General features: G+C 44.5%; 66 protein-coding genes and 1 tRNA gene (2 of these 67 cut by a window edge). 38 read left to right on the top strand and 29 right to left on the bottom strand.

What is annotated here, in order from left to right; all coding sequences use genetic code 11:
• Positions 1–75: the end of a class I SAM-dependent methyltransferase gene (locus BN1209_RS08140; protein ID WP_045751728.1), read on the top strand. Its footprint begins 672 nt before the window's first position; only the last 75 of its 747 coding nucleotides appear in the window; the start codon falls outside the window, past its left edge; it ends in the stop codon at positions 73–75.
• 325 nt (positions 76–400) lie between these two features.
• On the opposite strand, the gene BN1209_RS08130 is transcribed toward BN1209_RS08140, so the two are convergent.
• Together BN1209_RS08130 and BN1209_RS08125 are read right to left on the bottom strand one after the other, a co-directional pair.
• Positions 401–1,057, bottom strand: a complete 657-nt coding sequence (locus tag BN1209_RS08130) for a P-loop NTPase fold protein (protein WP_045751726.1) — start codon at positions 1,055–1,057, stop codon at positions 401–403.
• 57 nt (positions 1,058–1,114) lie between these two features.
• The gene (locus BN1209_RS08125; protein ID WP_045751725.1) at positions 1,115–1,921 is read right to left on the bottom strand and encodes a hypothetical protein; all 807 of its coding nucleotides are present in this window, start codon (positions 1,919–1,921) and stop codon (positions 1,115–1,117) included.
• A gap of 145 nt (positions 1,922–2,066) precedes the next feature.
• On the opposite strand from BN1209_RS08125, the gene BN1209_RS08120 reads away from it, so the two are divergent.
• Positions 2,067–3,017 (top strand): hypothetical protein, encoded by a 951-nt coding sequence (locus BN1209_RS08120; protein WP_045751724.1) that lies wholly within the window; start codon positions 2,067–2,069, stop codon positions 3,015–3,017.
• A gap of 24 nt (positions 3,018–3,041) precedes the next feature.
• Here BN1209_RS08120 and BN1209_RS08115 read toward each other — a convergent pair whose 3' ends face one another.
• On the bottom strand, positions 3,042–3,734 hold the full coding sequence (locus BN1209_RS08115; protein WP_197539013.1) for a tyrosine-type recombinase/integrase: 693 nt from the start codon (positions 3,732–3,734) through the stop codon (positions 3,042–3,044).
• An 844-nt stretch (positions 3,735–4,578) separates the two neighbouring features.
• Here BN1209_RS08115 and BN1209_RS09190 point away from each other — a divergent pair.
• The gene (locus BN1209_RS09190) at positions 4,579–4,740 is read left to right on the top strand and encodes a hypothetical protein (protein WP_171816522.1); all 162 of its coding nucleotides are present in this window, start codon (positions 4,579–4,581) and stop codon (positions 4,738–4,740) included.
• A gap of 56 nt (positions 4,741–4,796) precedes the next feature.
• Here BN1209_RS09190 and BN1209_RS08110 read toward each other — a convergent pair whose 3' ends face one another.
• Positions 4,797–5,072 (bottom strand): BrnA antitoxin family protein, encoded by a 276-nt coding sequence (locus tag BN1209_RS08110; RefSeq protein ID WP_144402567.1) that lies wholly within the window; start codon positions 5,070–5,072, stop codon positions 4,797–4,799.
• Entirely contained in the window at positions 5,053–5,325 is a 273-nt protein-coding gene (locus tag BN1209_RS08105) for a BrnT family toxin (protein WP_045751722.1), read from the bottom strand. Before BN1209_RS08105 ends, BN1209_RS08110 begins: the two co-directional genes overlap by 20 nt.
• A 201-nt stretch (positions 5,326–5,526) precedes the next feature.
• Here BN1209_RS08105 and BN1209_RS08100 point away from each other — a divergent pair, with 201 nt between their 5' ends.
• From BN1209_RS08100 to BN1209_RS08090, 3 genes are all read left to right on the top strand, one after another.
• A complete protein-coding gene (locus tag BN1209_RS08100) occupies positions 5,527–6,750 on the top strand; it encodes a tyrosine-type recombinase/integrase (protein ID WP_052661134.1) in 1,224 nt (407 codons plus the stop codon).
• A 42-nt stretch (positions 6,751–6,792) separates the two neighbouring features.
• Complete coding sequence (locus BN1209_RS08095) at positions 6,793–8,034, top strand: porin family protein (protein ID WP_045751721.1); 1,242 nt, start codon at positions 6,793–6,795, stop codon at positions 8,032–8,034.
• A gap of 109 nt (positions 8,035–8,143) precedes the next feature.
• Positions 8,144–8,404: a hypothetical protein gene (locus tag BN1209_RS08090; protein ID WP_045751720.1), complete on the top strand. Its 261-nt coding sequence runs from the start codon at positions 8,144–8,146 to the stop codon at positions 8,402–8,404.
• Between the two features lie 175 nt (positions 8,405–8,579).
• Here BN1209_RS08090 and BN1209_RS08085 read toward each other — a convergent pair whose 3' ends face one another.
• Genes BN1209_RS08085 through BN1209_RS08040 form a run of 10 tightly spaced genes read right to left on the bottom strand, consistent with a single transcriptional unit; the run spans position 8,580 to position 16,817 of the window.
• Entirely contained in the window at positions 8,580–8,861 is a 282-nt protein-coding gene (locus tag BN1209_RS08085) for a type II toxin-antitoxin system YafQ family toxin (RefSeq protein WP_045751719.1), read from the bottom strand.
• A complete protein-coding gene (locus BN1209_RS08080; RefSeq protein WP_045751718.1) occupies positions 8,848–9,111 on the bottom strand; it encodes a type II toxin-antitoxin system RelB/DinJ family antitoxin in 264 nt (87 codons plus the stop codon). The genes BN1209_RS08085 and BN1209_RS08080 overlap by 14 nt, the downstream gene beginning before the upstream one ends.
• 50 nt (positions 9,112–9,161) lie before the next feature.
• On the bottom strand, positions 9,162–10,319 hold the full coding sequence (clsB, locus tag BN1209_RS08075) for a cardiolipin synthase ClsB (RefSeq protein ID WP_045751717.1): 1,158 nt from the start codon (positions 10,317–10,319) through the stop codon (positions 9,162–9,164).
• Between the two features lie 3 nt (positions 10,320–10,322).
• Positions 10,323–11,084 carry an endonuclease/exonuclease/phosphatase family protein gene (locus BN1209_RS08070; RefSeq protein WP_045751716.1) on the bottom strand — a complete coding sequence of 254 codons (762 nt, stop codon included), beginning with the start codon at positions 11,082–11,084 and terminating at the stop codon, positions 10,323–10,325.
• 18 nt (positions 11,085–11,102) lie between these two features.
• On the bottom strand, positions 11,103–12,200 hold the full coding sequence (gene nadA, locus BN1209_RS08065) for a quinolinate synthase NadA (protein ID WP_045752078.1): 1,098 nt from the start codon (positions 12,198–12,200) through the stop codon (positions 11,103–11,105).
• A 10-nt stretch (positions 12,201–12,210) separates the two neighbouring features.
• On the bottom strand, positions 12,211–12,663 hold the full coding sequence (nudB, locus tag BN1209_RS08060) for a dihydroneopterin triphosphate diphosphatase (protein ID WP_045751715.1): 453 nt from the start codon (positions 12,661–12,663) through the stop codon (positions 12,211–12,213).
• Positions 12,664–12,719: 56 nt separating this feature from the next.
• A complete protein-coding gene (gene aspS / locus BN1209_RS08055) occupies positions 12,720–14,507 on the bottom strand; it encodes an aspartate--tRNA ligase (protein WP_045751714.1) in 1,788 nt (595 codons plus the stop codon).
• A gap of 57 nt (positions 14,508–14,564) precedes the next feature.
• Positions 14,565–15,203: a DUF502 domain-containing protein gene (locus BN1209_RS08050; RefSeq protein ID WP_045751713.1), complete on the bottom strand. Its 639-nt coding sequence runs from the start codon at positions 15,201–15,203 to the stop codon at positions 14,565–14,567.
• A gap of 25 nt (positions 15,204–15,228) precedes the next feature.
• Positions 15,229–15,510: an FmdB family zinc ribbon protein gene (locus tag BN1209_RS08045; protein ID WP_045751712.1), complete on the bottom strand. Its 282-nt coding sequence runs from the start codon at positions 15,508–15,510 to the stop codon at positions 15,229–15,231.
• A gap of 47 nt (positions 15,511–15,557) precedes the next feature.
• Positions 15,558–16,817, bottom strand: a complete 1,260-nt coding sequence (locus BN1209_RS08040) for an AmpG family muropeptide MFS transporter (protein ID WP_045751711.1) — start codon at positions 16,815–16,817, stop codon at positions 15,558–15,560.
• Positions 16,818–16,864: 47 nt separating this feature from the next.
• Between BN1209_RS08040 and BN1209_RS08035 the strand changes: the two genes are divergently transcribed.
• Together BN1209_RS08035 and BN1209_RS09320 are read left to right on the top strand one after the other, a co-directional pair.
• Complete coding sequence (locus BN1209_RS08035; RefSeq protein ID WP_045751710.1) at positions 16,865–17,527, top strand: sulfite exporter TauE/SafE family protein; 663 nt, start codon at positions 16,865–16,867, stop codon at positions 17,525–17,527.
• Positions 17,528–17,676: 149 nt separating this feature from the next.
• Positions 17,677–17,817 (top strand): GIY-YIG nuclease family protein, encoded by a 141-nt coding sequence (locus BN1209_RS09320; protein ID WP_320408767.1) that lies wholly within the window; start codon positions 17,677–17,679, stop codon positions 17,815–17,817.
• A 403-nt stretch (positions 17,818–18,220) separates the two neighbouring features.
• Here BN1209_RS09320 and metW read toward each other — a convergent pair whose 3' ends face one another.
• Genes metW through BN1209_RS08010 form a run of 4 tightly spaced genes read right to left on the bottom strand, consistent with a single transcriptional unit; the run spans position 18,221 to position 22,044 of the window.
• A complete protein-coding gene (gene metW / locus BN1209_RS08025; protein ID WP_045751709.1) occupies positions 18,221–18,841 on the bottom strand; it encodes a methionine biosynthesis protein MetW in 621 nt (206 codons plus the stop codon).
• A 1-nt stretch (position 18,842) separates the two neighbouring features.
• A complete protein-coding gene (metX, locus tag BN1209_RS08020) occupies positions 18,843–19,970 on the bottom strand; it encodes a homoserine O-succinyltransferase MetX (RefSeq protein ID WP_045751708.1) in 1,128 nt (375 codons plus the stop codon).
• Positions 19,971–19,993: 23 nt separating this feature from the next.
• A complete protein-coding gene (gene prmC, locus BN1209_RS08015) occupies positions 19,994–20,839 on the bottom strand; it encodes a peptide chain release factor N(5)-glutamine methyltransferase (RefSeq protein WP_045751707.1) in 846 nt (281 codons plus the stop codon).
• A complete protein-coding gene (locus BN1209_RS08010; RefSeq protein WP_082048470.1) occupies positions 20,839–22,044 on the bottom strand; it encodes a class I SAM-dependent methyltransferase in 1,206 nt (401 codons plus the stop codon). The genes prmC and BN1209_RS08010 overlap by 1 nt, the downstream gene beginning before the upstream one ends.
• An 87-nt stretch (positions 22,045–22,131) precedes the next feature.
• Between BN1209_RS08010 and BN1209_RS08005 the strand changes: the two genes are divergently transcribed.
• Positions 22,132–23,505, top strand: a complete 1,374-nt coding sequence (locus tag BN1209_RS08005) for a tetratricopeptide repeat protein (protein WP_052661133.1) — start codon at positions 22,132–22,134, stop codon at positions 23,503–23,505.
• Here BN1209_RS08005 and BN1209_RS08000 read toward each other — a convergent pair.
• The 5 genes from BN1209_RS08000 to BN1209_RS07980 form a co-directional block, all read right to left on the bottom strand.
• Positions 23,491–23,700, bottom strand: coding sequence for a BrnA antitoxin family protein (locus BN1209_RS08000; protein WP_045751706.1), 210 nt, complete (start codon positions 23,698–23,700; stop codon positions 23,491–23,493). The two genes, BN1209_RS08005 and BN1209_RS08000, sit on opposite strands and share 15 nt — an antisense overlap.
• Positions 23,701–23,710: 10 nt before the next feature.
• Positions 23,711–23,992 carry a BrnT family toxin gene (locus BN1209_RS07995; RefSeq protein WP_045751705.1) on the bottom strand — a complete coding sequence of 94 codons (282 nt, stop codon included), beginning with the start codon at positions 23,990–23,992 and terminating at the stop codon, positions 23,711–23,713.
• Positions 23,993–24,029: 37 nt separating this feature from the next.
• Positions 24,030–24,290, bottom strand: coding sequence for a hypothetical protein (locus BN1209_RS07990; protein WP_045751704.1), 261 nt, complete (start codon positions 24,288–24,290; stop codon positions 24,030–24,032).
• 80 nt (positions 24,291–24,370) lie between these two features.
• Positions 24,371–25,324 carry a porin gene (locus tag BN1209_RS07985; protein WP_231855129.1) on the bottom strand — a complete coding sequence of 318 codons (954 nt, stop codon included), beginning with the start codon at positions 25,322–25,324 and terminating at the stop codon, positions 24,371–24,373.
• Between the two features lie 270 nt (positions 25,325–25,594).
• Positions 25,595–26,806 (bottom strand): tyrosine-type recombinase/integrase, encoded by a 1,212-nt coding sequence (locus tag BN1209_RS07980; RefSeq protein ID WP_052661132.1) that lies wholly within the window; start codon positions 26,804–26,806, stop codon positions 25,595–25,597.
• A 253-nt stretch (positions 26,807–27,059) separates the two neighbouring features.
• Between BN1209_RS07980 and BN1209_RS08935 the strand changes: the two genes are divergently transcribed.
• The 22 genes from BN1209_RS08935 to xerD all read left to right on the top strand — a co-directional run bounded on the left by BN1209_RS08935 (position 27,060) and on the right by xerD (position 43,023).
• Positions 27,060–28,145 (top strand): YybH family protein, encoded by a 1,086-nt coding sequence (locus BN1209_RS08935; protein ID WP_052661131.1) that lies wholly within the window; start codon positions 27,060–27,062, stop codon positions 28,143–28,145.
• A gap of 36 nt (positions 28,146–28,181) precedes the next feature.
• Positions 28,182–28,601 carry a secondary thiamine-phosphate synthase enzyme YjbQ gene (locus BN1209_RS07970; RefSeq protein WP_045751702.1) on the top strand — a complete coding sequence of 140 codons (420 nt, stop codon included), beginning with the start codon at positions 28,182–28,184 and terminating at the stop codon, positions 28,599–28,601.
• A gap of 137 nt (positions 28,602–28,738) precedes the next feature.
• Positions 28,739–29,656: a DMT family transporter gene (locus BN1209_RS07965; RefSeq protein WP_045751701.1), complete on the top strand. Its 918-nt coding sequence runs from the start codon at positions 28,739–28,741 to the stop codon at positions 29,654–29,656.
• Between the two features lie 73 nt (positions 29,657–29,729).
• On the top strand, positions 29,730–30,455 hold the full coding sequence (locus tag BN1209_RS07960; protein WP_045751700.1) for a YebC/PmpR family DNA-binding transcriptional regulator: 726 nt from the start codon (positions 29,730–29,732) through the stop codon (positions 30,453–30,455).
• Between the two features lie 20 nt (positions 30,456–30,475).
• Positions 30,476–31,021 carry a crossover junction endodeoxyribonuclease RuvC gene (gene ruvC / locus BN1209_RS07955; protein WP_045752073.1) on the top strand — a complete coding sequence of 182 codons (546 nt, stop codon included), beginning with the start codon at positions 30,476–30,478 and terminating at the stop codon, positions 31,019–31,021.
• Positions 31,018–31,596: a Holliday junction branch migration protein RuvA gene (gene ruvA, locus BN1209_RS07950; protein WP_045751699.1), complete on the top strand. Its 579-nt coding sequence runs from the start codon at positions 31,018–31,020 to the stop codon at positions 31,594–31,596. Before ruvC ends, ruvA begins: the two co-directional genes overlap by 4 nt.
• Complete coding sequence (ruvB, locus tag BN1209_RS07945; protein WP_045751698.1) at positions 31,593–32,639, top strand: Holliday junction branch migration DNA helicase RuvB; 1,047 nt, start codon at positions 31,593–31,595, stop codon at positions 32,637–32,639. Before ruvA ends, ruvB begins: the two co-directional genes overlap by 4 nt.
• A gap of 11 nt (positions 32,640–32,650) precedes the next feature.
• A complete protein-coding gene (gene ybgC / locus BN1209_RS07940) occupies positions 32,651–33,046 on the top strand; it encodes a tol-pal system-associated acyl-CoA thioesterase (RefSeq protein ID WP_045751697.1) in 396 nt (131 codons plus the stop codon).
• Between the two features lie 33 nt (positions 33,047–33,079).
• On the top strand, positions 33,080–33,772 hold the full coding sequence (tolQ, locus tag BN1209_RS07935; RefSeq protein WP_231855128.1) for a protein TolQ: 693 nt from the start codon (positions 33,080–33,082) through the stop codon (positions 33,770–33,772).
• Positions 33,773–33,774: 2 nt separating this feature from the next.
• Entirely contained in the window at positions 33,775–34,170 is a 396-nt protein-coding gene (locus BN1209_RS07930) for a biopolymer transporter ExbD (RefSeq protein ID WP_045751696.1), read from the top strand.
• Positions 34,171–34,176: 6 nt separating this feature from the next.
• Positions 34,177–35,013, top strand: coding sequence for a cell envelope integrity protein TolA (gene tolA, locus BN1209_RS07925; RefSeq protein ID WP_045751695.1), 837 nt, complete (start codon positions 34,177–34,179; stop codon positions 35,011–35,013).
• A gap of 17 nt (positions 35,014–35,030) precedes the next feature.
• Positions 35,031–36,314 carry a Tol-Pal system beta propeller repeat protein TolB gene (gene tolB / locus BN1209_RS07920; RefSeq protein WP_045751694.1) on the top strand — a complete coding sequence of 428 codons (1,284 nt, stop codon included), beginning with the start codon at positions 35,031–35,033 and terminating at the stop codon, positions 36,312–36,314.
• Positions 36,315–36,394: 80 nt separating this feature from the next.
• Complete coding sequence (locus BN1209_RS07915) at positions 36,395–36,928, top strand: OmpA family protein (protein ID WP_420885813.1); 534 nt, start codon at positions 36,395–36,397, stop codon at positions 36,926–36,928.
• Between the two features lie 5 nt (positions 36,929–36,933).
• On the top strand, positions 36,934–37,788 hold the full coding sequence (ybgF, locus tag BN1209_RS07910; RefSeq protein ID WP_045751692.1) for a tol-pal system protein YbgF: 855 nt from the start codon (positions 36,934–36,936) through the stop codon (positions 37,786–37,788).
• A 35-nt stretch (positions 37,789–37,823) separates the two neighbouring features.
• Positions 37,824–38,462 (top strand): 7-carboxy-7-deazaguanine synthase QueE, encoded by a 639-nt coding sequence (gene queE, locus BN1209_RS07905; protein WP_045751691.1) that lies wholly within the window; start codon positions 37,824–37,826, stop codon positions 38,460–38,462.
• Positions 38,463–38,465: 3 nt separating this feature from the next.
• Entirely contained in the window at positions 38,466–39,143 is a 678-nt protein-coding gene (gene queC, locus BN1209_RS07900; protein ID WP_045751690.1) for a 7-cyano-7-deazaguanine synthase QueC, read from the top strand.
• Positions 39,144–39,253: 110 nt separating this feature from the next.
• On the top strand, positions 39,254–39,748 hold the full coding sequence (gene rpsP, locus BN1209_RS07895; RefSeq protein ID WP_045751689.1) for a 30S ribosomal protein S16: 495 nt from the start codon (positions 39,254–39,256) through the stop codon (positions 39,746–39,748).
• 60 nt (positions 39,749–39,808) lie between these two features.
• Positions 39,809–40,342, top strand: coding sequence for a ribosome maturation factor RimM (gene rimM, locus BN1209_RS09140; protein WP_045751688.1), 534 nt, complete (start codon positions 39,809–39,811; stop codon positions 40,340–40,342).
• 36 nt (positions 40,343–40,378) lie between these two features.
• Positions 40,379–41,137: a tRNA (guanosine(37)-N1)-methyltransferase TrmD gene (gene trmD / locus BN1209_RS09135; RefSeq protein ID WP_231855168.1), complete on the top strand. Its 759-nt coding sequence runs from the start codon at positions 40,379–40,381 to the stop codon at positions 41,135–41,137.
• A gap of 13 nt (positions 41,138–41,150) precedes the next feature.
• On the top strand, positions 41,151–41,546 hold the full coding sequence (gene rplS, locus BN1209_RS07880; protein WP_045751686.1) for a 50S ribosomal protein L19: 396 nt from the start codon (positions 41,151–41,153) through the stop codon (positions 41,544–41,546).
• 102 nt (positions 41,547–41,648) lie between these two features.
• On the top strand, positions 41,649–42,125 hold the full coding sequence (locus BN1209_RS07875; protein WP_045751685.1) for a methylated-DNA--[protein]-cysteine S-methyltransferase: 477 nt from the start codon (positions 41,649–41,651) through the stop codon (positions 42,123–42,125).
• Positions 42,112–43,023: a site-specific tyrosine recombinase XerD gene (xerD, locus tag BN1209_RS07870; RefSeq protein WP_045751684.1), complete on the top strand. Its 912-nt coding sequence runs from the start codon at positions 42,112–42,114 to the stop codon at positions 43,021–43,023. Before BN1209_RS07875 ends, xerD begins: the two co-directional genes overlap by 14 nt.
• Here the strand turns inward: xerD and BN1209_RS07865 are convergent.
• Positions 43,020–43,379, bottom strand: coding sequence for a dihydroneopterin aldolase (locus BN1209_RS07865; protein ID WP_045752071.1), 360 nt, complete (start codon positions 43,377–43,379; stop codon positions 43,020–43,022). The two genes, xerD and BN1209_RS07865, sit on opposite strands and share 4 nt — an antisense overlap.
• A gap of 56 nt (positions 43,380–43,435) precedes the next feature.
• Here BN1209_RS07865 and plsY point away from each other — a divergent pair, with 56 nt between their 5' ends.
• Positions 43,436–44,065 (top strand): glycerol-3-phosphate 1-O-acyltransferase PlsY, encoded by a 630-nt coding sequence (gene plsY, locus BN1209_RS07860; RefSeq protein WP_045751683.1) that lies wholly within the window; start codon positions 43,436–43,438, stop codon positions 44,063–44,065.
• Between the two features lie 10 nt (positions 44,066–44,075).
• Here the strand turns inward: plsY and tsaD are convergent, their stop codons facing one another.
• Entirely contained in the window at positions 44,076–45,098 is a 1,023-nt protein-coding gene (gene tsaD, locus BN1209_RS07855) for a tRNA (adenosine(37)-N6)-threonylcarbamoyltransferase complex transferase subunit TsaD (protein ID WP_045751682.1), read from the bottom strand.
• 123 nt (positions 45,099–45,221) lie between these two features.
• On the opposite strand from tsaD, the gene rpsU reads away from it, so the two are divergent.
• The 5 genes from rpsU to BN1209_RS07830 all read left to right on the top strand — a co-directional run bounded on the left by rpsU (position 45,222) and on the right by BN1209_RS07830 (position 49,927).
• Positions 45,222–45,434 (top strand): 30S ribosomal protein S21, encoded by a 213-nt coding sequence (rpsU, locus tag BN1209_RS07850; protein WP_045751681.1) that lies wholly within the window; start codon positions 45,222–45,224, stop codon positions 45,432–45,434.
• Positions 45,435–45,500: 66 nt separating this feature from the next.
• The gene (locus tag BN1209_RS07845; protein ID WP_045752070.1) at positions 45,501–45,947 is read left to right on the top strand and encodes a GatB/YqeY domain-containing protein; all 447 of its coding nucleotides are present in this window, start codon (positions 45,501–45,503) and stop codon (positions 45,945–45,947) included.
• Positions 45,948–46,110: 163 nt separating this feature from the next.
• Positions 46,111–47,850 (top strand): DNA primase, encoded by a 1,740-nt coding sequence (dnaG, locus tag BN1209_RS07840; RefSeq protein ID WP_045751680.1) that lies wholly within the window; start codon positions 46,111–46,113, stop codon positions 47,848–47,850.
• A gap of 74 nt (positions 47,851–47,924) precedes the next feature.
• Positions 47,925–49,835, top strand: coding sequence for an RNA polymerase sigma factor RpoD (rpoD, locus tag BN1209_RS07835; protein WP_045751679.1), 1,911 nt, complete (start codon positions 47,925–47,927; stop codon positions 49,833–49,835).
• 13 nt (positions 49,836–49,848) lie between these two features.
• Positions 49,849–49,927: transfer RNA gene (locus BN1209_RS07830), tRNA-Ile, on the top strand.
• A gap of 171 nt (positions 49,928–50,098) precedes the next feature.
• Here BN1209_RS07830 and BN1209_RS07825 read toward each other — a convergent pair.
• The gene (locus BN1209_RS07825; protein WP_045751678.1) at positions 50,099–51,175 is read right to left on the bottom strand and encodes an AI-2E family transporter; all 1,077 of its coding nucleotides are present in this window, start codon (positions 51,173–51,175) and stop codon (positions 50,099–50,101) included.
• A gap of 165 nt (positions 51,176–51,340) precedes the next feature.
• Here BN1209_RS07825 and BN1209_RS07820 point away from each other — a divergent pair, with 165 nt between their 5' ends.
• Positions 51,341–52,525: a cation diffusion facilitator family transporter gene (locus BN1209_RS07820; RefSeq protein WP_045751677.1), complete on the top strand. Its 1,185-nt coding sequence runs from the start codon at positions 51,341–51,343 to the stop codon at positions 52,523–52,525.
• Here the strand turns inward: BN1209_RS07820 and BN1209_RS07815 are convergent, their stop codons facing one another.
• A complete protein-coding gene (locus BN1209_RS07815; RefSeq protein ID WP_045751676.1) occupies positions 52,526–54,049 on the bottom strand; it encodes a tetratricopeptide repeat protein in 1,524 nt (507 codons plus the stop codon). It lies immediately after the preceding gene.
• Between the two features lie 18 nt (positions 54,050–54,067).
• Positions 54,068–55,323, bottom strand: the 3' portion of a protein-coding gene (locus BN1209_RS07810; protein WP_045751675.1) for a YhjD/YihY/BrkB family envelope integrity protein. 28 nt of this gene lie beyond the right edge of the window; only the last 1,256 of its 1,284 coding nucleotides appear in the window; its start codon lies off the right edge, out of view — the gene reads right to left on this strand; the stop codon is at positions 54,068–54,070.

Below are 55,323 nucleotides of genomic sequence, written 5' to 3'. Positions count from 1 at the left end.
TGGCTTGGAGTTTTTGAAGATGACAATAAATTTTATCTTGATTGGGAGCTGATGTACTTTAAGGGTGTGAAATAAATTGAATCGAAAAGTATTTAGTTCCAAACAGTAGCTCTTGATATCCCGCATAAATACTCAATGCGCATACACGAGATAACAACAATTAAACCTATCAAGACACTAACACCTTCGGCGGCTCGCATTAATGCGTTAAAACAGACTAAAGACAGGGCTGCGGATGCTTTAACTGCTGAACGGACAAGGCAGAAACAGGCTAAGGCAACAGAACGAGTACAGAAAGCACAGCAGGCACTAGCGAAAGCTAGATTAAATTAAATGAATAAAGCTCACATTATGAAGTGGGCTTTATTGTTTACAAGAGTCGTTTTAACACGTCTTTTAATTACGCGGCTTTTTCTAAATCATTAGCCACAATACGCTGCGCTGTATATAAAATTTCTCTAGCATCACCTTTACACAAAGCAATTGCATCAAGTAATTCTTTGTCTGAGCGTGTTACACCATAGTCCGCTAAAATCTGTTTAACTTTGGGCAACCAAGCCTTGTCTGCTGCTGCATTAAAATCCACACGCACACAACGACTAAGCACCCCCTTATCAATTGCTGATAAATTGTTGGTAGTGAGAACAAAAACGCTGTTAGGAAAATTCATTACTTGTTTAAGCGACAACATCACTTCTGGCTTTAATCTGTCCACTTCATCTAATACAAAGTAATGTTGTGATGCGCTGAACGGATATAGGCAAGCCTGCTGTTCAATCTTGTTCATTACCTTTACACCATCATTGCCACTGCCAATTGCGCTGTAGTGATAGTTTGAACTGTTGCCTGTTTTGTTCATTTCAATCGCGTCGGGTATTAGCTTGGCCAATTCACTTTTGCCAGTACCCCAAACCCCGTAAAGCAAGATGCCACATTTAGTTGATGGGAACGGCACTTTGCCATCAACAATATCCATAATTTGTTGCTGTTCGTTTTTGCTCTTAAACACAATGTCGCCAATTGTTTTAGGCGAATACTTCTTTGTAAAGTCTTCCATTATTTTTTCTCCAAAAAAATGGGCAATGCTTTTACACATTGCCGCAAGTGTTAACAATTAAGCGTTGGTGTTATTAACGATGTTGGTTAATTGCGCATCGGCTGTTGTAGTGTTTTGCTGGTCTTGCTGGTTATTAATGCTGGCTTTGTTAGCACTGTAATAGGCTGCCAAAGCTGCATTAACTGCTGTTGCGCTAGTGCTGACAGCATTTACAACAAACTTGCCGTCGGCTTGTTGTGTAGCGACAAACACAATTTGCTCACCAATGTTTGCTGCATCAAGCTGCTTGGCAATGTCCTCGCTTGTAAATTCTGCTAGTGCAGCACTTACTACAGCAGTTTTAGCTGCCTCTGCTTTTTGTTTAGGACTAAGCACATTGCCATTTTTAGCTAGGCGAATTTCTTCAACACCCCCGTTGTTGCGAACAAAGTCAGCAATATCTGCACTTTTGACTTTGTTGAACAAAGCTGTGCGTAGCACGATGCTGTATGCGCTAACACGACGCTTGTTAGTACCAAACACGCACTTAACAATCTTAATAAGTGTGTGAGAGGTTTTGTTTACAGCAATACTGTGTAGCTTGATGTAATCATCAAGCTCACCACGCAGTTTTTTAGCTGTGTGATTGTCAGCGCACATTTCCTCATATTTTGCGTAGCATTTAGCTAGCAAGGCGTAGAGCATGTCATTACTTGTTTTATATGCTGTGTCTGACCAAACCTCTTGCTCAATAATTAACTGCTCGATGAAAGACAAGTTGTTTGCTGAGCCTAGTTGTAAAGAGTCGTGTTGAAACGACTCTTGTGAAGCTGTTGCTAGAGTTGATGAAGTTACTACTGGTGCTGCTAGAGTTGCTGTTGTCATGATTTGTTACCTTTCAAATAGAAATTAAAAAATGCGATATTGCGTTTTGTGTGTGTTCGCTCTATCGACAATTCATATTCTAGGCTATAATCATTTAACACTATTTTAGCGATAATTAACTGATAACACTTTGTGAGATGTTCAAATGAAACAGCCAAGCAGACAACTTAAAAGCTCACCACGCATCACCTATAAAACTGAAGAAAGTGAATTGCGTGGTGCTTTAGAAAGTGTTCAGCGTTGGTGGTGGGAGTATTTGAGGTTAAGCAAAGACTATTGGTGGGTATGTCAGCAGCAGGGCAATACATTAGATGAAGACTTAAAATCGATGTGGCGTGACTTTGGCGATGTTTACACGCACAGCTTTGATTACTGGTGGCGAAATAAGGGCAGAGAAATATTTGTTGAGCAAATAAAACTGCCCCATGTAAAAAGACTTGATGATTACTTTAGTAATGTCAGTCCAACACGAGATAACTATTTGATTGTTGAAATTCCGCTCAACTTAACTGAACGCACAATAGCTAGACAAGTATTGGCTGAGATTAGAAAGCATCCCAATCGAATTGCTGAAACAAAAAACCAGCGGGGGCGAATTAGTAACGCTAAACGTCCATTGGCAAAATTAGTTGGCGTGAGAAAAGACACATTAAAGCGAGCACACGAAATATGGAGTTTGAATCACTTGGTTAAGTTAGCCAAGCAAGATGGCTCATCAATTGGTGCGCCATTTAATAAGATGACAACCCATCAAATGGGTGTTGGCTTTAAGCTAGTTAGAAACTGTATGCCGCGTGTTGGCGAGGGCGTATTAATTGGCAGAAAAAAACGAAATGGCATGAAAGTGGCTGTAAGCCGCATGATTGCACGTGCTGATGCCCTAATTGCCAATGCTGAAATAGGTAAGTTTCCAAGTTTTGAGAAGGTAGCACCGCGTCAGCGTTGGACTGAGGAACAGCAAAAGGAATTAGATGCTGCTGTTGCGAGAGGTGAGTGGCAACCGCCATCAGTGAACGAAGCTAGCTTTATCAGTTTGTTTGAGCGTATGCCAACTTTACCCTCAAACTATAGATTGGATATTGGCATACCTGTGTAGCAAAGTCGTTTTGAAACGACTCTTCTAAATCAACTCCACAGCAGCACGTTTCATGTCTTGAGTGACGTTCACATAGCGCATTGTTGTTTGCGCCTGTCTGTGTCCTGCTAATTCCATTAAGACTTTAAGTGGAACTGACTTGCTGCTTAGCTCAGTTAAAAAACTTCGTCTGCCACTATGACTGCTACAACCTTCAAGTCCTGCCCTCTTGTATAACATATGAAAGTGATAGCAGGCAGTATTGGCGTTAAAGCCTTCGCTCTTTTGTGTTGAGAACAGGGGTTTTTCTTTAGCTGTACTGTATTGAATAGCAATTAAGTCCTGTTTGCTAAATCGTGTCAGTAAATAAGCCAATAGCTCTTTGCGTAGCTTTTCATTTAATACCACTGTGCGTGCGAACTTACCCTTTGTCTGTTCTGCTGTTAAGTTTATTTCTTGTTTGATTGTGCCATCAGCTCCCAATACATCTTTAATCTTTGTAGCAGCCACTTCCCCAATACGCATTCCTGCGAAGTATGTCATCAACAACATACAACGATCGCGTTCTGCGTATTTGCGTGTGTTTACGTAAAGCAGTAATAGATTTAATTCTTTGTCATTAAGTGTACGTGCCTGTTTCATGTAATCCTCTAATAATGTGTTGTTTTCATTATTAGCAGCATATTTTCTTATGTTTTCATTTCCTACCATTTTTTTCCATATGTCCTTTATGTTCATCTTCTATCCATTAATCAATTAGTTAAGTCATCTGCGTGGTTAATAACAAAGGTATTGCTTAGTTCCTTTGTTTCTATATTTATGCGATGAGTTAATGAGCGAACTGATGTTCGCTAGTGTTTTCACAAAAGCATTCGCTTTTGCTCAACACATTTTTTTGTTCTTTTGTTTGATAGTCGTTTTGAAACGACTTTTGATATAGATGAACTTAAATATTGATTTGAAGTTTTTGCTGTTCAACTCTTTTACTAGGAAGAATAAGCCACGCCCTGTTAAAGGGCATGGTCTTGTTTATTCACTTTTACTGAGGTATCCAAACAACTGATATACACACAACTTGAGTTAACAAGTAAGGCAGGTTTTGCTGTCTCCTTTTACGTGCTCGTCTTACGCAACATATCTATCGCCTATATCAGAAGCGGTATTTAGATATGTTTGTGGGTTCAAATGTGGCAGTCCCACTCACTTTCAGCTTATTCATTGGCAATAAGCCTACGTTACCTATTACTGGGTAACTAACCATCTACAACATTACAAACGTTACAGCACAAAGGTGCGTCGTTTTAAGGCATCCATTTAAGGGTAGTGTAATGAGGACGAGTAGTAAGAGACTCACTTTGCTTACCGTCACACGTTTAAGAACGGACTTCGCAGCACTGTTTTAATCGGCGTGCCAACCTTAATCTTACTTGTACATTTATTTATGTCAAACAAAAGGAAACCATAAAAAACCAAGTAATTTTGAATCGTTTTGATTTGGCACTTACTGGGGAAGGCCTGATTTCGGTAGGAAAGAGTATTGAGAGAAATTACAGTAATTGATTTAGCGTGAGAACAAACAGAAATGAATACATATAAGAGCTTGGTGAAATTAGTGGTGACACAGAGAGTCACAACAACGACCAATGTTGTTGTTCAAGCGCAAGACGCTTACAAAGCGAAACTCCAATTAGAAGCAATGTACGGCAAAGGCAATGTAGTGAGTTATCCGCAGTTGGTAAGGTAAAAAGAAAGTCGTGTTGAAACGACTTTCTTAATCTAGAGGCTCAACATTAAAAGTTGCTACTGGTGATGAGCCCATTTGCGTAACACTTCATTAGCGCGGGTTTGCCAGCCTGAGCCTGTCGCTTTGAGTGCTTGAATAACTTCTAAATCTAAGCGTAAGGTCACTTGTGCTTTAGAGCCACTGCCTATTGGTCTGCCTGGGCCGCGCTTAGCGCTTGCCTTCACTGCGTTCCATTCACTATCAGTTAATGGCAAAGCATCAGCATCGCTTAACGCAGCAGCGGTAATTAAGGCATCTTCTTCATCTGTTGGTCTAATCAGTTTCTTGTTCATATCGTTCATACTCTCTATTGTTAGCTTTTCTAAGACTAATAATTCTTCGTTCAGTTTTCTTATCTACAAACACCACAACATATAAGCGTTGATTCATTGGCACTAAACCAACCTGCCTAATTTCACCATAATCATGTCTGTTATCAATCCATATAAGCGCAGCCATCCAATCTAAATTGGCAGCATCAGCAAGTGAGAGCTGATGTTTGGCTAAGTTGATAGCATCTTTGTTTGAATCAAAATTGAACTTCATATGGAATTATTGTAGTTACATTAATTAGAATATACAACATATTTTTGTAGTTACATTAATTAGTTGAGATAACTGATATTTAGATAGTCGTTTCAACACGACTCTTGTTGCGCACTTCTCAATCACAGTCGACCTTTAGTCCATTGGAAGGTCGACTGGTTTTGATTGCCCAAGTTAAAAGTCTGAAAATAAACTAGTGGAATGCTAGAAAAGCCACGCCATATAACAGCCGCAATTATCGGTACAGTTTCAAATGTCCCTAATTACCCCAAAAAACTCAAAATCTATTTGAATAATGCTTCGCCTTATTGGCAAGCGATGTATTGGGATAGAGGCAAGACTTATCGCAGAAGTTTGAAAACAACAGATAAGCGCACCGCCTATGAGCATGCCAAAGCGTTTTATGAGCAAGTGATTGTTGCCAAGTACAGCCATCCAAGTCATTTGGCGCATTACCAAATCAAAACTAAAGAAGAGTTTGTAGCTGGACCAGATTTAAGGTTCAAAAAAATCGCAGCAGAATGGCTTTCTCGTCGAGCTTCAAAGTGGACTGCCAATCACACAAAACAAGTTGAGCTGAGACTGGTAAATAATATCTTCAAGTTTATTGCTGATAAAAATATTCAGCGCATTACACGCAAAGATTTATTGGAGTTACTACAACGAATGGAAGAAAGAGGCGCATATGGTTTAGCACGTCGTGTATTGAATGATTGTAAGCAAATATGGCAATACGCAATGATAATAGAAGTGTGTAAGCAAGACATTACATTGGGACTGAATAAAGCATTACACGCACATACTGTTGTTCACTTCAATGCTGTTACGCCACAAGAGCTACCAGAACTAATGTGTAATATTGCCAAATACAATAAAGCAGACGACTTGATAGTGAAATATGCGCTACAACTTATGGCACTGACCTTTGTGCGTAAGAATGAGCTAATACAAGCAACATGGGATGAGTTTGATTTGGACAACGCTATTTGGAAAATCCCAGCAGCTCGCATGAAAATGCGACTAGACCATGTTGTACCTTTAAGTAAACAAGCGATTGATTTGCTTAATCACATTAAATTAACACATCCAAGTAATCACTTAGTTTTTCATAAAGCAAATAAGCCCCTTGTAGATCACGCAATGATCTATGCGCTTTACTTGATGGGCTATAAACACAGAATGACAGTCCATGGATTTAGAGCAATCGCCAGTACGATACTTAATGAAAACAGTTTTAGAGCTGACGTAATTGAAAGACAACTGGCACATACAGAGGCCAATCAAGTGCGTCGTGCTTACAACAGAGCACAATACATAAAAGAGCGAACGGAGATGATGGCTTGGTGGGGTGACTACTTAGAGAAAATAACCCCATTCATTAGCTATAAGTCGACTACTGTCAATGGATGGGATAAATCTCTATAAAATTCAATAATATAAAACAGGTTTGAAACTGCTGGTGCTGTTATGGCATTCGCATCATCTGCACAAGCTGGTATCACAATCCCAGCTGGTGATTGGACTGTAGATATCGGTGGTAACGTTAATGCTTACTACACAAACAAATCAACTGATGATATCAAGGCTTCAGCTACTTATAATGGCTCTTCACTTGGATCTGCTGATGAAGCTGGTACAGGCTATGATGATCGCAATACAATTGGTACTGGTTTATTGCCAGCAGCTTTTGGTATTGGTGCTAAAACACGTCAAAATGATTTGGATATTGCGTTCCAATTCTCATTCTTCACTGGTACATCTGCTGGCCAATCTACTGGTGCTGCAGCTGGTGGTAACAACACATTAAACATTCGTCAAGCATTCTTGACATTTGGTGATGCTTCATGGGGTACGATCAAAGCTGGTCGTGATCTAGGCATTTTCGGTTCTGACGCTATCTTGTCAGACATGACTTTGTTAGGCGTTGGTGTTAGTGCTGGCGGTGCTTCTGCAGCTGGCGGTTCATCAACACTAGGTCGTATTGGTTCTGGCTACATCTACGCTGACTGGAAAGGTCAAATGTCTTACGTATCACCAAACTGGAATGGTTTCCAAGTTGCTGCTGGCGTAATGGAAGGCTTCAATAACGGCCAACAAGACATGGGTTACGAAGCTAAGGCAACTTATGACTTCGCAGCTAACGATGTAACTGGTCGTGTATGGTTGGGTGGTTTGACACAAAAGACAGAAGGTGCAACAAGCTACACATCTAAAGGCTTTGATATCGGTGGTAAAGTTTCATACCAAGGTTTCGGCCTAGTTGGTTATTACTATGATGGTGAGGGTTTAGATAGCCAAGCTAATCTAAAATCATCTTTAGATATTTCAACGGCTGCTAAAGCAGGTGCTTCATTCACAAGTCTTGTAGGAACAGGCGGCTTATTCAATGGCACTGGTTTCAAAACTGATGACAGCGGTGGTTATGTTCAAGCTACATTCGCTGTTCCTGGCGTAGGTACTAAATTGGGTGTTTCTTATGGACAAAGCAATTCTAAAGGTGGCGTAGGTATCTTTACAGGCGAAGTTCAAAATGAATCATACATCGTTGGTGCGTATCACCCACTTACTAAGAGTTTAAACTTGGTTGCTGAGTATACAAATCAAGAAATTACAGCTAAAGGAACACTTGCTTCAGGTGGCAATAGTTTAACTGGTAAATTAAGCCGTGAAAGTGACACTATTTCTCTTGGTGCTATCTTATTCTTCTAGGATTTAATTCTTAGTCAGACTTAAGTTAAAACGGCATCTTCGGATGCCGTTTTTTTATTGCTTGTTTTAAATGGTGTTTTTTGAAATCGCTGTTTTTTGAAAGTTGAATATGAAATTATTGGCTGTACTGCTCACATTATTATTGTCTGGCTGCTATGCTTTATCAAATCCACAAGGTGCTGCACAATCCGTAAAAATGATAGATCTTAAAACCCAAACCTACAAAGTGACCTGTAATGGCGCAGTAGAAGATTGGCCCAATTGCTATGACCGTGCAAAACAAACCTGCCCAAATGGCTATGCGCTAAAAGAGCGTAATCAAAGCCCAGTAGGTGGTAAACGAGAGTTGGTGTTTCAGTGTAATAAATAATATGAATTTTGGTGATGCACCAGCAACTGCTAAAGCTTAATCAGCCAGCTTAGGGCGTACTCTACTTGGAGTGGCAGTACGCCGTATTTGGCATACTTCACATCGCCGAACCATACGGCTCAATGCAAGCGCTTCACTTTAGCTTTGAGATGCAACTGTCACCCCACTCTTATCGCTATATGCTTAACTCACTATGTGAGCCCAAGCGCACGAGCTGTAATGTTTTGACGTCAGGTAATCGATACATGAGGATTAAATCGGGCTTGATATGACAATTGCGATGGTCATTCCAGTTACCAATCATGGCGTGATCACAATATTTTTCAGGTAAAGCAGCATCACTTAATAGCAATATCAGAACAGCTTTGAAATCCTCAGCCAATGTCTTTTTATGCTTACCTTTAGATTCGCGCTTAAAGTCGCGTTTGAACTGACTGGTTTGTTTAATTGTTCGCATTCAAGTCAGCCATCAAGTCATCAATGGAATTGAAAGATTGAAGTTTTCCAGCTCTTGCTTCTTTCATTGCCTCAATCGTTTCAGCATTAGGGACTAAAGGCTCAAATGGCAAAGCTTTTTCTTTGGCAATGCGTGTAATCATAATTCTGAATGCGTCAGATACAGTCAGTCCCATCGCTTCTAAGACAACAGAAGCTTCGTCTTTGATTTGTTCATTCACTCGAGCTCTCACAACAGCATTGGCAGCCATGATGGTTTCCTTTTTTGATATTGAGCTACATTGTAGCACAAAAAATGAATTTATTGCTCGTTAGAATACCCAATCAGCCCTAAAAACAATCGCAAACATCCATAAGCTAGCCATGAGGCGAAGCGCCCTGCTAAATGGCGATGGCGCCAATCTTCATGGCTGAGTTTGCTGGCACCATCTTGGATAGTATTGAGAATATCTGTGCGGAGTTCGGTGGCAAATGTTTTGTCTGACACCACGACATTGGCCTCGCGCGCCAGCAGCAAGCTAAATGGGTCGATATTGGATGAGCCAACGGTTGCCCACTCACCATCTATCACCGCGACTTTGCTATGCATATAGCTTTTGCGATATTCAAAAATCTCGATGCCATGCTGTAAAAATAAGCGATAAAACGCGTGGGTGGCAAACATGCCAAAATATTCAACGCGGCCTTGCAGGAGCAATTTAACGCTAACGCCTCTGGCTGCGGCATCAATGAGTGCCTTACGAAAACGCATCCCCGGCAAAAAGTAGGCGCTAGCAATGAGGATTTCGTTTGTTGCGGACGCAATCGCTGAGAGGTAAGCCTCCTCGATGTCGCGGCGGTGCATGATGTTGTCACGCAATACCAACGCCGCCTGGATGCCTGCGTGCCCTGTACCGTGTATTGGTGGCGAATAATGAATGGGGCTTTTGAGAGGACGCAATTGCGACCAAGCAATCCGTCGCCAAAGCTTATGCATGGTGGCATAGAGCGAGGGTAACAATGGCCCTGCTAAGCACACGGCATAATCTACTCTGGCAACATCAACAAACGGTGGGTCGAAGTCGTCGAGGATATTAATGCCCCCCAAAAACCCAACAGCTTGATCGATGACGACGAGCTTACGATGCAAACGACGCAGGCGATTTTTTTTGAAGGTCCAAGGTGAAATTTTGGTGCGGTAAAACATCACTTTGACGCCACCGAGCCCTAAGGTTTGAACATAACTCGCGGGCAGATCCTGACTGCCAAAACCATCTAACAATAGGCATACCGAGACGCCGCGCTGAGCCGCTCGCATCAGCGCTTGCCCGATTTTAAGGCCTGTCTGGTCTGCTCGATAAATGTAGGTTTCGAGGTAAATTTCATGTTTGGCGCCATCAATCGCGGCTTCTAGTGCAGGAAAGTATTCCGCCCCATTTCGTAACAGCTGAATTTGATTGCCGTGGATGAAATTGGTCATGATTTATTCAGCGGGGTGTCTAGTTAAGCGAGCACTGAGCACGGCATGGTCGGACATTTTAACCAAGCGTGAACCCGAATGGACTTCGGCATGTTGAATATGAAAGCCGCGTATATAAACACGATCTAGGCTGAGTATGGGCAAGACAGAAGGAAAGCTTCTGGCATGGCGCCCGGTGTGTTGCTTAAAGACTTCATGCAAGCCAAGCTTGCCAGCGAACACGCTACCTGCGCGTGTTGTCCAATCGTTAAAATCACCTGCAATCATCAATGGCGCATCGGCTGGCACATGAGCATCGATATAGTCAGCGACCATTTTTAACTGTGCATGACGCCAGCGCGCAAACAAACCCAGATGCACACAAATAGCATGCAAAGGTTTATCCCACTTAGGGATTTGAATGGTGCAATGCAACATGCCGCGCTCCTCGGTACTGTGCGAGGAAATGTCGGCATTATTTTGAGCGACGATAGGGAATTTAGAAAGAATGGCATTGCCGTGATGGCCTGCTGGGTAAACTGAATTTTTGCCGTAAGCGAAGTGTGGCCAAATTGCATCCGCTAAAAAAGAGGCTTGACCTGCCTCTGGCCAATTACTAAAGCGCTTGCTGTGCGGGGCGTGCTCATCACGCACTTCTTGCAGAAAAACGATATCGGGCTGCAAGGTGCGGAGCAACTCGCGTTGCTCATGCAAAGCAAAACGCGCGTTAAAGTGCGTTAAGCCCTTGTGAATATTAAAAGTGGCGATGTTGAGCGTGTGATGCATGCCTTCGCCTCTGTGACTTTATGAAACCGCCAACATACGGTCTAAGGTCAGCTTGGCGAGAACGGCTTCTTTTGCGGGCACTTTAATTTGATTGACCACATTACCTTCAACTAAATTTTCAAGCGTCCAAGCCAAGTGTTGTGGATCAATACGCGCCATGGTGGAGCATTCACACACCACATGCGACATAAACTGCACGGTTTTACCTTGTGGCTTCATTTGCTCCGCCAAACGATTGACCAAGTTAAGCTCGGTGCCCACTAACCAATGGGTGCCCGCAGGCGCATCAGCAACGGTCTTTAAGATGTATTCAGTTGAGCCCACATAGTCTGAGTTCAAACACACTTCAAAAGGCGACTCAGGGTGCGAAATCACCAAACCTTCAGGATGCTCTGCACGGAATTTAGTGATGTTTTGCTCGCGGAACATTTGATGCACCGCGCAGTGGCCTTTCCATAGCAAAATCTTGGCGTTTTTAATTTGCTCTTCAGTCAAACCGCCCATCGGCTGGTCAGGGTCCCACACTGGCATTTGCTCAAGTGGGATACCCATTTTATATCCACTCCAACGCCCTAAGTTTTGGTCAGGGAAGAACAAGACTTTTTCTTTTTGCTGAAACGCCCATTCTAAAATTTTTGGTGCATTAGTTGAGGTACACACAATGCCGCCATGCTCCCCACAAAAAGCTTTTAAATCGGCTGCGGAATTAATGTAAGTCACTGGCGTTATTTTTTCATCAAAATCCAGCACTTTAGATAACTCACGGCGTGAACGCTCTACTTTAGCCAAGTTCGCCATATCGGCCATCGAACAGCCTGCTGAAAGGTCTGGCAAGATAGAAATTTGTTCGGGACGCGACAAAATATCAGCCACTTCAGCCATAAAATGTACGCCCAAAAAAACGATGTATTCAGCGTCCGTTTCACCAGCAAAACGAGAAAGCTTGAGTGAATCGCCGGTGTAATCGGCATGGCGATATACGCCTTCTTGCTGATAATGATGGCCAAGAATGACTAATTTTTTACCGAGCTTTTGCTTAGCCGCCACAATACGCGCCTGCAAATCTTCCTCATTGCGGGCTTGATAGGGTTCAAATTTAATTTGGGAAACTTGCATAATCATTCCGTTAAAGTGTTAATTGGTGACGCTCACCGAGTAATCGGAGCGCCTCCACATTCGTCCAAGAAAATACACGCTTGGCCGCCTCGCGCCAATCCACCCATTCATAAGCCACATGCTCATTAGGCGCTAATTTTACATCTAGCGTTGAAGGCAATTCCAACCCAAAAATATGCTCGGTATTGTGCGTAACGCCTGGTGCATAGCGATAACGCCAATGCTCATAAATTTCGTAGGTTTGTGAGAAATACCAATCGCTTAAATCAAACTGCGTAGCATCCAAACCTGTTTCTTCCATGACTTCGCGAACAGCCGTGTCGCGAAGCGTTGCATCTTCAACTTCTATACTTCCAGTGACGGATTGCCAAAATCCTGTTTTATCCGCACGCTCGATTAACAAGACCTTTAAATCGGCCGTGTGAATCAAGACTAAAACAGAAATTGGGGTTTTGAAATCCACAGATGCCTCAACTTAAAATTAAAAAAGGCGCTTTGAAAGCGCCTTTTTCTTTCTACTTAAGCGCCTGCCACATTTGGCGTACGCACTCGAATATGCAACTCACGTAGTTGTTTTTCATCTACTTCGTTTGGTGCGTTGGTCATCAAACATTGTGCACGTTGTGTTTTCGGGAACGCAATTACGTCACGAATAGATTCAGCACCTGCCATCAACGTCACTAAACGATCTAGACCAAACGCTAAGCCGCCGTGTGGTGGCGCACCATATTGAAGCGCATCAAGCAAGAAGCCGAATTTCTCTTGAGCTTCTTCTTTGCTAATCTTTAATGCATCAAATACTTTTGATTGCACTTCTTGTTTGTGGATACGCACTGAACCGCCGCCCACTTCCCAGCCGTTAAGCACCATGTCATAGGCTTTAGATAAGCAAGCGCCAGGGTTAGTCGCGAGTAAGTCTTCGTGACCGTCTTTGGGTGCCGTGAACGGATGGTGAAGCGCAACCCAACGATCTGCTTCTTCATCGTGTTCAAACATTGGGAAGTCCACCACCCATAGCGGTGCCCAAGCACGGCCATCCACATGGCCATGTTCGTGCCCCACTTTAAGGCGCAGAGCGCCTAAGGCTTCGTTCACGATCTTAGTTTTATCCGCGCCAAAGAAAATGATATCGCCATTTTCTGCGCCTGTGCGTTCAATAATTGCCTTCAACGCTGTTTGGTGAATGTTCTTAACAATCGGGCTTTGCAGGCCTTCTTCATTCAGTTGGGTAATGTCGTTAATGCGGATGTAGGCCAAACCTTTAGCGCCATAAATCTTCACAAATTCAGTGTATGCGTCAATGCCAGAGCGGGTGATTGCCGCGCCGTTAGGCACACGCAAAGCTGCGACACGGCCATTTTCCATATTGGCAGCGCCTGCAAATACTTTGAAATCCACATCTTTCATTACATCTGAAAGCTCAGTAATTTCAAGCGTAACGCGCATATCAGGCTTATCTGAACCATAACGCGTCATGGCTTCCGAGAATGGCATGCGTGGGAATTGTGCTGGCAAGTCGATATCTTGAACGCCTTTGAACATTTTACGAATCATGTCTTCGACGATGTTCATGATCTCTTCTTCGCCCAAGAATGAAGTTTCAATATCCACTTGGGTAAATTCTGGCTGACGGTCCGCACGTAAATCTTCGTCACGGAAACATTTAGTGATTTGGAAATAACGATCAAAACCTGAAACCATCAAGAGTTGTTTGAACAACTGTGGTGACTGTGGCAAGGCGAAGAACATGCCATGATGTACACGGCTTGGCACCAAGTAATCACGTGCACCTTCTGGGGTGCTGCGGGTCAACATTGGGGTTTCAACTTCAATAAAGCCGTTGCTATCCAAATGATCACGCAAGGTCTTAGCCACACGGTAACGCAACATCATGTTCTTTTGCATCGCTGGACGGCGGAGATCGATATAACGGTGCTCAAGACGCACAGTTTCAGTTAAGTTTTCATCATCCAACATGAATGGTGGGGTAAGCGATGCATTGAGAATTTCAATCTCACTTGCCAACATTTCCACTTCACCGGTCGGGATGTTTTTGTTCACGGTGCCTTCTGGGCGCGGGCGAACTTTACAGGTGACTTTCAACACATATTCACTACGCACTGATTCAGCGATGGCAAATGCTGCTGGCGTGTCTGGGTCGATGACGATTTGCGCCATGCCTTCACGGTCACGCAAGTCGATAAAAATAACGCCACCATGGTCACGGCGACGATGCGCCCAACCACATAAAGTTACTGTTTGGCCAATGAGGTCGCGGTTTACATGTCCGCAATAATGAGTTCGCATAGTGATAATGTTCTTATTAGAAAAATTAAAGTAAAAAGTTAATTAAGCATTTGTAAATTAAGCATCGGATGTTGCATCAACACCGGGGTCATGCTCGAGGGTGTGAGGCACTGCTGGGGCTACAACCCCCATCGAAATAATGTATTTCAAGGCTTCATCCACACTCATGTGCAATTCAATCACATCGGCTTGATGCATCATCAAGAAAAAACCAGAGGTTGGGTTAGGCGTAGTGGGTACATAAACACTGACATAATCGCCTTTCAGATGGTTCGCCACATCACCACCTGGACGGCCTGTTAAAAAGGCAATCGTCCAAGAGCCTTGACGCGGGTATTGCACCAACAAAGCCTTACGGAAAGCATTACCGGAATCTGAAAACAAAGTATCAGACACTTGCTTAACACTCGAATAAATCGACTTAACGACAGGCACGCGCGCAAGCATCGCCTCCCATACAGCAAGCAAACGCTTACCAAAAAAGTTAGTCGCAATCACCCCCGTGAACAAGATAATCAGCAGGGTTAAAATCGCGCCAATACCAGGAACGGTTCGTCCAAGCTGCGCTTCAGGACGCCACTCAACAGGCAGTAGCAATAAGCTTTGATCCATCACACCGATCAAGGTGCTGAGCACCCAAACCGTAATGAACAATGGCACGAGTACTAACAAACCAGTAATAAAGTTTTTTTTCATATGTTCTTAATTAAGTAACGCGTATTTAATGACAGGCACAGCCGGTATTACAAGCGGCAGGTGCGGCTTCCGTTTTTGTTTCAGCAACGCTCGCATCTGGCTTGCTGGTATTGGGTTTAGCGCCACTACCTTTAAAATCTGTCGCGTACCAACCTGTGCCGTTTAATTGAAATGCGGGCGCTGATACTTGCTTCGCAAATGTTTCTTTACTGCATTCTGGGCATACCGTTACGCTGGGCTCGCTCACCTTGCGCATGACCTCTTTTTTGAAGCCGCAACTTGCACATTGATAGTCATAAATAGGCATGTTTAGTTCCTACTCAAAAAAACAGAATTATACCCGAACAGTGCGGCTTAGACATGTCCATTCATCCCAGTGTCAAGTGTGGCTTTCCAAGGCGCGACTTTTAACAAGAGCAACATCCCAGGAATCGCTAATAAAAAACACAGGATAAAAAATTGCGTCCAACCAAAATAGTCAACTAAATAGCCAGTTGCGGCATTGGCAAAAGTACGTGGCACAGCCGCTAGGCTAGTAAATAGGGCGAACTGCGTCGCGGTATAAAGTGGATTGGTCGTATGCGCAATGAAGGCCACAAATGCCGCCGTGCCCAGCCCAACTCCTAAGGCCTCCAGGCCAATGACAAGCGCCAACCAAGGCAGGCTATGGCCAACCGTGGCAAGCCAAGCAAAGCCTAAAATGGCAATCATTTGCACTGCACCAAAAATCCACAATGCGCGATTAATGCCCAAGCGCATCATCCAAACGCCACCTAGCATTCCACCAATCACGCTAGGCCAAAGCCCTGCATTTTTGGCTACTAAACCGATTTCGGTTTTAGTAAATCCCATCTCTAAATAAAATGGCGTAGCAAGCGCGGTCGCCATGCTATCGCCCAATTTATATAGAAAAATAAATAACAAAACCGTCAATGCGCTTTTAATGCCGTTGCGTCTTACGAACTCTTGAAATGGCTCGATTACCGCCGCCCGCAATGTTTTTGGCGCAACATTTTTAAGTGCGGGTTCAGTGATTAATAAAGTCATCACCAAGCCCGGCAACATAAACAAAGCTGTAATCATAAAAACGCTAGACCAGTCCATGTGGTCAGCCAAGATTAAGGACAAAGAGCCTGGCACTAGGCTGGCGATTTTGTAAGCATTGACGTGCACTGCGTTACCGAGGCCAAGCTCAACGTCAGGTAATAATTCTCGGCGATACGCATCGAGCACCACATCTTGGCTGGCACTTAAAAATGCCACCAATACACAGAAAAACGCGATGGTGCGAATATCCAATTGCGGATGGAAAAATCCAAACACGGGCAAGGTAATCAGCAAACCAATTTGTGTAATGAGCAACCATCCTCGGCGGCGACCAAAGGGAAGTGCATATCGGTCAAACAACGGCGCCCAAATAAACTTCCAAGTAAATGGCAAACCAATCAAAGCGAAAAGGCCAATCTCCTTGAGCGAAACGCCTTCGCTTTTTAGCCAAGCGGGCAGCAAACTAATCAGAATGTAAAGCGGCAAACCAGAACTAAAGCCGGTGAAGATACAAATCAACATGCGCTTATTAAGGAGGGCGTGCAAAAAGTGAGGATTATTTTTCATAGGCTCAACATTACCCGAAAAGCACCTTCTCATGCCACAATATCAGCATGATTGAATTAAGTTTAATAAGTGCATTTTTAGTGGGTCTTTTAGGTGGGGGGCATTGTGTTGGCATGTGCGGGGGCATTGTCGGCGCTGTAAGCATGCACTTACCTCAGAGCAAATCTAAAGCACCTTTTTTGTTGGCCTATAACACTGGTCGCATATTAAGCTACACGCTGGCCGGGAGTATTGCTGGCTTAGTGGGCGCTTCTAGTTTTTTCCTTCAAAACGTCCTTCCAATTCAACATGTGTTATACGGCATCAGTAGCTTAATACTCATTGCACTTGGCCTTTATTTAGCAGGTATTTGGCATGGGGTAACCTACTTAGAAGGTGCAGGAAAATTCATTTGGAAAACGCTTCAGCCTTATTCAAAACGCTACATTCCCGTACAAAATATTAAGCAGGCTTTTTTCTTGGGCAGCTTATGGGGTTGGTTACCCTGCGGCTTGGTTTATAGCGTGTTGATTGCGGCGATTGCAACGGGGAGTGCTGTGAGTGGTGGCTTATTAATGTTCGCTTTTGGGCTTGGCACCTTACCCACCTTGCTCACCATGGGCATGGCAGCCGTTAAGCTCAAAGCCTTTTTGCAAAACGTTTGGATACGACGGGTAAGTGGATTGCTGGTGTTAGGTTTTGGTTTGTTAGGGCTCTATAAGCTGCTTTAAAGTCTAAATGGATGCCGGATCTAGTCCGGCATGACAGTGCAGAATATGTAAGCTATCTTTGAGATAGCATCCACTGTTGTCACCCCGGCCTTCGAGCCGGGGTCCATTTTTTAAAATCCATCATTTAAAACCTTTCAAAAGACGATTACATGACCTATTACGTTTACATATTAGCGAACAAGCCTCGTGGAACGCTATATGTTGGCGTCACAAACAACCTTGTCAGAAGAGTGTTTGAGCATAAAAACAAATTAATTGAGGGTTTTACAGAGCGTTATGATGTAAATTAACTGGTTTGGTATGCATCAAGCGAAAGCATTGAGTCAGCAATTGCCCATGAAAAAAGGCTTAAACGTTGGCGACGCGAATGGAAAATTGAAATGATCGAAAAACAGAATGCCGAGTGGATGGATCTTTACAGTCAAATTATTTAATTATTAAAATGGACCCCGCATCAAGTGCGGGGTGACACAGAGAAATTTGGAAGTCATAGAGTAAATGGGTTCTTAAACATTTGTTAAGAGCTACTTCTAAGATGACTCTTAGCCGTCCCAAGTTGTCACCCCCCACTTTGGCGTGTAAATAATCTGTTTTAACAGATATATTCCACGGACAAGACCCTTGCGGTTTGATGCGGGGTCCATTTTGATTTTTTACACTAGCGAACTTTTACACCAGCGAATATGGCAAGGGCTAGCCAGCCCTCAAACGATACATCGCTAATGAACCCATCATGTTCGGCATAAAGTGCACTGCTTCTTTATCGTTAAGCACCAAGCGTTCTTGAATCACAATATCGCTTTTACGACAGAACTCATCAAAATCTTGAATCGTACATAAATGCACATTGGGTGTGTCGTACCACTGATACGGCAAGGTGTCAGAAACCGGCATATGGCCGCCTAGCGCTAATTGAAAACGATAGCGCCAATAGCCAAAATTTGGAAAAGTCACAATCACTTCACGGCCAACGCGCAGCATTTCTTTCACAATCGCTTCTGTGTTGAGCACTGCTTGCAAGGTTTGCGACAAAACCACCACATCAAAAGATTGCGCCTCAAAGCCAGACAAGCCTGACTCCAAGTCCATCTGAATCACATCAATGCCGTTATTCATGGCTTTTAGCCAGTTGGCATCGTCTTTTTCCACGCCATAAGCACGAACATTGTGGGTCTTGCGAAGCTTAGTGAGCAAAGCGCCATCGCCGCAGCCCAAGTCCAGCACCTTGGCATTTGGAGAAATCCATTTAGCTATTAATTCAAAGTCGGCACGGTTTTCAGCGTTGAGCGCGATATTTTTTTCTAGATTACCCATCTCACACCTCAATCTTTGCAAAGTAAGCACGCATGATGTTGTGATAATGCGCATCTGGCATTAAGAACGCATCGTGGCCGTGTGCCGCGGTTACTTCGGCGTAGCTTACTGAAAGCTCGTTATCGAGCAAGGCTTTCACAATTTCACGTGAACGCGCTGGCGAAAAACGCCAATCGCTAGTAAATGAAACTACCAAAAAGTCAGCTGTGACTTTAGCCAAAGCCGCTGATAAATCGCCACCATGTTCAAATGCTGGATCAAAGTAATCCAACGCGCGAGTCATGCGTAAATAGGTATTCGCATCAAACTCGCCCGCAAATTTATCGCCTTGGTAGCGCAAGTAAGATTCCATCTCAAACTCAACATCGAAGCCATATTTAATATTGCCATCGCGCAATTTACGACCAAATTTTGCGCCCATGGCATCATCACTCAAATAAGTAATGTGGCCCAACATACGTGCAATCCGTAAGCCACGACGCGGCACCGCACCATGATTGTAGTAATCGCCTTCGTAAAATTCCGGGTCGGTAATAATCGCTTGGCGCGCCACTTCGTTAAACGCAATGTTTTGTGCAGTTAAATTAGGGGCGGAAGCAATCACCAAAGCGTGGCGCATACGCTCAGGATAGGCAATTGACCATTGCAAAGCCTGCATACCACCCAAGCTGCCACCAAGCACTGCGGCGAGTTGTTTAATGCCAAGAAAATCTGCTAATCGTGCTTGGGAGTTGACCCAATCTTCAACCGTCAAAATAGGGAAGCTTGCGCCCCAGGGTCTATCGGTATCTGGATTGGTGCTTAGCGGACCACTACTGCCATGACAGCCACCAAGATTATTGAGGCCAATCACAAAGAATTTGTTGGTGTCTAGGGGTTTGCCTGGGCCAATGAGGTTATCCCACCAACCAGGATTTTTGTCATCTTCGTGATGCTTGCCAGCCACATGATGATGCCCAGAAAGCGCATGGCAAATCAGCACCGCATTGGATTTATCGGCATTGAGTTCGCCGTAAGTCTCATACATGAGGTTGAACTGAGGCAACACTTGACCGCTTTTTAGCGTCAGTGGCGAATTGAAATGTGCAATTTGTGGGGCAACAATGCCGACGGATGAATTTTCTGACATGCGCTGATTATACTATGGCGGCGCTAAATTGCGCCAAATGTGACGCGCTGCGTGCCCGCGATGTCCCTTGCATGGTCTATTTGGCTAAAACCTCGTGCTTTTAATAATGCTGCAACTGCATCCGCTTGGTCGTAGCCATGCTCCAACATGAGCCAGCCATTTGGATTGAGATATTCAGGCGCGTCTTGAATGATTTTTCGAATGTCGTCTAAACCATCCACGCCAGAAGCCAGCGCCGATAATGGCTCAAAACGTAAATCGCCTAGTTTTAGATGTTCATCATCTTGGGCGATGTAAGGCGGATTGCTCACAATCACATCAAATTTTTCACTTACTAGCGCTGAAAACCAATTGCTCTCAATCAAGTGAACATTGGATAAATTTAAGCTTTGCGCATTTTCAATCGCCACTTTTAGTGCCTCAAGTGAGGCATCAACTGCAATTACTTTTGTTTGCGGAAGCTGGCTGGCAATCGCCAAAGCCACTGCACCTGTCCCAGTGCCTAAATCCAGAATATTAAGGCTGACATTTTGTGGAATTTTTGCTAAAGCTGCTTCCACCAAAGTTTCAGTATCTGGCCTAGGGATAAGCGTTGCGGGGGTGGTTTTAAGTGGCAAACCATAAAACTCGCGTGAGCCTAGGATATAAGCAATCGGCTCACCGTTTAAGCGGCGTTGCACCAATGCTTCAAAACCCGCTTGCTGATTGGCTTCCAGGGCATCGGTTTCGTGGCCAATCAGCCAAGCGCGGTTCACATTCAACACTTGCTGGCAGAGTAAATTTGCCTCAAAGCTGGCTTCTGTTGGTTCCAGCTCAAGCGTGTTTTGGATTGATTGTGCCGCTTGACGCAGGGCATCACCAATTTGCATTAGCAAATTCTCACCACCACTTGTTTGGTAAAGAAGCTAAACGCTAAGTATTCATATTTCCAACCGTAAGTTTTAAGCGCTTCTTGAAAGGCTTTGTATTCATCTTCACGCCAATGTTGATTGCCGATATATTCATCAAAAATAATCACTGTGCCTTTGACGATTCTTGGCGCAAGCAAATCCAAAACCGTTTTGGTTGAGCTATAAATATCGCAATCAATATTAATTAAACGTGCTTGCTCGGTATTGGTTTTTAAGAATTCTGGCAAAGTCGCATCAAACCAACCCGCATGTAAATGAATATTGCTAGGCACTTTTGGGATCACGCCACGGGTGGAATAACTACCTTTCCCTTCGTCGTGCCAATCTTCGGGAATGCCTTCAAAGCTATCAAAACCATGGACATCTTGTTTGGCGAGCGTGGCTAATTGGCGAGTTGAGTTGGCATGACGCACCCCAAATTCCAACACTGCGCCTTTCACTTTGGATGCTTTGGTCGCAAGCTCAAAAGTGGCGTGTATGCTGCCTGTGACAGGTGGCAATTTGTCTTTAATGGCGCCTTTGAAATACTGCCAGGCATCTAATCGAGATTTGATTAAGGCATCACCATGTTGGATTTTTTCAAACTCGGCTTCAGCGGCTTTGGTGTTGCCTTGGTAATCTTGCAACATGCCCAACATAAAAATGGCATCCGCATCTTGTGGATTTAATTGAATCACCGCTTCAAGGCTAGCAATGGATGGCGCTAGATTTTTAGCATCAATTAAAGCGGCATGTAAGTTGTAATGGGCGTCTAAATAACGAGGCTCAAGGGCAATGGCTTTGCGATAAGCGGCAATTGCTAAATCGAGCTTACCTTGCTCATGATAAGCAAAGCCTAAATTAGCAATGTATTGGGGCTTGGTGGCATCGCGTTTCACCACGTTGGATAAATGCGTGACAGCTGCTTCAATATCACCATCTTTCAGCGCAATTAAGCCCAATAAATGCACCGCATCAATTTGTGCCGGCACCGCCTGGATGATTTGCTGACAAATGCTTTTTGCCTGTTCAAAACGTTGTGCTTCAAAGTTTACCCATGCCGTACGCAAGCCTTGCATCAAGGCTTGTGGGCTTACTGTCTGCGCCGGTTTGCTGGCACAACATTGCTTAAATTTTTTGCCACTCCCACAAGCACACGGGTCGTTACGGCCTTGTTTAGTCATTGCTTATTCACGATTACGAAAACATTGCATAGTATAACCGCATGCTAAAATTTAGGATGCTGTAAATAACCGATTGAATTGCAAAAAATGAGCGCAAAAAAACCACCATTTAACCCTGACCAACTCTATCAGCGTGCATTAAGCTTGCACCATGCTGGCAAACTTACTGATGCTGAAGGCTTGTATAAAACCCTGTTAAGTTATTTCCCCAACCAGGTGGAAATATTAACGACTTTAGGCATTGTGCTATTGCAACAAGGCCGCTCTGAAGCTGGTTTTCAGCAGCTGAAAAAATCACTCAGCCTTAATCCCAAGCAGCCTGCCGCGCTTTACAACATGGCCGTGGAATTGCAAAAACTTACACGTTTGGATGAAGCATTGGCTTGCTACAATCAAACACTCAGGCTCAATCCGAATGATATTAATGCGCTGATTAATCGCGGCAATACCCTCAAGGATTTGAAACAATATCAAGAAGCCATCGACAGCTTTGAACGCGCATTAGCGCTTCAGCCGAATATTCCGTCTGCCCATTGGAATAAAGCATTGACTCACATTTTTTTGGGTGAGTATGAAAAAGGCTGGAAAGAGTACGAGTGGGGCTGGCAATGTGGTGAACGTGGCAAGCCAAGACAATATAGCCAACCCACATGGCTAGGTGCAGAGCCTATCGCTGGCAAAACAATCCTTATTCACCCAGAGCAAGGTTTTGGCGATTTAATCCAATTTTGTCGCTATGTGACTATGCTAGAAAAGTTAGGCGCAAAAGTGATGTTGGAAGCGCCAGCTTCACTGGTGGAATTAATGGCAAGTTTGTCGCCAACTGTTAGTGTGATTAAAGAAGGTGACGCATTACCAGCTTTTGATATGGTTTGCCCTGTGATGAGCTTGCCTTTAGCACTCAAAACAAGCCTAGAAACGATCCCAGCAAGCACGCCTTACCTCACTGTGAGCGATGCCAAAAAACAATACTGGCAGGCTAAGTTAGGCCAAAAAACCAAACCACGCATCGGCATTGTGTGGTCAGGCTCGATGACCAATCAAATCGATAACAATCTCTGCGCGAGACGTAACATTCCACTAGCGCAACTCAAGCCCTTATTCGACTTGCCGTTTGAATTTCATGTGTTACAAAAAGACATTCGGCCTGAAGATCAGCCTACATTAGAAAACCTAGCCCAACTTCATTGCCACCAAGAGGAATTAAACGACTTTGCGGATACCGCCGCCATTATTCAAGAAATGGACTTAGTGATTTCGGTATGCACTTCTGTTGCGCATTTGGCTGGCGCTTTAGGCCATCAAACTTGGGTGCTGTTGCCTTACTCAGCGGATTATCGCTGGATGACCAATGAAAACGACAGCCCTTGGTATCCAAGTGTTCAATTAATCCGAAGTGAAAAAATTGGTGACTGGTCAGAGGTTGTTCATCAAGTGAGGATGAAGTTACTTCCAGCTTAAATTGAGTTTCCGATGGGTAGCCGCGCAGTCTCGCAAATACAAATTAATTAAACTTTGGTATGGAATACCCACCTCTTCCGAAACCGCCTTGAAGTAAGACACAGAATCTTCATCCAGGCGGATGGTAATTGGCTTCTTAAGCTTAGCAGCGTATGGGTTCTTTTTTGCTTTTGAAAAGTCGTATTCTTCACGCATGATATTCACCTTAGTCGTATGCTTTTGTTTCGTTAGTGGTTGCTTTACGGGCGGATATTATTCGAATAACATTGCCCTTACTGCGATAGCAATGGCAGACAATCAACACTCGAAGGCCGCTACTAAGACCCAATAAAATTAACCGATCTTCGTTTGCAGAATGGTCAGGATCGCCAATCAATTTTGCATGCTCATCAAAAAAGACTGTGCGAGCTTCCTCAAAAGAGACGCCGTGCTTATTAATATTAGCGGCAGCTTTAAGCGTATCCCATTCAAACTTTATTGAATCCATATGTACATTGTAAGTACGTATTATTTTATTAGCAACACTATTTATTACACTGAAACACTAGCTCGCGTTTACCACCTACAGGGCTTTGGTTGCGTTCTTTTTGCGCATAGCCATTTGGGCAGGTTTGTTTTGCGCGGTCAAAACAATTAGGCCAGTCTTCTACAGCACCATTACACGTGGCTTTGTAAATCTTATTTTTATAGTCTAGGGTTTGCACTGGCTGTGCAGCGCCTTGTGGATTTGAGAGGCTAGAACAAGCAGATAAAGTAAGAGTTAGTAATGCAGCTAATAATTTCATAGTGATACCTTTTGTATTGAGCAATAAAAAACGGCACCCTAAGGTGCCGTTTTAACTTAAGTCTAACTAAGAATTAAATCCTAGAAGAATAAGATAGCACCTAGAGAGATAGTGTCGTTCTCTGTTTTCTTAACAGCTGAGCCAGTTGCAGCGTTGTTCTTGATTTCTTGCTGTGTGTATTCAGCAACCAAGTTCAAGCTCTTTGTCAACGGGTGGTAAGCACCAACGATCCATGATTCATTTTCAATATCGAATGATGTACCGTTAGCTGCTTTTGAGTTAGAAACACCCCATGAAGCACCCAATTTAGTACCGATAGTTGGAACAGCGAATGTTGCTTGAACATAGCCGCCGCTATCTTTAGACTTCTGACCGTTAGCGTTGAATAGACCACCAAGAACAGTTTGACCATCTAAGCCTTCACCATCATAGTAGTAACCAACTACAGAAGCACCAGCGTATGAAGCTTTAGCACCAACGTCGAAACCACGTGATGTATAGTTGTTTGTGCCTTCAGATTTTTGTGTAATACCAGAAACCCAAACACGGCCAGTTACATCATTAGCTGCGAAATCATAAGTTGCCTTAGCTTCATAGCCTAAGTTGTCTTTATTGTATGCAGAACCTGGACGGAAGTTTTCAACTACAGCACCAGTAACTTGGAAACCATTAAAGATAGGTGAAGCATATTGAATTTGACCTTTCCAGTCAGCGTAGATGTAACCAGAACCGATACGGCCTAGTGTAGATGAACCACCTGCTGGGCCACCAACACCAACGCCTAACAATGTCATGTCTGACAAGATCGCATCAGAACCGAACACGCCTAGGTCACGACCAGCTTTGATAGTACCCCATGAAGCATCACCGAATGACAAGAATGCTTGACGAATGTTCAATGTGTTGTTACCAGCTGCGCCGTAACCTGCAACACCGTTTTCACCTGATGATGTACCAGTGAAGAATGAGAATTGGAACGCAATGTCCAAATCATTTTGACGTGTTTTAGCGCCAATACCAAAAGCAGCTGGCAATAGACCAGTACCGATAGTGTTTGCATCAGCTGCATCAGCTGAAACACCAGCTGCTGTAGTTGTTTTTGATTGTACATTTGTGTAGTAAGCGTTAACGTTACCACCGATGTCAACAGTCCAATCACCAGCTGGGATTGTGATACCAGCGTTAGCTGCAGATGAGAATGCTACTAAAGCACCAGCAGCTGTAATGAAGACATCATCTAATTGATTTCTATATGAAATACTAAAAAAATAATAGTAGTCTAGCTACCGCTGTCAAATAAAAAATTATTTCGATATTTGATGTAAATAGTCGCTCCACCACTCCATCATTTCCATACGTTCCTCCATATATTCGGCGCGGTTGTAGGCTCTGCGCACTTGGTTACCATCAATGTGGGCGAGTTGTCTTTCAATCACATCGGCTCTAAATTCTCGTTCATTTAATACCGTGCTGGCGATGGCGCGAAAGCCATGCGCGGTCATTTGGTTTTTGTAGCCCATCCAGTAAAGCGCTTCGATGAGCGCGTTGTCACGGATTGGTTTACTTGGGTCGCCGTTGTGAAATAAATATTCGTCGCTAGGAAATTTTTCTTTTAGTTCGTGTAGCACTGAAAGCGCTTCTTTTGAGAGGGGTACTGTATGTTCAACCCGCATTTTCATTCGCTCTGCGGGTATCTTCCAAAGTTTGGCGTTTAAATCAAACTCAGTCCATTTGGCATATAGCAATTCGCTTTTGCGTACAAAGGTCATGGCCAGTAGCTTTAAGGCTAGGCGCACTTTTTCTTCATTGGGTTTGCTGTATTGTTCAATGTCGCGCATGAGCTTGGGTAGCTTTTCTAGCGATACGGCTTTTTGCGGCGTGACGGAATGCGGGAGTAAAACCACGGTAAGGCCATCGGTAATATTACGCTTGCAAAAGCCCGAGGCCATGGCAAAGCGCCATATTTGGCTGCAATCATTCAGCACTCTTTTGGCTAAATCAAATGCACCGCGTTCTTCCACCTTTTTAATAATCGCGAGCACGTCGGCGGTGGTAATTTTTTGGATATTACGTTTGCCGATGAGCGGAATCACATTGTTTTTTAAGCGCCGCTCTACTTCTATCTTGTGACGAGGCGTCCAAAGCGGGGCCTTGCGTTTCAGCCATTCTTGAATAATTTGTTGCACCTGTAAGTGTTCAGTGAGGTTGTGCGGCTTCTCTAAGGTGACGGCAAACTCGTGGTCTTTCAGGTGATAAGCATGTTGATACTTTTTGAGGATCAACATTTCATAAAACTGAATGGCACGCTTGTAGGCTTCTTTTTTGTCCATCGTTTTACAACTGTGCCGATAGGTGGTGCCTTGGTCGTAATAACTCGCTTGCCAATAAGGTGAGGCGTTGTTGATATAGACTTTTAATTTAGTGGGGTAGCCTGGAACGGAGGTAATGGTTCCAGGAATGGCAGCGGTTTTGTGCCTTGGTTCTTGAGTGACAATATCAATAAATTTATTCAACATTGATGAATAATACACAAGAGTAATATTGGCTAACTATATATTTTATATACCAAAAACGCAATGATTGCCATAGTCTAAACACCGCTCTTCTACTTTTATACTATTTAACAAATTGAATGAGTTCAATTTTATAGATAATTGCAGATGCCCTTAACAGCATAAAAACGCATCATTTAAGTTTTGAGAAGATTGAGTCGCTTTTAGCTATAATCTAATTTTGGTGATAAAAACTCTATAAATGATAAGGCTCGTGATGCAAAAACGATTAATCAATACCGCAAATGCTGGCATGTTAATACTAGGTGGATTACTTGCTGGCTGTAGCACCGTTAAAGATTTAACCAACGTGGATTTGGCCGGCATGAAAGTTTGGCCTTTTGGTAATAATGATGTGCCACGTGTTTATCAGCCAGCGAATTCCGTGCCTTATCTATGTGAGGGCAATAAAAAGTTTTTTGTACGCATGCTAGACAACGGCGCTTCTGCATGGCTGATTTTGCCTGAGCGTGAAGTGTTATTGGCACAGTCTGGCGCAAGCAAAGTCTATACAAATGGCATTAGCAAATTAGATTTGAGCAGCGACGATGTGAGCTTGGTGATCAATGAGACCACAAAGTATGTGGGTTGTAAGGCGAATTCAGCCGCCAAGGTTTCTAAAGTCACGCCAAGTCCTTCAGCGGCGGTCGCTAAAAAAGAAGCGACACCTAAAGCAGAAGCCAAAGAAGCTGCTGAGAAAAGCTGGTTAGGTAAGCTCAAGTTTTGGGAAAGCGATCCGCAACCACAAGCTGCGCCAACCGCACCAGTGGTTAACGTGGTTGAGCCGGTTAAGGTAGCAGAGCCAGCACCCGTGCCGGCTCCGGTTAAAGAAGCCGTGCCTGTGGTCCCCGAAGCCGTTGTCGTTCAGGATGTTGCACCGCCAACCTTGCCGGAAAAAGAATTAGTCGCCAAAGAAGATGTGCAGCAAGAGGTGGCACAAGCGGATACAAAACAGACAGATCAAGCGGCAGTGCTCAGCACCTTGGATGCCTGGGCGAGTGCCTGGCGTAGCAAAAATACCGATGCTTATTTAAGTTTTTACTCAGCAAACTTTAAGCCAGAAGGCATGAGCCAAAAAGCGTGGATCGCGCAACGTAAACAACGTCTTGGATCTAATCCTGCTGAAATTTCCTTGGTGTTAGAGAACGTGAAAGTTGGTGCGGATGCTAATAAGGCTGAGGTGAGCTTTGTGCAGCGTTATACCAGCGGCAAGGTCAGCGATACTGTGGTGAAAGTATTGCGCTTTGAGAATGAAAATGGCCATTGGTTTATTGTGAAAGAGACTTCACAGGCTAAAAAGTAAGCATCAGACGGCAAAGCTATCAATAAGATAAACATCATGAAAAGCTATCGTAAAGAACTTTGGTTTAATCCACCGACTCGTGTGGCCTTGATTAATATCACCCACCAGATTAATGAATGCTTGCGTGAAAGCGGTGTGCGTGAGGGCTTGGTGTTGGTGAATGCCATGCACATTACGGCGAGTGTGTTTATTAACGATGATGAGTCAGGTTTGCATCACGATTATAAAGAATGGCTAGAACGTCTTGCGCCACATGAGCCTATTCGCAATTATCGCCATAACGATACGGGAGAAGATAACGCAGATGCCCACATGAAACGCCAGATTATGGGTCGTGAGGTAGTGGTGGCGATCACCGAGGGTCGCTTAGACTTTGGCCCTTGGGAGCAGATTTTTTATGGTGAATTTGATGGTCGCCGCAAAAAACGCGTGTTGGTTAAGATTATTGGTGAGTAATGTCAGATTCATTCAAAAGGCGCTAATCTCTATCAGGGCTAGCGCCTTTTTTTATTAGATGCAGCGCTAAAACAGCAACAAATTTTGTTAATACAATCGAGTATTTCTTAACGGACGAATCACTAAAGGGTGAGTCAATGAGTGCATCAAAATCAACAACCTTAAAAGCCTTTGGCGCGTTGGTGTTGTTATCACTCTTGTGGGGCTATAACTGGGTGGTGATGAAATACGCGCTGCTTGATGCAGGGCCGTTTCAATTTGGCGCACTTCGTACTTTCTTGGGCGCTTTATGCCTGATGGGTGTTTTGGTCGTATTCAAAAAACCATTGCGCCCAAGAGAGCTACCCACGTTGATTTTACTTGGGATACTCCAAACCTGCGGTTTTACCGGTTTGATTATTTGGGCGCTGGTGCATGGTGGTGCGGGTAAAACGGCAGTGCTGACTTACACCATGCCATTTTGGGTGATGGTGCTTGCTTGGCCTCTGTTGGGTGAAAAAATACGGGGGATGCAGTGGGTGGCGGTTTTTGCTTCGCTGTTAGGTCTCGTGCTTATTTTTGATCCACTACATTTAGGCAGTGATGTGTTCAGTATGTCATTAGCAGTAATGGCCGGGGTATTTTGGGCGCTAGCGGTGATTTTGGCCAAAAAGCTACATCATCGTGTACCAGATTTAGATTTGGTGTCATTGACCGCATGGCAAATGTTGTTCGGCTCGTTGCCTTTAGTGGTGGTGGCATTTTGGGTGGAAGCGCCACCGATTGATTGGTCGCCAAGATTGTTTGCAGCCATCGGATTTAATGCGATTTTATGTAATGCACTGGCTTGGTTGCTTTGGCTTTACGCATTGCAAAGACTTGCTGCTGGCGTTGCAAGCATGACGTCAATGTTAGCCCCACTCATTGGGGTGCTAGCTGCTTGGGTTCAGTTGGGCGAAGAACCATCTATATCAGAGATTTTTGGTATGGGGTTTATCGGGCTCGCGTTGGTGGTAATTTCTGTTCATGCGATGCAAGCGAAAGAAGAAATAGAACCAGCCATGGGTCAGGATTGATGCTTTCAAGATTAAAAAGCCTGAGCGCTTTATGCTAAAATTGCTTTATTTTTCAGCAATTGAGGGTTAGGTCATGGCAGGGCATTCCAAGTGGGCCAATATTCAGCATCGTAAAGGTCGTCAAGATGCTAAGCGTGGCAAAATTTTTACGCGTCTCATTAAAGAAATTACCGTCGCGGCGCGTATGGGTGGCGCTGATGCGAGCACCAATCCCCGTTTACGGATGGCAGTGGAAAAAGCTAAAGGCGAATCCATGCCAAAAGACAATATTGAAAATGCGATTAAGCGCGGTGCCGGCACCCTGGAAGGTGTGAACTACGAAGAAATTCGTTACGAAGGTTATGGCATTAGCGGCGCAGCGGTCATTGTCGATTGCTTAACGGATAATCGAAATCGTGCTGTTGCGGATGTGCGTCATGCTTTTACGAAATTTGGGGGTAATTTAGGCACTGATGGTTCTGTGGCCTTTATGTTTAAGCATTGCGGTAGCTTATTATTTGCACCAGGCACTAATGAAGATAAAGTCATGGAAGTTGCGCTAGAAGCGGGTGCTGAAGACATTATCAATAATGATGATGGCAGTATTGAAGTGATGACCACGCCAGCGGATTTTTCTGTAGTCAAAGAAGCATTGGAAGCGGCGGGTTTAGAGGCAGTGCTTGCTGAAGTCACCATGAAGGCAGATAACGAAACAGTGTTTACTGGCGATGATGCGGTAAAAATGCAGAAGCTACTTGATGCGCTTGATGATTTGGATGATGTGCAAGAGGTTTACACTTCAGCGGTAATCGAAGAGTAGTGAGTTTGCATCACGCCCCAGTGAATGTCGTCAGAATATTGGGCATAGACCCAGGCCTGCGACTCACTGGTTTTGGTGTGATAGAAAAAATAGGCGATAAAATCACCTACATCGCGAGCGGCACCATTAAAACTGCCAGCGCAAAAACAGAAGATAGAGAAGAGTTGCCAGCGAGGTTAAAAATCATTATCGATGGTTTATTTGAGGTGATTGATACTTACAAGCCGAACGAGGTTGCCATCGAAAAAGTGTTTGTGAATGTGAATCCTCAATCAACTTTGCTTTTGGGCCAAGCCCGAGGTGCTGCAATTAGCGCGGCAGTCATAAGAAATTTAAGTGTGGCGGAATATACGGCGCTACAAGTCAAACAAGCGGTGGTCGGTAACGGTCACGCCGCAAAGGAGCAAGTCCAAGAAATGGTCAAACGTCTGCTCACACTTCCTGCAACACCTAAACCCGATTCTGCTGATGCGCTTGCATGCGCGATTGCGCATGCGCATGGCGGTCAGGGTATGGGTAAGCTTGCCACCGCTGGCTACCGTGTAAAAGGAGGTAGGCTCGTATGATTGCTCGCTTAAAAGGGATATTGCTTGAAAAAACGCCGCCGCATGTGGTGATCGATTGCAATGGTGTGGGTTATGAATGTGAAGTGCCAATGAGCACTTTTTATAACTTACCTAATATTGGTGAAACGCTCACCTTGCTGACCCATTTTGTCGTGCGTGAAGATGCGCAGTTATTGTATGGCTTTGGCACGGAGCGTGAGCGAGCAACATTCAGACAATTGCTTAAAGTGAATGGCATTGGTGCAAAATCTGCACTTTCAATCTTAAGTGGTTTGTCCGTTGAGGATTTAATTCAAGCGATTGCTTTGCAAGAAACAGGCTTGCTAACGCGCGTGCCTGGCGTGGGTAAAAAAACAGCAGAGCGTTTGTTGCTCGAGCTTAAAGATAAATTCTCGGTTGAGGGGCTGACTGGCAATGTTAATGCTCCCAAATCAGCTGCTAGCGATGTGCTTAACGCACTCGTTTCTTTGGGCTACAACGAAAAAGAAGCCTTGCTTGCCGTGAAACAATTAGCGCCTGATGTGGGCGTTTCTGAAGGTATCAAACTTGCCCTAAAGGCATTGTCTAAATCATGATTGAAACCGATCGTCTTATTGCCGCTGAGCCCTTAACCCAGCAAGAAGAAACGCTGGAAAGAGCGCTTCGCCCTAAAGCACTCGATGAGTATGTCGGCCAGGAAAAAGCGCGCGGTCAGCTAGAAATCTTTATCAATGCGGCACGTGGCCGCAGTGAGCCTTTGGATCATGTCTTGTTATTTGGCCCGCCAGGTTTAGGTAAAACAACCCTGGCACACATCATCGCAAAAGAGATGGGTGTGAATATGCGCCAAACGTCAGGCCCAGTGCTTGAACGTGCTGGCGACTTAGCGGCACTACTCACAAATCTTGAGCCTAACGATGTTTTATTTATTGATGAAATTCACCGTTTATCGCCAGTTGTTGAAGAGATTTTGTATCCGGCGATGGAAGATTACCGTTTAGATATTATGATTGGTGAAGGGCCTGCTGCCCGCTCAGTGCGTCTGGATTTGCCGCCTTTCACGCTAGTGGGTGCTACCACACGTGCAGGTATGTTGACGAATCCTTTGCGTGATCGTTTCGGCATTGTGTCGCGTTTAGAGTTTTATACTTCAGAAGAATTGGCACGGATTGTTGATCGCTCAGCTGGGCTTTTAGAAGTCGCGATGCAGGGCGATGGCGCGCTTGAAATTGCCAAGCGTTCACGCGGCACACCACGTATCGCCAACCGATTATTGCGCCGCGTGCGTGATTACGCACAAGTAAAATCTGATGGGGTTGTGACCTCAGAGATTGCCGATGCTGCACTCAAGATGTTGGATGTGGACCATCTTGGTTTTGATGTGATGGACAGAAAACTCTTACTTGCTGTGCTCGAAAAATTTGGTGGCGGCCCTGTGGGTTTAGATAACTTGGCGGCGGCCATCGGTGAAGAGCGCGATACGATTGAAGATGTGCTTGAGCCTTATTTGATTCAGCAAGGATATTTGATGCGCACTCCGCGTGGCCGTGTTGCCACCCAACAAGCTTATCAACATTTCGGCCTTCCAATTCCTAAGGCGCTAGCAACGGGTGAGTTGTGGGCGGCGGAAGACGTTTAGAAAAGACGAAGATGAAATTTGATTGGCCTGTACAAGTTTATTGGGAAGATACCGATGCAGGTGGTGTGGTGTATCACAGCCAATATCTTAATTTTATGGAACGTGCGCGTACCGAGTTTTTGCGTAGTCTCGGTTTAATGCAAACAGCGCTTAGGGATGATTTGGGTGTTTTGTTTGTGGTGCGCAATATTCAAATTCGCTTTAAAAAGCCAGCTAATTTTGATGATGCGCTCAATGTAAATACTCAGCTTTTAAAGGTGGGTCGTAGCTTGCTTGAGTTTGAGCAAAACATATATCGCGGCGATGAACATTTAATTGCTGCCAAGGTCGATGTGGTTTGTATCGGCGCCGATAGCTTTAAGCCTGTGAGCATTCCAAGCCAAATGATGTCTTTGTTAACGCTTTAGCATTTAGATTTAATTAATAGAAATAGTGGAGAAATGATGACTGAATTGCCAGTAAACGCAGCCGCAGATATGTCTTTGACGACGCTCATTACGGGCGCTAGTTTGCCAGTACAGATGGTGATGGCAATTTTGCTGATTGTGTCTATCGTTTCATGGTGGTACATCTTTATTAAAGTGATGACCATTGGCCGCGCAGAAAAAGAAGCAGAAAGTTTTGAACATACTTTTTGGACCGGTGGTGACTTGAATAAGCTCTATGATGGCTTGTCTGCAGGCCGCAATAAACCGCATGGGATGTCGAGCATTTTCGAGGCAGGGTTTAAAGAGTTTGTGCGCTTGAAAAAACAGCCGGGCTTGGAAGTGAGTGATTTAATGGAAGGCTCGCGCCGTGCCATGCGCGCTGCTTATAACCGCGAAATGGATGATTTGGATTCTCATCTTCCTTACCTTGCCTCTGTTGGTTCAGTAAGCCCATATATTGGTTTATTTGGCACGGTCTGGGGCATCATGAACGCTTTCCGCGGTTTGGCGAATATGGCGCAAGCCACCTTAGCGCATGTTGCGCCAGGCATCGCAGAAGCGTTAATTGCAACGGCAATTGGCCTATTTGCAGCGATTCCTGCGGTGATTGCTTATAACCGCTTTTCATCTTCTGTCGATCGACTAGCTGTGAGATATGAAAGCTTTATAGAAGAGTTCACTAATATCTTGCAACGTAAGAGTTAAGCATGGCGCGCCTTCGTAAACGCAGAGCAATGAACCAGATTAACGTCGTGCCTTATATCGACGTGACTTTGGTGTTGCTGGTCATTTTTATGGTGACTGCACCGATGACCAATCCGGGTGTGGTTGAGTTACCTAAAGTGGGTGCTGAAGTGCTCAAGCAGCAAACCGCGCCTGTGGTGATTACAGTCATGGCGGATGGCAAAGTGCTATTTCAAGAAAAGAAAATGAGTAATGACCAACTATTATTTGAAATTAAAAACCAAGTAACAAAAGAGCCGGACCGCGCTTTTGTGATTAGTGCGGATAAAAAAGTAGGCTATGAGCAGGTGGTTGAAGTGCTCGCTTTGCTCAAAAAATCGGGCGCGAAAGCTGGCTTATTATTGAATCCAGCGAATTAAAAATACATGTTCCGTCAGCATGAAAAAGAGGTGGTTTGGCAAGCTGGTGCTTTTACAGCGCTGGTGCATGGCCTTCTGTTTGCATTGTTTTTGGTCTCGTTTCAGTGGAAGACGGTTCAGCCCATGAATATTGCTCAGGTTGAACTTTGGGACAGTGTGCCTAGCCCGAAAGCAGAACCAACGCCCGCGCCTCCCGATGATCCAACCCCAACACCTGAACCCCCTAAAGTATTGGAGCCAATCAAGCCTGAGCCCAAAGTTGAGGCTGAAGTAAAAGAAACATCGAAAGCTGAAATTCAAACTAAAAAAACGCCGGTTCTACCACCAAAGATTGAAACACCAAAACCTGAGCTAGTGAAACCTAAAGAATTGCCAAAAGAGCCGATCAAGCCTGAGAAAACAAAGGCGGATGCAGAGGCGCTCAAAAAACTACAGCAATCCTTGTTGGCGGAAGACGCGCAATCTCAAAAGCGTGAGCCAAGCAAACCAGAGGCAAGTCAGTCAGGCTCCAAGACTGCACAAATTGCACAGGCTGGGTCTGCGAACGCAGGCGAAGTCGATAAATATAAGAGCCTCATCAGTAGCAAAATTAAGCAGCATGTCAACAAACAGCTTTGTGGAAATGATAAGGCGATGAAAGTCAGTTTTACGATCGCGCTGATGCCCACGGGTGAAGTGATGGGGAGACCAAAATTGATTAAAGAAAGTGGGATGTCTTCATGCGATGATGCTGTAGAACGTGCGATTTTGGAATCACAGCCATTGCCTGTTCCAAGTTCTGCGGATTTATTCAGCCAGTTTCGTGAGTTAAATTTAGTATTCCGACCTAATGACACCAACTAATTTGGTAGAATCACGCCATGTTTAAAAATAAATTTTATTTGATACTATTTTTACTTTTGCCAATCATCGCGAAGGCGGAGCTGACCGTCGAAGTTGTGGGCGGAGCTGCCCAGCAAATTCCAATTGCGATTGTGCCTTTTTCTGCTCAAGCTGCGCCGACGCAAGTCGCTCAGGATAATATCAGCCCGGTGATTGGCGCAGACCTTCGCTTAAGCGGCTTGTTTCGCGTGCTTGAAACGCGCGGTGTTGCTAGTCAACCGCATACCTTATCGGAAGTAAAATACAGTGACTGGACCAGTATTCAAGCCCAAGCGTTAACGATTGGCACGGTGGAAAGCTTGCCCGGCAATCGTTTAAAAGTGTCGTTCCGGCTGCTTGATGTACTCAAACAAAATCAATTGTTAGCGATGGAATTTAATATTACGCCTGCCCAGCAACGTGCAACAGCGCACAGAATCGCCGACATGATTTATGAGAAGCTGACGGGTGAGAAAGGGGTGTTTGCAACCCGTATTACCTATGTGAATAAAGAAAATGGCCGTTACTCATTGCAGGTGGCGGATGCTGACGGTTTTAATCCACAAACGGTTGTTTCTTCCAAAGAGCCCCTTATTTCCCCATCATGGTCGCCAGACGGCACGAAGTTGGCTTACGTATCATTTGAAAAGAAAAAGCCTGTGATTTTTGTGCAGTCGCTCATCTCTGGACAACGAATTGTCCTGGCTAATTTTAAAGGCAACAATAGCGCACCATCATGGTCACCCGACGGAACAAAGCTAGCAATCGTGCTGACTTACAGTGCTAACTCACAAATTTATGTGATCAATGCAGATGGCACTGGATTGCAACAAGTTTCATTTAGTAACGGTATTGATACCGAGCCTGAGTGGTCTCCAGATGGCGCATTTATTTACTTCACTTCGAACCGAGGCGGTGGCCCACAAATTTATCGTATGCCGGCAGCCGGTGGCGATGCAAAACGTGTGACGTTTGAAGGTTCTTATAATGTGAGTCCGCACCTGTCAACCGATGGTAAGTTACTGACGTTTATTAAGCAGACACCAGCAGGATTTAAGGTGGCAGTGCAAGACTTGGCCACAGGTCAAGTCCAGACACTGAGTGATACTACTCAAGATGAATCGCCGAGCTTTGCGCCAAACGGGAGAATGATTCTTTATGCAACCAGCATCGGCGGCAAAGGTTCTCTTGCGGCAGTATCAGTCGACGGCCGAGTTAAGCAACGATTAAAAGATACTGGTGGTGATGTGCGTGAGCCCTCCTGGGGCAGCTCACAGAATTAACTGTCTAAATACATTTGTTGGACATTGAAAAGATTTTTGTAGTTTTATTTAGGAGAAAGATGATGAAGAAAAGTATATTAATGAGCGTGTTATTGGCAGCAACACTGGCTGCATGTTCAAACAACGCAGTTAAAAATAAACCGGCAGCGCCAGTTGTAGAAAGCAGCAAATCTAGTCAAACGAGTCAACCAAGTGCTCCAGCTAAAGACGAAAGTGCTTCTACAGCATCGGCAGTTCAAACTGAAATGTCTGTTAATCCTTTAAAAGATCCAAACAACATTCTTTCTAAACGCAGTGTTTATTTTGATTTCGATAAAGATGAAGTCAAAGCTGAGTTCCGTCCTCTTGTGGAAGCGCATGCGAAGTATTTGGTTGCTAATCCAAACGCCAAAGTGATTTTCCAAGGCAATGCGGATGCACGTGGTTCACGTGAATACAACTTGTCATTGGGCCAACGTCGTTCAGTGGCTGTTAAAAAAGCTGTGAATGTGTTGGGTGCACAAGATAAGCAAATCGAAACTGTGAGCTATGGCGAAGAAAAAGCGAAAGAGTGCAAAGACGAAACTTGTTACCAACAAGACCGTCGTGTTGATATCGTTTACGAAAACGAATAATCAATATGCGTAAACTGATTCTGATAAGCGTTTATTTATTGAGTGTGTCGCCATTCGCGCATGCAGCTTTGTTTGATGACAAAGAAGCACGGCAGCAGATTGTCGATTTACAACAAAAAACAGAGGCCCAGAATCAGGCTACGCAAACGGCACTTGATGCCTTAAAAAAATCTCAGCAGGCCTTGGAACAGCGCATTCTTTCTATTGAGAATGTGATTAAAAGCCAAGGTCTGATGGATTTATTGAGTCAAATTGATCGACTGAATGAAGAGTTAAATAAAGTAAAAGGCGAGTTGGAAGTCGCGCAACATCATATCGATGTTGCGCAACAGCGCCAAAAAGATTTATATGCAGACACCGATGGTCGTTTGCGTAAATTAGAAGCTGGCAACAGTCCAGCGACGAATACAGCAACAGAAATCAAAGAGCCGCAAGCGCAAATTAATAGTACCAATACAACGCCAGCTGAAAGCAGTCCAGAATCGAAAGCGTTCGAGGGTGCACAAGCCCTTCTTCAAGCAGGTAAATATAAAGAAGCGTTTGATGCATTTGATAAGTTTTTACAAGGCTATGCGAATAGCAAGCAAGTCCCCAATGCTCAATATGGTTTGGGTTATGCGCAGTTTTCTTTGAAAAACTACAAAGCCGCCATTGCAACGCAACAAAAGTTAATCGCGCAGTTTCCTGATAGCGCAAAGGTGCCTGACGCAAAATTCAATATTGCAAATTGCCAAATTCAGCTTTCTGATATCGAGGGCGCCAAAAAATCGCTACGCGAGTTAATTGCGCAACATCCATCTAGCGATTTGATTCCAAACGCAAAGCGTCGATTAGCGGTATTGGAATCCATCAAAAAATAAACTGACCGGCTTTATATAAAGCCTCTTAATCAACTATGTCTCTGCGTATCTTCGAAATTTTTCATTCCTTACAAGGTGAGTCATCAAGAGTTGGCTTGCCAACAGTCTTTGTGCGCCTCACGGGCTGCCCTTTGCGTTGCGGTTACTGCGATACAGAGTATGCGTTTCACGGGGGCGCTACACAGAGTTTTGAAGAGATTTTAGCTAAAGTCGCCAGTTATAAAGCGCAGTATGTTTGCGTCACTGGCGGTGAGCCCCTGGCGCAAAAAGGTTGTCATCAGCTCTTAAAGATGCTTTGTGATGCGGGCTATCAGGTTTCGATTGAAACCAGTGGAGCGATAGATATTAGCCAAGTCGATCAGCGTGTGTCTGTGATTATGGACATCAAAACGCCTGGCTCATGCGAAGCAAGCAAAAACCTTTGGAGTAATGTTGCAGCTTTGTCAGCAAAAGATGAAGTGAAGTTTGTGCTGGTGGATAGAGCTGATTACGATTGGGCGAAGCAGGTGATCGCTGATTATGATTTGAATAGCAAATGCCCCGTACTTTTTTCACCCGTTTACAAAACACTTCCACCAGATCAATTAGCGGCATGGGTATTGCAAGATCATTTACGGGTTCGTATGCAGGTGCAATTACATAAAGTGATTTGGGGCGAAAAGGCTGGTGTGTAGGCAATGAAAAAAGCGGTTGTTTTACTTTCAGGCGGATTGGATTCCGCGACAGTGTTGGCCATTGCTAAAAGCCAAGGCTATGAATGTTATTGCTTAAGCTTGGATTATCACCAACGCCATGTGGCTGAGCTGCAAGCAGCTGAACGTGTTGCAAATAAATTAGGGGCTAAAGCGCATAAAACGGTGCAATTAGATCTTTCCATGTTTGGCGGCTCTGCCCTTACCGACAACAATATTGATGTGCCAGAAACCCCAAGTGATGGCATTCCTGTGACCTATGTGCCAGCCCGCAATACCATTATGTTGTCATTAGCGCTGGCTTGGGCTGAGACCTTGGCTGCGCAAGATATTTTTATTGGGGTGAATGCACTAGATTATTCTGGCTATCCTGATTGCCGCCAAGAGTACGTGGCCGCGTTTCAGCGGATGGCCAACTTAGCCACCAAAAGCGCAGTTGAGGGCAAAACCATTACAGTGCATGCGCCGCTGATTGACATGACCAAAGCACAAATTATTCAATGTGGCCATTCTTTAGGGTTTGATTATGGGATGACGGTTTCTTGTTATCAGGCTGATGCTGATGGACGTGCATGCGGCTTGTGTGATTCCTGCCGATTCCGAAAAGATGGCTTTTCTGGCGCAGGATTACCTGATCCAACACACTACCAACAGCCGGCTTAGTAAAGGCAATCAGATAAATTTGCAAATACCGCATATTTACCTTGCCAAAGCATTCGAAAATAACGTAAAATCCGCCCCTTTCTGTAAAAACGATTAGAGAACAAAATATTATGGTAATCATTCGACTAGCCCGCGGTGGCGCGAAGAAGACCCCTTTCTACAGCGTAGTAGTTGCAGATTCACGTAATCGTCGCGACGGCCGCTTTATTGAGCGTGTTGGCTTCTACAACCCATCAGCTAAAGAAGGCCAAGAAGGTCTTCGCTTAGATACAGCACGTATCAGTCATTGGCAAAGCAATGGCGCGCAATTATCTGATTGTGTAGCTCGCTTGGTTAAAGACAATGCTAAAGGCCCAGAATTCATGGCCGCTAAGAAAGCAAAAGACGCTGCTAAAGTTGCAAATGCTAAAGCTGCTGCTGAAGCTAAATTAGTTGCTGCTGCAAAAGAAGCTGCTGCTGCTAAGAAAGCTGAAGAAGAGGCTGCTGCAAAAGAAGCGGCTGAAGCTGCTGCTGCCGCACCTGCTGTAGAAGAAGTTGCTGCTGAAGAGCCAGCTGCAGAAGCTGTCGCTGAAGAAGCTGCTCCTGAGGCATCTGACGCTGAATAATTCTTAAGGCTACCTGTGTAGCCTTAATGAAGCGTCGTTGTAAAACAATCAGTGAGTAATATGGTAGTCATGGGGCGCATCGTCGCCCCTTATGGCATTTTTGGATGGCTAAAAGTGCAAACTAGCACAGAGTCTATCGATAGCCTGCTGGATTACCCTGATTGGTGGTTGGGAAGAGATGATAACTCTACTCAGCCAGGTATCAAGAATTCGCCTTGGCAAAAGTATTTGGTTGAAACAGCAAAAGTGCATAACGATACTTTGTTGGTCAAACTAAAAGGCGTCAATGACCGAGATGCCGCACTCGCTTTGAAGAGTAAACATGTGGCTGTGCCCCGTGAAGAATTTCCAGAAGCGGATGAAGGTGAGTACTACTGGTCAGATTTAATTGGGTTGAGTGTCACTAATCAACAAGGCATTGCGCTTGGATTAGTAAGCGATGTGTTTGAAACGGGTGCGAATGACGTGATTGTCGTTAAAGACCCGAAGGATGGCAAAGAGCGTTTACTGCCTTTTGTTGATCAAACGATTTTAGATGTAAGCATTGCAGAAAAAACGATGTCGGTCGATTGGCCTATAGAGTGGGATGAGTAAGTGATCCAGTTTGATATCGTCACTCTGTTTCCACCAATGTTTGACGCGATTAGTCAGCATGGGATTACTGCAAGAGCAATAGAGAATAAGTTATATAGTTTGTCGTTGTGGAATCCTAGGGATTACACAACAGACAATCATCGTACGGTTGATGATAGACCATACGGCGGTGGCCCTGGCATGGTGATGTTGGCGGAGCCTTTAGAACAGGCAATACAAGCTGCTAAAGCAAGACAAGTGGCAGCTGGCGTAGCAAAGCCTAAGGTGATTCATATGTCACCAAGTGGTAAGCCCCTCACGCATGAGATTGTGATGGACTTGATTGCCGACTTAGAGTTTGCCGAGCAAGGATTGGTAGTGCTAGCTAGTCGATATGAGGGAGTGGATCAGCGATTGTTAGATCGTCTGGTCGATGCGGAATACTCGATTGGTGATTATGTGTTGTCTGGCGGTGAGTTGCCAGCGATGGTGTTAATGGATGCGATTGTTAGACAATTGCCTGGCGCATTAGGGGATGCCGATTCTGCGATAGAAGATTCATTCGTAGACGGTTTGCTGGATTGCCCGCATTTCACTAGGCCTGAAGAATATGCCGGTGTAAAAGTGCCGGATGTATTGACCTCAGGTAACCATGCAAAGATTAAACAGTGGCGCTTAAAAATGTCATTGAAAAGAACTCGGGATCAACGTCCCGATTTATTGGCCGTAAGGTCGTTGTCAAAAGAGGAATCTCGGCTGCTAGCAGAGCTTGATATTGAGCTTAATGAAAAGCAGGAACAAGATTCGCATAACTAGAAGGAGCACGAAAGTGGCAAATATTATTGAAATGTTAGAAAAGGAAGAGATTGCGCGTTTAGGCAAAACGATTCCTAGCTTTGCACCAGGTGACACAGTTGTGGTTGGTGTAAACGTTGTTGAAGGTACACGTAAACGTGTGCAGGCTTACGAAGGTGTTGTGATCGCTATTCGCAACCGTGGCCTTAACTCTTCATTCATCGTACGTAAAATTTCATCAGGTGAAGGTGTGGAACGTACATTCCAAACTTACTCACCATTGATTGCAAGCATCGAAGTAAAACGCCGCGGTGATGTTCGCCGTAGCAAACTTTACTACTTGCGTGAGCGTTCAGGTAAATCTGCACGTATTAAAGAGAAATTGCAAGCACGTGACCGTGAGGTGATGGCGCCGGAAGCAGCAGAATAAGCTAAGCTTTATTATTCAAAGCTTCAAAATTAAAAGCCTCAGACGAAAGTCTGGGGCTTTTTTATTATCTATATTTTTATAAATTAGGCTAATATAAAGCGCATGGTTAAGCCGAGTATTCAATATCACGATGTAGTTATCAATGCACCATTCGGCGGGGTTGGCATTCATATTGAAAGTGATTGTGTCGTTGGTATTCAGCTGTTTCCTATCCAGCAAGGTGCGCCTGAGACTTCTCACCAATTTGCACAACACATAGCACATCAAATCAGCCAGTATTTTATGCAAGCAGACTCAACATTAGATATTCCTTATGCGGTTTCAGGAACCCCATTTCAAAAACGTGTTTGGAAGGCCATTTCTGCTATTCCTGTTGGAGAAGTGCTGACATATTCAGAGCTGGCTGAAAAAATTGGTTCGGGACCACGCGCAGTTGCGAATGCTTGCGGCGCCAATAGCTTACCCTTGCTTATTCCTTGTCACCGCGTGGTGGCTAAAAATGGATTAGGTGGTTTTATGCAGGGTGTGGATGGTGGGCTAAAAATTAAATCATGGTTGTTGGCACATGAATCAAAATAACTTATCAATAAATAATCAGGCCATTTTGGATGAGTTCATCGACAGGATATGGCTGGAGGAAGGTTTAGCCCGCAATACATTAGATAGCTATCGCCAAGATTTAGCACAGTTTGCTGTTTGGTTAGAAAAGGATGCAGCTAAGGATTTGTTGCAGGTTGAACAGTTTGATATTCAGCGATATTTGGCGTTTAGGTTCCCTGTGAGCAAGCCGCGCAGTATTAGTCGTTTAATTGCGAGTTTGCGACGTCTTTATCGTTTTGCTTTGCGAGAAAATAAAATCGCACAAGACCCAAGCTTACAAATTGAGTCACCCAAGTTGCCACGCTCACTCCCGAAAAGTCTAAGTGAAGAGGATGTTGAGTCTTTGCTCGGTGCGCCGAATTTAGATGACCCCATTGGCTTGCGAGATCGGGCAATGCTTGAGCTCCTGTATGCAAGTGGTTTGCGTGTCTCAGAATTGGTTGGCGTAAAAGTGACAGAAGTGAGTCTTTCTGAAGGCGTAGTTCGCGTCACGGGTAAGGGCAGTAAAACTCGTCTTGTGCCTATGGGCGAAGTGGCCGTTGATTGGCTGACACGTTACTTAAAAGAGGCTCGCCCAACCATTTTAGAAAAGCGTCTCAGTGATAGCATGTTTGTAACGCAGCGCGGCGCCGCTATGACGCGGCAGGCTTTTTGGTATTTGATTAAACGATATGCTTTGGTAGCCGGCATCCATAAACCGATGTCACCTCACGTGTTGCGACACGCTTTTGCAACGCATCTATTGAATCACGGGGCGGACCTTCGTGTGGTACAGATGTTATTGGGCCACTCGGATATTTCGACGACGCAAATTTATACCCATGTGGCGAGAGAACGATTGAAGCAGTTACACACAGCACACCATCCGCGCGGTTAAGCTGATTTACTTCCTCGCTCAATCACCACGCCAAGCGACTTCACGCCAGGTAAGATACCAGGCTTTGCCACTTTAATCTTAACCCAAGGGGCTTTGAATTCTGTGATGATGAGTTGGCAAAGATGCTCTGCGAGCGCCTCGACCAATTTAAAACTTTTTTCATTCAAAGTATCACGTAAGCGAGCAACCACAAGGCCATAATCAATGGTGTCAGCGATTTCATCCGTGACACAGCTGGAGCTATTTGGCATGGCGATTTCAATATCTAGCACGATCGTCTGCGGCACCACGCGCTCCCATTCGGGTACGCCAAGTTTGGTCTGAATTTTGACTTCGCTTAAAAAAATGATGTCCATGCCGATCATGCCTATATGGTTTAGAATAAGTCTTTTGGATTTTAGAGCATCTCGCCATGAATGAGTTAGGTTTTATTGACGTTAGCCCAATTGCATTAGTACAAATCGTTGCGGCGTATATTCTTGGGTCTATCGCTTTTGGTATTTTAATCAGCAAGCTTTTTGGCTTACCTGACCCACGGACTGTTGGCTCAGGCAACCCTGGTGCAACCAATGTACTGCGTAGTGGAAAAAAATCAGCGGCTGCGTTGACTTTGTTAGGTGATGCTTTTAAAGGTTGGTTTCCAGTATGGTTTTTGATGCAACCAGATGGCGGGTTGATGTGGGTGACCAGTGCTGTTGCGATTGCTGTATTTTTGGGGCATTTATACCCTGTGTTTTATAAGTTCAAAGGCGGTAAGGGTGTGGCAACGGCTTTGGGGATTTTGCTAGCGATTTCACCCTGGCTCGCGCTTCTGACGATGCTCACTTGGGGGTTGGTATTCGCGGCCACTAAGTACTCATCATTGGCAGCCATTGTGGCCTCAATTTTGTTACCTATTTATGCGGGCTCATTAAATTGGTTTGAGGCGTATCGTGATTACGAGATTGTTTTTGTGTTCTTGGCGGTGATGCTGGTTTGGCGCCATAGAACCAACATCCAAAAACTGCTTAATGGTACGGAGTCAGGTTTCGGCAAGAAGTAGCATTACGCACTTATTGCGGTTTCTGTAACTCAGCTAAATCCCAGCGTGGGCGCACCGTAAAGCTGTGACTTGGCTGAGACCCTTCAAGCGCTTTCAATCTCATCGCCCCAGCAAACGCGATCATCGCGCCATTGTCGGTGCAAAACTCTAAGCGTGGATAATGCACATGGCAAAGTTTGCGCTTGGTTGCGAAATTCAGTTGTTCGCGTAATCGTTTATTAGCACCCACCCCGCCAGAGACAATCAAATTATCAAGCCCTGTTTGGCGTAATGCAGACATACATTTGGTGGTGAGGATTTCGGTTACGGCTTCTTGAAACTCATAAGCAATGTCAGCCTTGGTTTGTAAGTCACTTTCATTTTGGTTTGCCAAAGTGAGTACCGCAGTTTTTAAGCCGCTGAAACTGAAATTTAAATCGCCGCTATTTAACATGGGGCGCGGTAATTTGAATCGGCCTTTTGAGCCTTGGATTGCTAATTTTGATACGGCTGGGCCGCCAGGGTAGGCTAAGCCTAATAGTTTTGCGGTTTTATCAAATGCCTCGCCAGCTGCATCATCAAGGGTATCGCCTAGTAGTTCGTATTCGCCAACGCCTGTTACTTTCATTAGTTGGGTATGCCCACCAGAAACAAGCAACGCGACAAATGGAAATTGAGGCGGATTTTCTTCGAGAAGTGGCGCGAGTAAATGTCCTTCTAGATGATGAACGCCTATAGTGGGTACGTTGAGCGTGAAGGCTAAAGACTCGGCAATACAGGTGCCAACCAATAGCGCTCCAGAAAGTCCTGGGCCTTGTGTGTAAGCGATGCCATCAATGTCTGATAGCGCTAGCTTTGCATCGTTTAGTACTTTTTGGATGAGTGGCAAGGCGCGTCTAATATGGTCGCGCGAGGCAAGTTCTGGGACAACGCCGCCGTATTCCGAGTGCATCTCAATTTGTGAATGGAGTGCATAAGCAAGTAATCCGCGTTCGGTATCATAAAGTGCGATACCTGTTTCATCGCAAGAAGATTCAATTCCTAAAATAAGCATATTTGAGCGTTATCTGAATGTTGATGCGTTTTTGGGCGCAAAGTGTTTGATAAATTGTGGTTTAACCGATAGAATAGCAAACTTTTCCGCAATTTCGACCAAAATTTAAGTAGAGAGAGTTCTATGTCTAGTGTACGTGTAAAAGAGAATGAGCCGTTTGACGTTGCGCTTCGCCGTTTCAAACGCATTATTGAAAAAACTGGTTTGTTGACAGATTTGCGTGCTCGCGAATTCTACGAAAAACCAACATGGGAACGTAAACGCAAAGCTGCAGCTGCTGTTAAACGTCACTATCGTCGTATTCGTAACCAAACTTTGGCGCCAAAACTTTACTAATATTTTTAGTGCTGGTTTGTTGTTTCAAGTTTGTAGTGAAGTTAATTAAGAATTTCGAGGTTGGTAGTGTCATTAAAAGCGCGCATCTCTGAAGATATGAAAAATGCAATGCGCGCCAAAGATAGTGCGCGTTTAGGTGCTATTCGTTTGTTACAAGCAGCAATCAAGCAACGTGAAGTCGATGAGCGTATTGAGCTTGATGATATGCAGGTAATCGAAGCGATTGAAAAGATGCTTAAACAACGTCGTGATTCTATTTCTCAATATGAAGCTGCTAATCGTCATGATCTGGCTGATATTGAGAAGTTTGAAGTGACAGTATTGCAAGAGTACTTGCCGCAGGCGTTAACCGATGATGAAGTCGCTGAAATTTTGGAGCAAGTGATTGCTGAAACAGGCGCTGCAGGCATCAAGGATATGAGTAAAGTGATGGCCGCAGTTAAACCGCTGGTTGTTGGGCGTGCCGATATGGGAAAAATATCGGGCTTGATTAAAATAAGACTCGGCGCATAACTTTTACAGCATCTAAATAAACGGTATCTTGGCAAGCTATAACATGAAAAAAGGAGCGATTAGCTCCTTTTTTGTTTTAGTTGGCGATGCGTTATGATGATCTTTGCGTCACTATTTTTTGAGTTGTAACCCTAAACGATTTTGATACGATAAGCCTAAGAATATGATTCCAGAAAGCTTTATCCAAGAACTTATTAATCGCGTTGATATTTATGACGTGATTAACAAAAGCGTTCCGCTCAAAAAGGCCGGTGCGAATTACTCTGCCTGCTGTCCTTTTCACAATGAAAAATCCCCCTCTTTTACAGTAAGTCCCACTAAGCAGTTTTATCACTGCTTTGGTTGCGGTGCGCACGGCACCTCCATTGGTTTTTTGATGGAGTATCAAGGATTAAGTTTTGTGGAGGCGGTGCAAGAGCTCGCAAAAATCGCAGGCATGATTGTGCCCGAGGAAACGCGTGATACGGATAAGCCCCAACAAAAGATCATCCCTGGCATGCAAGAGGCGCTTCAAACCGCGCTTAATTATTATCGTGCTGAATTAAAAAAATCCCCACGGGCTATCGAGTATTTAAAAGGACGCGGCTTGAGTGGACAGGTTGCTGCAAACTTTCAGGTGGGCTATGCGCCTGCGGGCTGGCAAAATTTACAATCAGTATTTCCTCAATACGAGAGTGAAGTGCTAGAAACGATAGGCCTTGTTGTCAAGAATGAGCAAGGTAAACGTTACGACCGTTTTCGCGATCGTATTATGTTCCCGATTCACGACCAAAAAGGCCAGGTGATTGGATTTGGAGGTCGTGTTATCGACCCAGAAGATACGCCTAAGTATTACAACTCTCCCGAAACGCCCTTGTTTCAAAAAGGCAATGAGCTATATGGCCTCTTTATGGCGCGCCGCGCCATGCGCGATGCTTGTCGCGCTTTGGTGGTTGAAGGGTATATGGACGTGGTTGCGCTAGCACAATACGGCATTGAGTATGCAGTGGCGGCTTTAGGCACCGCAACTACGCCAGTTCATATTGCAAAATTAACACGCCAAACAGATGAAATTGTATTTTGCTTTGATGGTGACAATGCTGGCTTAAAAGCTGCATGGCGCGCAGCGATGAATGCATTGCCTGCGCTAACAGATGGTCTAAAACTAAGCTTCTTATTTTTGCCGTCGGAACATGATCCTGACAGTTTTGTGCGTGAGTTTGGTAAAGAAGCTTTTGAAGCTAAAGTAAAAACAGCATTGCCACTTTCGCAATACATTATTCAGCATTTAAGTGCAGACAATCCATTGCAATCGCAAGAAGATAAAGTGCGCTTTTTGAATGATGCGGAGCCGATTTTGCAGCAAATTCAAGCGCCTCGCTCACGTCTTTTTTTGAGTAAGCGAATCGCTGAGCTGACGGGTGTTTCGCAAGATGAAATGCAAGGCATGTTGAAACTGCCAAATATTCAGCGGCAGCAACAAGCGCGTCCAAAGCAAACCCGAACGCCTGTGTCTATCCACCGTAGATTCTTATTGATGTTGTTGATGCGGCCTGACCTCGTGAGCGCGCAAGATTCAAGTTTGATTAAAGGCGAGACGGATGAGGATAAAATGTTGCGTGCTGGAATTGAGGCGGCTATTTTGTATCCAAGCTCCAAGCCAGCCGCGATTTTGCACCACATGCAGGATAAGTCAGATCCAAAGCTCATGCGTGAAGTTGAGCGTGAGTTGCAATTATTGGATGAAAGTTTGGATGTTGCTCTTGAAATAAGTGGTGCAAGGAAGCAACTAATAGAGATGCGGCAACAACGAGCACACACCAATTTGTTTGATACGATTAAAGAAAAAAGTTTGAGTGAACTCACGGAAGAAGAAAGAGCTTTGCTTCGCGGCTTGGGTAATTCACAGAAAAATAGCATGTAGTTTTGAGGTATAATATCGGGTTTTCCATCACCAGTTCATGGTTATTAGGCATGGTTATAGGATAGAGGTTACGCATGGCAAAAGATAAAGATCAGCAAAACGAACAAAATATTGATAAAAATGAAGAGCAAGCGGTCGATGGCCGCACGCGCCTTAAATTACTGATCGTTCTTGGTAAAGAGCGCGGCTACCTCACGTACGCCGAAATTAATGACCATTTACCAGATGATGTTCAAGACTCAGAACAAATAGATGGCATCATTGGCATGATCAATGACATGGGGATTCAGGTGTATGAAGAAGCGCCTGATGCTGAAGTGTTGTTGATGTCAGATGCACCAGCCGCGGTTGCCGATGAGGATGCGGTTGAAGAAGCTGAACAAGCCTTAGCGACGGTAGATTCTGAGTTCGGCCGAACTACTGACCCAGTACGTATGTATATGCGTGAAATGGGTACGGTTGACCTGTTAACGCGTGAAGGCGAAATTGAAATCGCTAAGCGTATTGAAGATGGCTTGAAGCACATGGTGCAAGCCATCGCTGCTTGCCCTACAACGATTGCTGAGTTGTTAGCAATGGTTGATAAAGTTGAAGCGGATGAACTGAGCGTTGACGACTTAGTCGATGGCTTGATCGATTCAGATGTTGGCATGGATGATGTCATCACTGCTGCCAGCGATGAAGAGGAAGAGCCAGAAATAGAAGAAGAGGAAGAAGAGGATGATGACGGCGCAAAAGCGGCTGCAATCTCAGCTGAAGCCTTAGCTAAGCTTAAAGAAGAAGTATTGGTGCGATTTGCAGTTATCCGTGAATCAAACAAAAAAATGACGGTAATTTTGGCAAGCAAAGGCTCTCAAGATCCTGAATATCAAGCCCTGCAAGCGGCCATACTGGAAGAGCTGACTGTTTTCCGTTTCTCAGCAAAACAAGTTGAAGGTCTATGCGGTCAAGTGCGGGACATGGTGGAAAGAGTCCGCGGTCACGAACGCAAAATTATGGAATTCTGTGTTGATAAATCAGGCATGCCACGCCCACATTTTATCAAGTCATTCCCAGGTAATGAATGCGAACTCACATGGCTTGCTGGGGAATTAGCCGTTGATAAGCCATATGTTGAAAAATTAGAGCGTTTTAAGCACTCGATTGTCGATCAGCAACAGCGCTTGCTTGATTTGCAAGCGGATGTGGGCTTGCCAATTAAAGAGCTAAAAGACATCAATAAGCAAATGACCACAGGCGAAGCCCGTGCGCGTCGTGCTAAGCGTGAAATGATTGAAGCCAACTTACGCTTAGTGATTTCGATTGCGAAAAAATACACCAACCGTGGATTGCAATTCTTGGACTTAATTCAAGAAGGTAATATCGGCTTGATGAAGGCGGTTGATAAGTTTGAATATCGTCGTGGTTACAAGTTCTCAACCTATGCCACATGGTGGATTCGTCAGGCAATTACACGTTCTATTGCCGACCAAGCCCGTACTATTCGTATTCCTGTGCATATGATTGAAACCATCAATAAGATGAATCGTATCAGTCGTCAAATTCTACAAGAAACAGGTTTAGAGCCAGATCCAGCAACCTTAGCTGAGAAAATGGAAATGCCAGAAGATAAGATTCGCAAGATTCTTAAAATCAGCAAAGAGCCAATTTCTATGGAAACGCCAATTGGTGATGATGATGATTCACACTTGGGTGATTTCATTGAAGATAATACGACGCTTGCACCGGTGGATGCAGCGGTTTATGCAAGCTTACGTGATGCAACAAGTGAAGTTTTAGAATCACTCACGCCTCGTGAAGCTAAAGTGTTACGTATGCGTTTTGGTATTGAAATGAACACTGACCACACATTGGAAGAAGTGGGCAAACAGTTCGATGTCACACGCGAGCGCATTCGTCAAATTGAAGCGAAGGCTTTACGTAAATTACGTCATCCAACGCGCTCAGAACGTTTGCGTAGTTTCTTAGAAACGGGTCAAGACTAGGCGTGCCTATTTCGGCCCCTTAGCTCATGCTTGGTTAGAGCAGCGGACTCATAATCCGTTGGTGCTGTGTTCGACTCACAGAGGGGCCACCAGTAAAAGAGACCTAGAGCATTATCCTCTAGGTCTTTTTTATTGTGTCCAACAAACGCAATTTAATATGAGGTGGATTCAAACATCGGCCAATCAGTTTCAAGGACTGTAAATTTTCGCTGAGAATGCATTCAGCACCTTGTCATCAACTTTAGGACTCTTTAATAAAAGAGTTATGATTTAGGCAGGCGAAGATGTCTGTCAGGATGGGACTCTAACCACTCTTGCCAAACGGCAAACGCAATAGCAAGAATTACTGGCCCTAAGAACAAACCAACGAATCCAAAGGCTGACAAGCCGCCAATCACACCAAAGAAGGCCAAAAGAAAAGGAATTTTGACGCTTTTAGTGAGGATAATCGGTCGAATCACATTATCAATCCAAGAGACGACCAATGCGCCCCATAACAATAGCTCCACCCCTGAAACGGTCTTGCCTGTAAGGATCAGCCATGCGCTGATCCCGCCCCAAACAAACGGGGTAGCAAAAGGCAGCATGGAAAAAAGGGTAGTAATTGCAGCTAACATCATGGGAGCCTCTAACCCAACAAACCAATAACCAACCCCAGCGAACGCACCTTGGGCAATTGCTGTAAGTACAATGCCGTAAACAACACCTCTGGTTGCGTCGCCAGCAGCTTGAAAGTAACTGCGCGCACGAATGCCAAGAAGGGATTCTAAAACTTGCTCAGATTGTGTCATGAACTTTAATCCGCCTTTGTAAGCGAAAAATAAGGCCAATAGGGCAAAGCCCATGTCCACAAGATTTCGACTGATGCCACCAATGATGCTGATTAACTTTTGGTCGGCATTCATTAATAAGATGTGCATCTCGTTTTTGAATTCTGCGGGGTTTGTGAGTGCTTTTGAAAGCCATTTGTCGATATCTGGGCCAACAATGGGAAGCTCAGCGACGAATTTGGGCAGCATAATTCCCCCATTCGCTAGCTTGGTTGTAAAAATATTAGTGGCGATGTTTAGCTCACTTTTTAAAACAAAAAATAACCACAGTACCGGCACAATCACAGCGGTCGCCATTAACATGGTCATGACGAGCGCCGCGATAGTATCTCTATCACCTAGTTTTTTGAGAAGCCAAATGTAACAAGGCCAGCTCACATAAGCCAGAATGCAAGCCCAAGCGATTGCAGTAAAGAAGGGGGCTAGAACAACCCAGACGCCGATACAAATACTCACAACAAAAAGTGCGAATAGAATTTGTTTAACAGTATTATGTGTGAGATTTTGCAATGTATTTTCCTAAGCTTCTAAGTAACAGCCCGCAATTGATTGGATGAGACATTCTTAAAAATAATATGATGAGTATAGTGGATATAAAGTAATGCATGAATAGCGTTGAGTTTTCGGTATAGACTATTACTTTTTTAAACAGCTTAAACTGCAAGGCATTTTTTGATGAGTTCGCACAAACATCCACATCCTCAGTCACACCAGCTATCGTTTGATGATCCTAAGCGTTACGCCCTTTCAAAGCGATGTACTTGGACAAGTGTATTTGTCAATATTGGGTTAACGATTGTCCAGGTGATCGTTGGGATATTTGCGCACTCTCAATCACTCATTGCCGATGGCGTGCATTCTCTTTCTGATTTGATCTCTGATTTTTTAGTATTGATTGCGAGTTACCACAGTAAATCGCCTGCGGATGAAGATCATCCTTACGGACACGGCCGAATTGAAACAGCAGCATCTTTAGTGCTGGGTGCGATTTTGATACTGACCGGTGTTGGAATTATGTACAGCGCTGCTATCAAACTTGATAGCCTAGGAGATGCACCGCCCATTTCATCACTTGCCTTATGGACAGCGGGGTTAGCGTTAATTGCTAAGGAGGCGCTATTCCGTTACATGCTTTATGTGGGGGAGCAATTACGTTCGCCACTTTTGATTGCTAATGCATGGCATGCAAGGTCTGATGCAGCCTCTTCTCTAGTTGTTGCCGTGGGTATCGCCGCCAATATGATGGGTTTTATTTACGCGGATGCCATCGCCGCCATTTTGGTTGGCTTTATGATTGTGCGGATGGGCTTGGTATTTATGTGGGAAGCTTTTCAAGAGTTGATTGATGCAGGACTTTCTTTTGAGGAAGTGGCGAGTATTCGTCAAACATTGATGGACACACAGGGGGTACAAAATGTCCATGAGCTAAGAACTCGCAAAATGGCGCATCGTGTTCTGGTGGACGCACACATTTTAGTAGACTCCAAAATCAGCGTGTCCGAAGGGCACAGCATTGCCGAACGAGCTCGCAAGCGGGTCATCGACACCCATGAATCAGTCAATGATGTTTTGGTGCATGTAGATACTGAAGATGATGGCATTTATGGAGAAGAGCTTAGAATTGACTTGCCGAGTCGTGATGAGTTAACCAAAGCATTATCGATCGTCCTCGAAGGATTGCCCAAGCCAGAGCAGGTCACCTTTCATTATTTGGCGGGCAAAGTGGAAGCTGATGTTTTGATGCCACATGAGGGCTTAAAAACTAAGGCAGCCATTACAAAAGCCTGTCAGCTAATCGAACATAGATTAATTGGACATGCCTATTTCAGCCAGGTCAGGCTTGCGGCTAACTTGAACTAATCAGTAATGACTTCTTGTAGCTGACACTCCACTCGGCCTCAAATCAAATGCGATACAAATTCGCTCTTCGCTAGAAGTGAATGGGATCGTTCTATGAAATAGTGATGATGGGAATAAAACGATTTCCCCAACGTTTGGCATAACGGCGCCCACCGGAAAATTGTGGTGCTTTTGTGGGTAATGATCACCGTGTACGCCATATTCAAAAGCGCCTTCTTCGGGGCTCTGTTTATCGGAGGGCATGGCAAGATAAACTGCGCCACTAATCCAACCTATTTCATGAATATGCGCATCCAAATGCCCACCTTGGCGCATTTTCACATACCAGGAACTGGTAAATTCTAATTCCTCAGGGAATGACTTAATCAGTTCGCAATCAGCGCCTGCAAATTGTTGGTGGTAGTTTCTAAATTCTTTTTTAACTAATTCAGCGAGGGCGTTAAAAGAAGCTTCCGGACGCTTAAATAAATTGCCTGCGGATTGTTGGCCATTGTGCAGCATGCCTTGTACGCGCTCTGCAATAGCAGCGTTGTCTATATCATTCAACAACGCTTTTAATAAAGCGCTGTTAGGTGCTGAAAGCTCAGGAATCGCCGCTCTATAAACAAAGTCGAATCCATTTTTACAAAAATTATATGGGTCTTCAACGCCAAAGTTAATGGCATAGTGTGTCGAGAGGGTGGCAAGAAATGGCGCTGTGTGTGGTCCACTTTTTACAATCTGGTCTAGTTTAGTTTTGAACGCATCAAAGCGTTCGGCTTTGTACAGGCAATACATACTGCGTTCTTGCCAATCATCAAGCTGACTGCGCTCAAAATAAGGAATCGCCTCATCAAAGCGTTTGGCAAGGTATAAGAATTCGGCCATATTGTAGTTGGCGCTCTGATGCTTAGGATTAAGTGCCAGCGCATCTTGATAGCTGCTAACAGCCTCTTGCATATTCCCTTGATCGCGAAGGGTTTCGCCTAGGTTGCTGTGCGCATCCGCATAGTTGGGAAACACCGCGATTGCTTGTCGATAGCTCTTTATGGCTTCTTCCAGTTTGCCTTGGTCGCGCAGGGCCGTGCCAAGATTAAAATGGCCGCGTGCATCTTGTGGGTTGATAGAAAGCGCTTTTCGATAATTCGCGACCGCTTCTTCTAATTTCCCTTGTTTTTGAAGCAGTGTGCCTAGGTTTCCATAAGCCTCAAAGAACTTAGGCTGTATAGCAATTGCCTTGCGATAGCTTGCAGCTGCTTCGGAGACTTGGCCAACATTACTAAACGCAATACCAAGATTGAAGTGCAGGTCTGGCATGTTGGGCTGTAATTTGAGGGCGCTTCGGTAACTGTTGATGGCACCTTCGTATTGGCCTAGTCCATCTAAGGCAATGCCAAGAACATTATGGAGAATGAATGTATTTGGGTATCTGCCTAGCAAGGACTTTGCCATATTGGCTGCATTAGCCAATTGGCCTGAATTAAGTAAATTAAGGAGTGGCTGAACTTCGTGTTGGCTTGGTTGTTTGTTGGATTGATTGGCCATAGTATTTAATCAGTCAATTTACGGTTGAGATTGTTGGCTGTTTTTCAGCTGCAGGGCCATATGTCTAAGGAAACTCATGGCTACTTTCGGCTCATTCAAAATCAGTGTTTGAATATTATTAGCGTTAATCACGATAATATCGCAAAAATCAGAATCAACAATCGCATCTGCAATACGCACACTGTCACCAAGAATCGCCATTTCCCCAAAAAAGTCGCCCGCGCTTAAATGCCTAATGAGGCGATTTTCATAGACAAGTTTAATTCTTCCGTCGGCCACGTAATACAAATCACGGCCTTCATCGCCAATATTAAAGACAACCTCTCCGCTCTGATAAATGCAGCCATGGCGTGACATGACTTTAGAAATAAAGTCAGGATTCTTTCTAATCACATCGTTAAATAAGCATCTTAGTAGAAGAACATCACGCTTTTTCAGTGTGGAGATTAGCTCCGTGCCTAAAAGAAAGATGGCAAAGGTGTAATACAGCCAGGCGAGTGAGATAAATACGTTCTTCATCCCGCCAAACACGGCACCATAAGTGTGATTGACTGAGAGCACTTCGCTAAATATGGGGCGCATTGCCATCCATAAGAGCGCCGTAATCATTGAGCCGGTAAGGATGGTTTTAAATGAAGCGTTAATTGGCAAGAAAGCCCGATAAAACAGACCCAACAGTATCGTGATAATCATGAATGAGCCTGTACTGTCCGTTAGGCTAGCATGCGCAAACGATAGTCCCAAAAGTTGAGAGGCTTTTTCGAGCATCAGGTCGAAAAAAGTAAACATAAAGAATACAAATAAAATGCCAATCACTGACAAAATGTCTTGGATAGATTTGCGGATAAATGAGGGGTGCTCGGTGATTGCAAAAATGGTTTCAAATGCTGAACGCAAAGTACTAGCTAGTGGGATAGCAAACCAAAATAGCGCAATCGTTCCAAGCGTGCTCCATGCAGTTTTATGTTCGGCCACCTTGTGAATTTCAAGCATAATTCTGCGGCTCAGTTTGGGTTCAAGTGAGCTGGTGATGCTCGCCAGATTAACCACAGCAGTATGGGATGAAAAAACTAAGTGAGATAAAAAGAAAAACATTAACAGTGCCATTGGAATGATGGCAATCATCGCGTAAAAGGAAAGCGATGCAGATAGTCCCCAGCCGTTATGTAATTTAAAAGCGCTAAAGGTTTCTCGCATCACGAACAAGGGGGTGTCGTAACGATGTTTTGCAATGCGCGCCTTTGGTTTTGCAATCGCTGGATGATCACTAAAGT

Origin of the sequence: Candidatus Methylopumilus turicensis, from assembly GCF_000953015.1 — a bacterium.
GTDB lineage: Bacteria > Pseudomonadota > Gammaproteobacteria > Burkholderiales > Methylophilaceae > Methylopumilus_A > Methylopumilus_A turicensis.
Note: the sequence above shows the minus strand (reverse complement) of the source record. Positions and strands in the feature narration are given on the sequence as shown.

Excerpts from the sequence above, each read along its gene's own strand:
- BN1209_RS08035 (WP_045751710.1), top strand. The coding sequence starts at position 16,865 with ATGATTGAATTAAGTTTAATAAGTGCATTTTTAGTGGGTCTTTTAGGT.
- BN1209_RS07915 (WP_420885813.1), top strand. The coding sequence starts at position 36,395 with ATGAGCGTGTTATTGGCAGCAACACTGGCTGCATGTTCAAACAACGCA.
- tsaD (WP_045751682.1), bottom strand. The coding sequence starts at position 45,098 with ATGCTTATTTTAGGAATTGAATCTTCTTGCGATGAAACAGGTATCGCA.
- BN1209_RS07960 (WP_045751700.1), top strand. The coding sequence starts at position 29,730 with ATGGCAGGGCATTCCAAGTGGGCCAATATTCAGCATCGTAAAGGTCGT.
- BN1209_RS07965 (WP_045751701.1), top strand. The coding sequence starts at position 28,739 with ATGAGTGCATCAAAATCAACAACCTTAAAAGCCTTTGGCGCGTTGGTG.
- BN1209_RS07995 (WP_045751705.1), bottom strand. The coding sequence starts at position 23,992 with ATGGATTCAATAAAGTTTGAATGGGATACGCTTAAAGCTGCCGCTAAT.
- ybgC (WP_045751697.1), top strand. The coding sequence starts at position 32,651 with ATGAAATTTGATTGGCCTGTACAAGTTTATTGGGAAGATACCGATGCA.
- nadA (WP_045752078.1), bottom strand. The coding sequence starts at position 12,200 with ATGCAAGTTTCCCAAATTAAATTTGAACCCTATCAAGCCCGCAATGAG.
- BN1209_RS08085 (WP_045751719.1), bottom strand. The coding sequence starts at position 8,861 with ATGCGAACAATTAAACAAACCAGTCAGTTCAAACGCGACTTTAAGCGC.
- BN1209_RS09190 (WP_171816522.1), top strand. The coding sequence starts at position 4,579 with ATGAATACATATAAGAGCTTGGTGAAATTAGTGGTGACACAGAGAGTC.
- metX (WP_045751708.1), bottom strand. The coding sequence starts at position 19,970 with ATGTCAGAAAATTCATCCGTCGGCATTGTTGCCCCACAAATTGCACAT.
- ruvB (WP_045751698.1), top strand. The coding sequence starts at position 31,593 with ATGATTGAAACCGATCGTCTTATTGCCGCTGAGCCCTTAACCCAGCAA.
- tolB (WP_045751694.1), top strand. The coding sequence starts at position 35,031 with ATGTTTAAAAATAAATTTTATTTGATACTATTTTTACTTTTGCCAATC.
- BN1209_RS07990 (WP_045751704.1), bottom strand. The coding sequence starts at position 24,290 with ATGAAATTATTAGCTGCATTACTAACTCTTACTTTATCTGCTTGTTCT.
- rimM (WP_045751688.1), top strand. The coding sequence starts at position 39,809 with ATGGTAGTCATGGGGCGCATCGTCGCCCCTTATGGCATTTTTGGATGG.
- ybgF (WP_045751692.1), top strand. The coding sequence starts at position 36,934 with ATGCGTAAACTGATTCTGATAAGCGTTTATTTATTGAGTGTGTCGCCA.
- BN1209_RS08000 (WP_045751706.1), bottom strand. The coding sequence starts at position 23,700 with ATGCGTGAAGAATACGACTTTTCAAAAGCAAAAAAGAACCCATACGCT.
- BN1209_RS08045 (WP_045751712.1), bottom strand. The coding sequence starts at position 15,510 with ATGCCTATTTATGACTATCAATGTGCAAGTTGCGGCTTCAAAAAAGAG.
- rpsU (WP_045751681.1), top strand. The coding sequence starts at position 45,222 with ATGTCTAGTGTACGTGTAAAAGAGAATGAGCCGTTTGACGTTGCGCTT.
- metW (WP_045751709.1), bottom strand. The coding sequence starts at position 18,841 with ATGGGTAATCTAGAAAAAAATATCGCGCTCAACGCTGAAAACCGTGCC.
- BN1209_RS07865 (WP_045752071.1), bottom strand. The coding sequence starts at position 43,379 with ATGGACATCATTTTTTTAAGCGAAGTCAAAATTCAGACCAAACTTGGC.
- BN1209_RS08010 (WP_082048470.1), bottom strand. The coding sequence starts at position 22,044 with ATGACTAAACAAGGCCGTAACGACCCGTGTGCTTGTGGGAGTGGCAAA.
- rpoD (WP_045751679.1), top strand. The coding sequence starts at position 47,925 with ATGGCAAAAGATAAAGATCAGCAAAACGAACAAAATATTGATAAAAAT.
- queC (WP_045751690.1), top strand. The coding sequence starts at position 38,466 with ATGAAAAAAGCGGTTGTTTTACTTTCAGGCGGATTGGATTCCGCGACA.
- BN1209_RS08130 (WP_045751726.1), bottom strand. The coding sequence starts at position 1,057 with ATGGAAGACTTTACAAAGAAGTATTCGCCTAAAACAATTGGCGACATT.
- BN1209_RS08050 (WP_045751713.1), bottom strand. The coding sequence starts at position 15,203 with ATGAAAAAAAACTTTATTACTGGTTTGTTAGTACTCGTGCCATTGTTC.
- BN1209_RS08095 (WP_045751721.1), top strand. The coding sequence starts at position 6,793 with ATGGCATTCGCATCATCTGCACAAGCTGGTATCACAATCCCAGCTGGT.
- BN1209_RS08090 (WP_045751720.1), top strand. The coding sequence starts at position 8,144 with ATGAAATTATTGGCTGTACTGCTCACATTATTATTGTCTGGCTGCTAT.
- BN1209_RS08005 (WP_052661133.1), top strand. The coding sequence starts at position 22,132 with ATGAGCGCAAAAAAACCACCATTTAACCCTGACCAACTCTATCAGCGT.
- xerD (WP_045751684.1), top strand. The coding sequence starts at position 42,112 with ATGAATCAAAATAACTTATCAATAAATAATCAGGCCATTTTGGATGAG.
- BN1209_RS08070 (WP_045751716.1), bottom strand. The coding sequence starts at position 11,084 with ATGCATCACACGCTCAACATCGCCACTTTTAATATTCACAAGGGCTTA.
- BN1209_RS08040 (WP_045751711.1), bottom strand. The coding sequence starts at position 16,817 with ATGAAAAATAATCCTCACTTTTTGCACGCCCTCCTTAATAAGCGCATG.
- BN1209_RS08935 (WP_052661131.1), top strand. The coding sequence starts at position 27,060 with ATGCAAAAACGATTAATCAATACCGCAAATGCTGGCATGTTAATACTA.
- BN1209_RS08080 (WP_045751718.1), bottom strand. The coding sequence starts at position 9,111 with ATGGCTGCCAATGCTGTTGTGAGAGCTCGAGTGAATGAACAAATCAAA.
- queE (WP_045751691.1), top strand. The coding sequence starts at position 37,824 with ATGTCTCTGCGTATCTTCGAAATTTTTCATTCCTTACAAGGTGAGTCA.
- BN1209_RS08105 (WP_045751722.1), bottom strand. The coding sequence starts at position 5,325 with ATGAAGTTCAATTTTGATTCAAACAAAGATGCTATCAACTTAGCCAAA.
- ruvA (WP_045751699.1), top strand. The coding sequence starts at position 31,018 with ATGATTGCTCGCTTAAAAGGGATATTGCTTGAAAAAACGCCGCCGCAT.
- BN1209_RS07970 (WP_045751702.1), top strand. The coding sequence starts at position 28,182 with ATGAAAAGCTATCGTAAAGAACTTTGGTTTAATCCACCGACTCGTGTG.
- BN1209_RS07930 (WP_045751696.1), top strand. The coding sequence starts at position 33,775 with ATGGCGCGCCTTCGTAAACGCAGAGCAATGAACCAGATTAACGTCGTG.
- clsB (WP_045751717.1), bottom strand. The coding sequence starts at position 10,319 with ATGACCAATTTCATCCACGGCAATCAAATTCAGCTGTTACGAAATGGG.
- BN1209_RS07980 (WP_052661132.1), bottom strand. The coding sequence starts at position 26,806 with ATGTTGAATAAATTTATTGATATTGTCACTCAAGAACCAAGGCACAAA.
- BN1209_RS09320 (WP_320408767.1), top strand. The coding sequence starts at position 17,677 with ATGACCTATTACGTTTACATATTAGCGAACAAGCCTCGTGGAACGCTA.
- tolQ (WP_231855128.1), top strand. The coding sequence starts at position 33,080 with ATGATGACTGAATTGCCAGTAAACGCAGCCGCAGATATGTCTTTGACG.
- tolA (WP_045751695.1), top strand. The coding sequence starts at position 34,177 with ATGTTCCGTCAGCATGAAAAAGAGGTGGTTTGGCAAGCTGGTGCTTTT.
- prmC (WP_045751707.1), bottom strand. The coding sequence starts at position 20,839 with ATGCAAATTGGTGATGCCCTGCGTCAAGCGGCACAATCAATCCAAAAC.
- BN1209_RS07815 (WP_045751676.1), bottom strand. The coding sequence starts at position 54,049 with ATGGCCAATCAATCCAACAAACAACCAAGCCAACACGAAGTTCAGCCA.
- rpsP (WP_045751689.1), top strand. The coding sequence starts at position 39,254 with ATGGTAATCATTCGACTAGCCCGCGGTGGCGCGAAGAAGACCCCTTTC.
- BN1209_RS08110 (WP_144402567.1), bottom strand. The coding sequence starts at position 5,072 with ATGAACAAGAAACTGATTAGACCAACAGATGAAGAAGATGCCTTAATT.
- BN1209_RS07820 (WP_045751677.1), top strand. The coding sequence starts at position 51,341 with ATGAGTTCGCACAAACATCCACATCCTCAGTCACACCAGCTATCGTTT.
- BN1209_RS08100 (WP_052661134.1), top strand. The coding sequence starts at position 5,527 with ATGCTAGAAAAGCCACGCCATATAACAGCCGCAATTATCGGTACAGTT.
- BN1209_RS07875 (WP_045751685.1), top strand. The coding sequence starts at position 41,649 with ATGGTTAAGCCGAGTATTCAATATCACGATGTAGTTATCAATGCACCA.
- dnaG (WP_045751680.1), top strand. The coding sequence starts at position 46,111 with ATGATTCCAGAAAGCTTTATCCAAGAACTTATTAATCGCGTTGATATT.
- aspS (WP_045751714.1), bottom strand. The coding sequence starts at position 14,507 with ATGCGAACTCATTATTGCGGACATGTAAACCGCGACCTCATTGGCCAA.
- BN1209_RS08115 (WP_197539013.1), bottom strand. The coding sequence starts at position 3,734 with ATGAACATAAAGGACATATGGAAAAAAATGGTAGGAAATGAAAACATA.
- BN1209_RS08120 (WP_045751724.1), top strand. The coding sequence starts at position 2,067 with ATGAAACAGCCAAGCAGACAACTTAAAAGCTCACCACGCATCACCTAT.
- trmD (WP_231855168.1), top strand. The coding sequence starts at position 40,379 with ATGTTTGACGCGATTAGTCAGCATGGGATTACTGCAAGAGCAATAGAG.
- BN1209_RS08125 (WP_045751725.1), bottom strand. The coding sequence starts at position 1,921 with ATGACAACAGCAACTCTAGCAGCACCAGTAGTAACTTCATCAACTCTA.
- plsY (WP_045751683.1), top strand. The coding sequence starts at position 43,436 with ATGAATGAGTTAGGTTTTATTGACGTTAGCCCAATTGCATTAGTACAA.